A 43,844-nucleotide genomic window follows, 5' to 3' on the forward strand; every position below is an offset into this window, starting at 1 on the left:
ATCCCCTTAACGGATAAAGTAAGTATGTGTTTAGAATAAAGATAGTAATACATTTACACAAAATATTTTACATTCCCGACTATTGTTGTAAATTATGCCGGAATTGTCGTAAATCTAGCTTGACGAGTTGAACTGGATTGCCATTGTAGTAAATTAGACGCTCATTGTAGTAATTTAGCTGCCTATTGTCGTAAATTTTACTTTGATTGTTGTAAATTATGTTTTGATTGTTGTAAATCTTGCTCGCTGAGTAAATGAGCTCATTGCCCTGCATGATTGATATTAATTATTTTACAATATTCTTACAATAAAGGGATTATATCATGAAATTTTGTCGCCAGTTATATCTTTCCCACAAAAAAACTCCCCACCATTGATTGGTGAGGAGTTCTTGGATTAGTTTTGTGGTGTTAGCTGAACATTCCAGCTTGAGAAATCTGGTGATTCTTTTTGGAATACGTTTTTCGGGAAGTGAAGACTTACTGGTCTAGCCTGATGAGATCCTACAGCAAATTGTTCTAATGGGAAGCCTAGTTTTGCAACTACATCGCCTGCCGCGTCTAATAGTTGAACTGGTAGGTTGCTGATAGTGATTTCTTCTTTGTATCCGTTGCGTAGTACTACGTATACCTCGACGCCATCTTCTACTTCTGCAAAGTGAAAGGCATTAACTGATAAGGAGTTTTCTTCCACAGCCTCCATGGAAGCTAATGAAGCTTCAAGTGAAGCAATCTGCTCTGGAGATAGCCCATTAGACCAGTTCTCGTCTAATTGTAATGTAAAATCAGATACAACTGGTTGCTGGTATTCAAATAGTACTTCGAATTCCATTTTGTCTTTGATTTCTTCCTCTGGCACTAGCAAGGAATCCTTGTCGAATTCAAAAATCCAAGGACGTGCTCTTAAAGAGTTTAATAGACCGAATACCTCCATATTGAACTCCTTACGGGCTATATCGTTGCCATCCTTATCTCTAACTACTAATCTAATGACTTCCATATTCAATGTTTTTTGTAGGGAGTGACGAATGATTGCAGTCATAATAAACCCGTTATCATTTTTATGCAATGCCACACCATGGATGTTAATTTGGTTTGGGTCTAATCCCTTAAGCTTATTGTGATAGTATTGGAAAACATAGCGCTCCTGTTGATCTAATTCCCATAGGTCACTGAACTCTAGTATTGTTTTCAATCTATTGGATGTCTTTGGTTGGTTTGGTTTAAACATGAAAACATTCCCTTCAAAATTCGAACTATATAGACATTATATCACAAAGACTACTATGATAATACTAGGTCATTCCTATGTATCTATTAAGTAGTATTGCAGGGATATTTATGTAAATGTGAAGTTGTTGCCTATGAAACAGAAAAAAGAAACCAAAATAGAAGCGTATTCTTATTTTGGTCTCTTAGATTTTATTGAGTTATTCATTTTCTTTTTTCAGCAAACGTCTTAAAATTTTTCCGGAGCTTGTTTTTGGAAGTTCATTGATAAATTCAACTTCACGAGGGTATTTGTATGCGGACATCCTTTCTTTGGCCCACTCAGTTATCTCTTCTTCGGTTGATTGCACTCCTTCTTCAAGGACAATAAATGCTTTGACCGACTCGCCTCTAACCGGGTCCGGAACACCTATAACTGCCACTTGGTTAATCTTTTCATGTTGGGATAGCATTTTTTCCACTTCTTCTGGATAAACACTATAACCAGAGCATTTAATCATTTCTTTTACTCTGCCTAGAAAGTAGAGAAAGCCATCCTCGTCGAACGTTCCAATATCCCCTGTAATAAAGTAATCATGGAAGAAAGATTTTTGTGTCTCCTCTTCTTTTCCTTTATATCCTTTGAAGACACTAGGTCCTTTTACAAGAATCATTCCTTGTTCACCTACTGCTTTATCTAAATGGTAATCTTCAAAATCTACCACTTTAATATCAGTATCAAATGTAGGCTTTCCAACTGAACCATAACGAATGTCGTCAGGCGGAGTCATTGTATTGCCAGTATGAGTTTCACTCATGCCGTATGCAAATTCCATTAGCGGCTTACCTGTTATAGATTCCCATTCGTCTGATATCTCTTTAGATAATTGAACACCAAAACTGGTTACAATGTCTATCTTCAGATTACTAAAATCTATCCCCTTGATAGAAGGTTCCCTCAACATTTGAATATTCATCGGGGTTGTTGTGTATAACACGGTTGCGTTATATTGTTCATATGCTTGAAGCATTCCTTTTGGATCGAAGCGTGTAAGGAGTACGACTGAAGCTCCTACCATCATAGCGCTTAGTAAACCGACTAATTTTCCAGCTATATGGAATATTGGCATGACACTGATATAAGTGTCCTCTTTTGTAAATCCGAAATTCTTGGCTACACAAGCTGCCTGAAATTCTGAGTTTTGAAATGTGAGCATGGCGCCCTTTGGTGAACCGGTAGTACCAGAAGTATAGATGATTAGGCTTACATCTTCAGCCATATCTATTGTTGCATTAACGTCCTTATTATACTGTTCATTCTGTAATATAGAAGACCAGTCATAGGTATCTTCCCATTGATTTTCTATAATCTGTTCTGGAAAATCTGGACAAGGGACGTCTGGCAAATAGTCCTTGTAGCTAGTAATTATTTTGCTCTCGACTTTAGTTTCTTCTTCTATTTTATAAAAAACTTCATATAGATCTGGAGTGGTGAATATAGCCTTTGCTTCCAGGTCATTGAGTTGGTACTTTAGTTCCCATTCTTTAAACATAGGATTACATGGTCCTGCTATTGCTCCTATCTTTTGTATAGCAAAAAATGCAATAACATATTGAGGACAGTTTTGTAGAAAAAGTGCAACAGTATCGCCCTTCGTAATCCCCTGTTCGGTCAAAAAGCTTGCTACACGTTTAATAGAATCCCAAAGCTGCCCATAAGAGATTTCCTTACCATAAAAGTTAATCGCTGTTTTCTCAGGAGTTGTTTTTGCATGCTGCTCAATATATGAATGGATTGGTTTGTTTTGTAGCACTAATTGCATTATAGTTCCTACCTTCCTTTGAAGATTGAATTTCGTTTTTCTATAAATGCTTGTTTTCCCTCGGCATAATCTGCTGTATGATAGGAGGCTAGTGTTGAATATGTTTGTACTTGAAATGCACTTTCTACGGTTAAACTTTCACTATTATGCATAGCCTTTTTCATTAAGCCAATTGCTCTTGTGGCACTTTTCGCTAAATGACTTGCTAGATCCCAAACCTCTTCATCCAATCGCTCTAGCTCAACGTGCTTATACAGCAGTCCCCAGTCATTTGCTTCTTTTGTTCCAAACATCTCACCTAAAAAGAGGTACCGAGCTGCCCTATGATACCCTATACGTTTTTGCAAAAGGTATGTACCTGCAGAAATTCCTCTTAAAACGAAAGGAAGTCCAAACTTGGTTTCGTTCGAAGCAATGATAAAATCTGCCGCTAATGCAATTTCACATCCTGCTCCCAATGCATATTTATGTGCCTTCACTATAATGGGTTTTTCTAAATTTTTCATAGCTAAAACCACAGCAGGATAACCATCAGAGTACTCGGTCAGTTTATCGGTAGGATTTGGATTTTTGTCTGTTCCCATATCAACAAGATCGTCACCTGCACAAAACGTCTTGCCTGTTCCTTCTATTATAATTACACGTACGTTATCGTCTTTTTTCGTTTCATTTAAGCAGGAAATAAGGTCTGCAATCATATCATTATCTAATGCATTTAAGGCTGTCGGTCGATTAAGTATAATCCTTGCTATATTATCTTCTACTTTGTATATAACTTTTGAGTCCACTGGATTCCCTCCTATTGCTCGTTATACAGATGTTTCACGAGCTCTTCTCTTATACTGTCAGGAATAACCTCACTCTTGTTTTCCTGTACATTATAGTTAACGTATATTGTAGTTGCTTGAACAGTTAGTTTATCTCCCTGCCATATTTCTTCATAAAGCTCTAGACTCGTGTTACCTATACGTTTTACCCAACATTTAACTTCTACATCTTCTCCAAAGTAAATTTGGGCCTTGTATTCTACCGTAGTTTTAACGATAATCATTTTCCAGTTACTAAAGTTAAGATCAGGAGTGAATAAAGAGAAAAGCTTGTTTCTACCACCTTCTAGCCAAACTGGTACTGTGGTGTTATTTATATGACCTACTCCGTCTGTTTCCGAAACTCGTGGTTCTATTATTGTTAAATACATTGTCTGCTCCCCCTTCTATATTTTATTGTTCAACATAACCCCCCATATCCCCTCTGCAACTGTCTGATTATCTGCAAAAAGTTCAATATGAATATCATATACATATCTCTTTTTAATCTGTTTATCAAAATGAATACAGTACTTAAGGGAAATCGTTTCACCAATCTCTACCTGTTTATTAAATTTCCATTTTTGACTCACTACCGCTACTAAATAGTCCTCTAGGTTAATTGTTCTGTTTAATATCCCAATCCCAACCATTACAAGCAGACGGTTATCTACATAATCTATGGATTTTAACTTTTCATCACTTAATAATGAATGAAATAGAGCAACATCTGTTTGAAAAATTGTTCGTTCAATAGGAGTTATTAATTGTTTAATAAAACTCAAAGCTATTATATCCTCCCTTTATCACAGAAGATTAGGGATCCTTCCATAACCATTTCCTCTTCCAGTTTATAAACGTGAAAACTTAAGAGTTCACCTTTTAACTCATAAATAACATAAATTTTATCGCCTACGGTGACACTTCTCTTATAGGAACTTTCAAATTCAAGTATATGAGTAAAAGGTGATTCCTGTTTTTCTATTAGACAGATTGCTAGATTAAAGATAGTGTCACCGTGCAAAATAAAGTGTCTAAAGCTAGAGTTTTCCATGAAGGGCTTATTGGAATGTAAATTTAAATCACCTTCCCATATCATAGGCAGCAACAGATGATATTCTGTGATTTCTAGCTGATTAGTTTGTTTCTTCATCAGTTATATTCGTAGAACCCTTTGCCAGATTTTCTACCTAGCTTACCGGCCTCCACCATTCTTTTAAGTAGAGGACATGGTCGATATTTAGAATCTCCAAAACCTTCGTAAAGACTTTCAAGTGCATATAAAGTTGTATCCAATCCACATTCATCAGCTAGGCGTAATGGCCCTATTGGATGGTTAGCGCCTAGCTTCAATCCCCGATCTACCTCTTCGGGATCTGTCCCCTCCATGACTAAAAATGCTGCCTCATTCATCATCGGTAATAAAATTCGATTGACGATGAATCCGGGATAATCCTGTGCAATCACTGTTTCTTTATTGATAAACCTTCCAAATTCCTTTACTCTATTTAGAGTCTCTTCGGAGGTTTCTATGGATGTAATAATTTCTAATAGTTTCATAATAGGAACCGGGCTGAAAAAATGCATACCAATTACTTTATCTGGTCTACTGGTTACTGATCCAATTGCAGCGATTGATAAGGACGACGTATTACTTGCCAATATAGCATTTGGTTGTACAATCTCATCAAGCTGCTTAAAAACATGTTGCTTTAATTCTAGTCTTTCAGGGACTGCTTCAATGACTAACTCTACATCTTTCCCATCAGAGATATTAGTTGAATATTGGATAGAAGCGTTTATTCTCTGTTCATCCTTGATTGTGTATCGTTCTCTCTTCAACATAGATTGAATGCTTTTATCGATAAAGTTTTTACCTTTGTTTAAGTCTTCCTCTGAGCGATCGGTTAAAATTACTGGTACACCGGCTAGAGCAAAGGCTTGAGCGATACCGCTTCCCATTAGACCTGCCCCTACAATCATTACCTTCTTCTCCATTTGTTTCGCCTCACTTCCTATAAGTTATTCGTTGATAAGAATGTTTTTACAGTTATTGCTCCCCCATGTGCCTCTGCCTCTACAACTATAGTGTCCGCTCATTTAAGAAAACTCACTTGTTAAGGAAATAGGGTAAATAAAATTACCGCAAGCGCAGTTGCACACATTGTAAGCACTACGGCCATCAAGGCGACTGCAGGATAAGCTCGCTTAAAGGTTTCATGACTGATATTTCGAATGGTAGTAACGATATATCCATTATGAGGTAAAGAAGCAAGACCATCAGATGCCATTACGGAAACTCTATGAAGCGCTCCTGGATCTACTCCCATATTCAAATAGATTGGTGCCAAAATTGGAAGTGAAATTCCTAAACCACCGGACGCTGACCCTGTCAATCCAGCTATTAAATTGATACAAATAGCCATACTTAGCAATGGTGGGCCAGGTATTTCTAATACTGTTTCTACTATTTGATTGAATCCAGTCGTTAAGGCTGCAACCTTACCAAAGGCTATAACAGCACTGGTGTTACATATAGCGACGATTGCATCATTAGAACCCTTCCCTAACACTTCCCAGAAACCAGTGATAAACTTGAACATTGTCAAACAAGCAACGACTATTGCGCCTAATAGAGCTAGGATAGCAGCAGTATTGGCATCAAATAATTGTGAATACGTAACCATTCCGGCTACCACTACAACTACGGGTAACAATGCCACTACAATGTGTGGTAAATTTCTCTTGTTATCTTCATCAGTCTCCACATCTGAGTCGTATTTTTCAAACTTTTCTCCTTTTTTAACCGCATTTCTAATGAGTAGGTGAAGGAAAAAGGTACCTAAAGCAAAGTTAAATGCAGACGCAATCATCCCAATCCAAAATCCCGAATAAGGCGTCGTTCCAAAAAATTCAGTAGGCATGATATTTTGGATTTCAGGTGAACCTGGCAAGAACATAGTAAAGGTAACCGAACCAAATACTAAAGCAGCAGGGATAAATCTCCGTGGTAAATTTGCATTTCTAAACAAAGATACTGCTAATGGATAGACAGCAAAACCTACTACGAATAACGAAACGCCCCCATAAGTCATAATCGCACAAGCCAACACGACTGCCATTACAGCTCCCTTAGGACCAATAAGTTTCATAACCCATTCAGCAATTGCCTCTGCAGCACCTGTTTCTGCCATGACCTTTCCAAAGATAGCCCCTAATAGAAACAGTAAAAAGTATGTTGCAAAATAACCAGTAAATCCTTGCATATAAGTCCCTGTCATAGCTTCAATAATGTCTTGTCCAGAAGTCAGTGCAACAAAAGCACTTGCCGTAACAGCACTGATAATAATGTTAATTCCTTTGACCGTCATATAAATCAGTATTGCTAAACCAATCAACAACATAAATACACTCATCCTACATCCCCCTATCCATTTTTAGACCTCTAAAAAACTGGTTTTCTTTTCTCCATAAAAGCATTTATTCCCTCATAGGCATCCTCGTGATGAAAGGTTTTACAAAAAAGATCCGTTTCCCTTTGGATACCTGCATTAAAAGATTGTTCATATCCATGCTCCATGGAATCTTTAATATTTTTAATAGAATTCAATGATTTCTCAGCTAGCTTTATAGCCATTTGTACTGCTGTATCCATCCCAGATCCAGAAGATATTACCTTGTTGACTAAACCTATTGATAGCGCTTCTTTCGCGCTAATGCTATCTCCAAAAAACATTAATTCCTTAGCTTTTGGAATTCCTATCAGTTTCGGTAATCTTTGTGTTCCACCTCCACCTGGGAAAATTCCAAGGTTGATCTCGGGCAGACCTATTCTCACATGCTCTTCGGCTATCCTAAAATCACAGCTCAGAGCAAGTTCACAGCCCCCACCTAGTGTCAGACCATTCAACATAGCAATAGTTGGCTTTGATAATCTCTCAATATACTGAAAGAGTTGATGATTTAGTGTCACATGCTCCACCATGTCATCTCTTCCAAGCCAGGTAGGAAATTCTTTAATGTCAGCACCTGCCATAAATGCTTTTTGTCCGGCCCCGGTTAATATAATTGACCTTACATCCGTATCTTTCTCCATCTCACTAAATGCCTCTAACAAGCTCCGAGCTACTATACTGCTTAGAACGTTGACCGGTGGATTATCGATTGTTAAAATGGCGACTTTATTGTTTATATTAATTTTAATGAGCTCGCTCATAACAGCACCTTCTCCTTTTGTATTTCCTAAATCTATCAGGGTTATTTTCTTTATAATCTACATATCTCTTTTGTCCTTTCTATGTTATTTTTAATTAATGAATACGTTTACATTTTTGTGTTGACGTTTGCAGAAATAAATATACTTTCTCTTCTGTAAGTTGTCAACATTTTCTGAATTTTTATATTATATCATCCTTACTTTCAAATAATTCCTAAAAGCTCTAATATTTTTTGTGTCTAAATTTTTTATTATGTTAACGTAAAATAGCTATGAAAACATAAAAATTGTATAATTTAATTAGAATATAAAACTATTCTATTTTGGAGGTAATCCCATTGGTATCATCTAAAGATGTAGCAAAGTTAGCTGGAGTTTCACAGGCTACAGTGTCTCGAGTCTTAAATACACCTGAATTAGTAAAGAAGCCAACACTGGAAAAAGTCCAGAGAGCTATTAATGATTTAAACTACATACCTAATGCACAGGCTCGCTCCTTAGTCCAAAATAAGTCTCGGACAATTGCTCTTTTATCTGGACCCTTGCACAATCCTTTTTTTGTGGATACAACCACTGCTATTGTAAATTATGCAAGTCAAATGGATTACCGAATACAAGTACAATTTGTAAATGATTTAAAACTAAATGATGCATATACCATTGCTTTAGAGCATAAGGTGGATGGAATAATACTGTCGTGTATTTTAAAGGACGATCCTATTTTCGAAAAATTAAAGAGGATGAATGTTCCTTTTATCACCTATAACCGTAAGCATCAACACAATGAGTTTTTTGTTGAGATTGATAATTATGAGGCGGGCTATTTGTCTGCAAAACACATGATAGACCAAGGTCACAAGCTGATTGCCTGGATTGGCGGGCCGCAAAACTTTAGTACTTTCCATCATCGTTTCGAGGGTTTTAGTCAAGCACTCAAAGATCATGAGATAATGCTCGATGAAAAATATATTTTTAACACTGATACAACAAGTGCCGACATTTCAGCGTCCTTTTACAAATTGATGAAGCGAGATAACCCACCTACAGCAATTTGTGCTGGTAGTGATTCTCTTGCGCTCAATACGATTGATAGTGCTATACGCATTGGTTTAGTAATACCAAAGGATATTAGTATCATCGGAATAGACAACGTAGATCTCAGCTCTCATGGATCTATCCAACTTACTACTGTAGGCAGTGTTTCAGGGAAGAACCTAGGTTATTTAGCCATTGAAAAACTAATAGATATGATAGAAAATAAAAATAATGGTTGCGTTAAAATTACAGAACCTGTTAAGATATTTCCAAGAAGTACCACAAGTAAATATAAAACAAACTTTTAATAGTTTGTTTTTATTTTGATATACAATGTATGCGTATACATTTCTAATTATTCAGATATGAATACGTAAACATTATACTTCTTTCCTTCAATATAGACAATATAAAATAACTATACAATTTCATTTACTACATCAGTCTTATCATAAGAATTTGCTTGATACAAATGGTAAAGTATTGTTAAAAGAAAAATACTTATCATGAAAGGATGATCGACATGGAAAAAAACTATTATGTAAACGGTGAATGGAAATCTTCTGAAAGATATGCGGAGCTATATTCCCCTCATACGAAAGAGCTTATTGCGAAGATTCCACAGGCAACTCGTGAGGAAGTGGATGAAGCAATTGAAGTGGCACATGGTGCTCGAGAAAAAATGGCAGCTCTGACAGCATTTGAGCGCTCTGCTATATTGGAGCAAATTGCTCAGCTGTTCGCCGTACATCGTGAAGAGGCTGCAAAAATTATTTCATTAGAGGCCGCAAAGCCACTGAAATATGCGTACGGGGAAATTGACCGTACGATTGAAACGTATAAGTTTGCTGCCGAGGAAGCGAAGCGTTTAACCGGCGAGATGATTCCAATGGACGCTGCAAAAAACGGTGCGGATCGATTTGGCTATACGATCGAGGAGCCGATCGGTGTCATCGGAGCGATCACTCCGTTCAACTTCCCACAAAATTTAGTGGCTCATAAAGTAGGACCTGCGATTGCAGCCGGCAATACGATTGTGTTGAAGCCTGCGTCTCAGACTCCACTCTCTGCTCTGTTTTTAGCAGAATTGATAGAACAAACGGCTCTACCAAAAGGCGCTTTTAATGTCGTGACTGGTAGTGGACGCGAGGTTGGAGATGCTTTAGTGGAAAGTGACAAGGTGAAGATGATTACGTTCACCGGCAGTCCTGCTGTAGGGAAAGGAATTCGTAATAAGGCTGGCTTGAAGAAGGTTGCACTGGAGCTTGGCTCTAATGCAGGTTTGATCATCGATAAAAATGTAGACCTTGCTAATGTCGTGCAAAAATGTGTGATGGGTGCCTTCTCTAATCAAGGCCAAGTATGTATTTCCTTACAGCGTACGTATGTGATGGATGAAATCTTCGAGGAGTTTATTGAACAATTTAGTGAGATGACGAAAAAGCTTGTCGTTGGAAGCCCCTTCGATCCAGCTACAGATATATCCGCAATGATCGCCACTTCTGAATCGGAACGTGCTTTGGAATGGGTCGAGGAGGCAGTCGGTCATGGTGCAGAGATTATCACTGGTGGGAAGATTGAAAACGATGTGTTCCAGCCTACGATTTTGAAAAATGTGAATGCGATTTCGAAGGTTTCTTGCCAGGAGGTATTTGCTCCGATCGTCGGCGTGAGTCGCATTTCTTCTATTGAAGAAGGAATTGAAGCAATCAATGATTCAAGCTTCGGTCTTCAGGCAGGTATTTTCACAAACGATATTAAGACAGCCTTTAAGGCAGCTAAGCTTCTAGAGGTTGGCGGTGTCATGATCAATGACATTCCTACGTATCGTGTGGACCAAATGCCATACGGTGGTGTGAAGGATAGCGGTACCGGTAAGGAAGGTATCAAATACGCAATCCACGAAATGACGGAAACGAAGCTTGTTGTTTGGAATAATCAATAAGGAGTGAGCAGTATGTCAGAAAAAATTACGTTCACACCAATCAGCTACACAGGATGGGATGCTCTATCCCATCTTCTAGCTGAAGTGGAACGCTTTGAAGTGAAGAAAATATTAATCGTCACGGATCCCTTTTTAAAGGATATCGGATTGACGAATCAAGTATCGGAACCACTAGAGTCTGCCGGCTATACAGTAGATATTTATACAGAGGTTGTGCCTGAGCCACCTTTAGCTATCGCAGAAAAGCTAGTTTCCTATACTCGTGAGCATGCCTTTGACATGGTCATCGGTGTTGGCGGCGGGAGTGCGCTCGATTTATCGAAGCTTGCTGGAGTTATCGCTTCTCATGAAGGAAATGTGGCGGATTACTTGAATTTAACTGGTACAAAGCAAATTACTCATAAAGGTCTACCGACGATTTTAATCCCTACTACCTCTGGGACAGGATCTGAGGTTACGAATATCTCTGTGCTATCTTTAGAGACTACTAAGGACGTTGTGACACATGATTATTTATTGGCTGACGTAGCAATTGTCGATCCAGCGTTGACTGTTTCATTGCCTCCGAAGGTTACTGCTGCTACTGGAGTTGATGCACTTACCCATGCAGTCGAGGCGTATATTTCAAAAAACGCTAGTCCTGTATCAGACGCGTTGGCATTGCAGGCCATTCGTTTAATCAGCAATTCCATTCGTACCGCTGTATCGAACGGTCAAGACAAACAAGCTCGTACCGATATGAGCTACGGCAGCTATCTAGCCGGCCTTGCCTTCTTCAACGCAGGAGTTGCTGGTATTCATGCACTCGCGTATCCACTAGGAGGTCAGTTCCATATCGCTCACGGAGATTCCAACGCCGTCCTGCTCCCTTATGTCATGGGCTACATACGCAAAAGCTGCGAAAAACGCATGAAAGATATTTACGAAGCAATGGGCTTCAGCTCTAGTAATCTATCTCAGGAGGAAGCATCCTATAAATGCGTCGCTGAGCTAAAGAGATTAGTAGAAGACGTAGGAATCCCTTCTACCCTACAAGGCTTCGAGATTCCAGAAAACGCCTTAGAAAGCTTGACGGAAGACGCAACAAAACAGAAGCGCATTTTGGCTCGTAGTCCGCTGGAGCTAGGAAAAGACGAGATCGCTGCGATTTACCGAGCAGCTTTTGATGGAGAGATTGTGGAGTAGATTTGTTTTGGTTAGTCCCTGTGCCGGTTGGTGGCATGGGGATTTTTTTGTGGAGCAAGGGGTTTTCCCTTTTGTGCAAGGTTTTCGTCCGTCTCTGCAAGGTTTTCGTCCATTTCTGCAAGGTTCTCTCCCGTCTCCGCAAGGTTCTCTTCCGTCTCTGCAAGGTTCTCCCGTCTCTGCAAGGTTCTCCCGTCTCTGCAAGGTTTTCGTCCGTCTCTGCAAGGTTCTCTCCCGTCTCCGCAAGGTTCTCTCTCATCTCTGCAAGGTTCTACCGTCTCCGCAAGGTTCTTTCCCGTCTCCGCAAGGTTCTCTCTCATCTCTGCAAGGTTCTCCTCTATCTCCGCAAGGTTCTGCCGTCTCTGCAAGGTTCTCTCTCATCTCTGCAAGGTTCACTCCCATCTCTGCAAGGTTCTACCGTCCCATATTAAAAACACTCATCCGGGATTTTCGAATGAGTGTTAGATCAATTATTTTAGTAAGTCAATATATCGACTGTACACGTATCCTTTTTTCCCTTTGTAGGAAATGACATACCAGCCTTTTTCATTGCCAAGTACTTCTACTTCTTTGTTTTTAGCAATGGTTCCTAGCACTTTTCCGCTGTTTGCTGGTTGAGCGCGGACATTTAAATGGTAAGCTGTTACCTTTCCTTTTGGTACTTCCGGCTTAGTTACAGCTGGTTTTTTATTATCTTGAGGTGTTGGCTTTACTGGCTTTACTGGTTTAACTGGTTTATCTTTGTCCTTTGGTGCTTCTGGTTTATTCAATGCTTTAGCTAAAGCTAAATAGAATTCACCTGTTGTTTTTACTTTTGCAAATTGTGCGGAGTCCACTTTAGCTTTTGTTGATAGCTCTTTTATTTCCTGCTGTGTAATTGCATCCTTTACATTGATGGATGCGATATTCGTGTACTTCCCATCTTCCGTTGTAGGTACTGTTAGGATTCCTTTATTGACTAGTTCTACAACTGCTTTACGTGCTGGAGATTTTGTATCTACACCGACGATTTTCCAGTTGCTTTGAATGGTTGGTTTATATTCGCCTTTCATCTCGTCCTTTAAATATCTAATGGCAAGATTGCGAATGGTACCACCAGTTTCACCATAGGCACTTTCATCCTTGGAGGACCAGGTCATATTAAACTTACGCCCTTCTAACGCTTGTCCTTTAGATAGAAGAAAGTCCATTCTATATGCATTCATCCCTATTGTTAAGCGATCCTCTGCTTTAATCGGCGTTCCGTCTAGCTTTTTAAGGTTTTTAATACGTTTTCCCGGTGCCTCGGATAAGTCGATATCGTATTTAACATTACCGAAGAAGTCATTTGTACTGTATTTGGAAGCACGGCGAGTTTTATCAAAGCTTACTGTCACGTCTCCATCACGCGTACTATTGAAATACCCAACTGCCCATTCCATATAATCCTTTAAGTCTTTTCCTGTTACTTCATAGACAGAAACTTCTCCACCAGCAAACTGGTAGTTGTATGCAATGTCTTTTTTCTTGATAGGTCCAACATTTAAAGAAGCTTTGTCATTATCTATCTGATGAGCTACCACATCTGCATTACTATAATGAAGCATCACCTCATGGAAAAAGTCCGACAAAGGTGTTTCTTGGACTTGTACTGCTGGGATACCCTCTATTTCATTTGGAGGAACAAGGTTTGTCCCTTTTAATTGTGCGACCACGACATTTGCGTCTGCTCGCGCGAACTCATGGTAAGGCTGCAATAATTTTTCCAGCTCTTCATCCGACTTAACAGTAGTTCCGTCTGCCGCTTTCACTGGAATTGTGGAAGCACCCTTATCCTTTAGTGTTAACTTTTCCCCATCCTTGGAGAAGGTTAAATCAATTCTTGAAATATGTGTACCATATTTTGCAGGCTCGGTAATTACAACGCCATTTACATTTTCATTGTTAATCAACACATGGTTATGCCCTGCAAAAATACCAGCTAGCTCTGGCACTGCATTTGCAATGTCCATTACGCCTGTTCCAGGATTACCGTTTTCATTTTCAAGACCCATATGTAAAAGACCAATCATTACATCTACTTTACCTTCTAGCTCTTTCACCGCTTTTTTTGTTTCCTCTACTGGATCCTTGACGACTAGACCCTCTAGATGATCCGTACCCTTTTCATACTGTGTTATTAATGGAGTGACCATCCCAATGATTCCAACCTTTACTCCATCACGTTCGATAATTGTATAAGCAGGTAAAAAACGTTCCCCATTTTCCTTGTATACATTACCTGCAAGTTTAGGCCCTTTGAATTGACTAGAAACCTTGTCTAACACATCTAAACCAAAGTTAAATTCATGGTTACCAAAAGTCCATGCCTCATAGCCCATCGCATTAATCGCTTGTGTCATAGGAGATAACGGCTGATCGTTGAATAGCTCTGCAGAATTATCCTGTATCAAATCCCCATTATCCAATAAAATGGTGTTTGGATTCTCTGCTCGCACTTGCTTGATAATGGTATATAACTGCGTTAGACTCCCGCTTACATTCGGACCATCTATCGCATAATCCCATGGCATAAACCGACCATGAATATCAGAAGTCGCAAGAAGGGTAATATCAATATCTTTCTCTTCTGCATGTACAGGAAGTTGTTTTAGAAACATTCCATTCCCTAATAATAAAACCACAACTAAAAAACTTGCTACAATCCTTTTCCCACTAAACAAATTTTCTCCCCCTTGATTAAAGTTCATTTTTTATAACTTTATTATTATATCATTCGGAATAATCGTAAGAATACTATTTTTCTTTTAAAATTTAAACTTTTCCAAGCCTAAAACACGAATGATTAGTATAAAAAAATGAATTTTATATGCTTTTTAATTAACCACCTAATATCTAAGTCTCTCTAAAAAACACCACTCAAGACTAGCTTGAATAGTGTTTTTATCTTACAATCCCTTATTAATCTCCTCAATAATCCGTACAATCTCAGCTGTCTCCTCTAAAGAAACAGCACCCACCCCTGTTTCAAAAAATTCTACCATATGCTCAACCAGGCCAGCGTAAAAAGGTTTCTCTTCTTCCCATAGCTTCAATGTTTGTACATCATCTGCGGAGTGTAATACTGCTCCAAAACGGTTGTGCCATTCGGTTTCTCCTCGAATGATGAGATGTCGACCATCCTTGTAGGTCAGATGAACATGGTGGCAATCAGCCTTTTGCTCGACCCCCACCTTTTCCACGCCTGTCCCGAAAAGAGTGACCGCCATTTCGACGAGGTGGATACCGTACCAGAAGTATCCGGTTAGCTGTTCCTGCATGGGGGTTGGTCCATAGAAATAGCCACTGCTCCAGTCTACTGACCCTTTGACCGCCATAACCGACTCTGAAAAACGTAGGGCAGAGGAGCTCATGACAGGTGTACCATGATTTTTGCTCAGTCTAATCACCTCTGCCATTTCCTTGCTGCTCATGACGACTGGCTTATCAATAAACACCGGCTTAACATAAGGCACAATTTCCTTGAACCATTCTAGATGATTACGCCCATCAACTGTCCCTATAATGACGGCGTCTACTTCACTCATTAATTCCTCAACTGTGTCTACCTCTGCTACACCGTATTTCTTGATGACAATTTGATAGAAGTCAGTAAATCTACTTGAGCTAATTGCTAAATCCTCCGAGAATGTCGGGATAACATGGGTAATGGTCGCACCTTGTACATGATGGGGATCATCTTGGTTATTTAGTAATCTGGTGAATATTTCACTATGTGAAGTGTCTAGTCCTATCAATCCAATTTTCATAGAGTCCCTCCTAGCTTTCGGTTGTTACGAGTGCGAATACTTGTCTTGGTCTTCCGCGCTTTGAAATTTTCTCCATCCCGATAATTTTGATGAGCTCTGCGTCCAACCAGGATTGGATAATTCGGTGGGCGCTTCTTGGTGTGATGCCTAAAATAGAAGAAAGCTCATGTGCCGTGAATTCATTTTCCTTCTTGCGCTTGATGACGGCCATTGTCTTTTGGATGTTTGCTGCACTCATGCCGATATGCTCTGCTTTACTTATTAACAGCTGATCCGTCACTGTGAGTGGATATTTCATCGGGACAATCAAATCGATTGGTCCAAAGACGCTGCGGTCCTCGCGAACGATAAAGCAGCAGCCCCCTCCATTCTCCTGCGCCTGAATGAGTGCCACCCTTGCATGCGATCCTGCCTCGAGCGCTGAAAAACCGAAGCCGACTCCTATTGATAAAGACACCTCCAGCTTTTTCTTCATCTCATCGACAATTGGCAAGTATTTATAGCCCTCCGTAATCCGCTCGAAAATCCCTCGATTTGTGATAAATACATACTCACTGCTGCTAAGTGCAATCAGATAACCATTAATTTGATCGGCAAATTGAAGAAGCATACGGTGTATGGCATGATTTCGAGTATGTACCTGCTGCTCGGACATAAATTCACTCGCATCACTGGAATTTTCGATAAAAATTCGACCTACTATTATTTGCATCTCTTTTTGTTTTCGTTGATTGGTTGCGAGTAGCATTCGTTCAATTGCCACAATAATGTCCTGGTCTGTAGGCTTTAGCCATTCGTTTATAATATTCATCTCGGATAGCTGCTCACTAACTAGCTTGAGACTAGTAATGACAACCGTATTAGGGTTCTCTTCTACATTCCGTAGATGGAAATTCACCACGTCATCTTTGTTTTCCATATAGACGATTTCTTGGAAATTTTGATACGTAAACGTTTCCTCTAAATTATTTTTAATGAGCTCCATGTAGTTGTCTTGTATACCGTCCAGACTAATGTTCATGAAATTTTGCTTGCTCTTTAGCTTGTACAGAGACTGATAGAGTCCTGCGCCCTTTAGTGGAATATAGAAGGCAGGTGTCTCTATCGGTATGTCTTCCTTTGCAACTAAATAAGGGATTCTTCCCGAATAAAACAAGCAATCCACCTTGTCCAATAGCTCAGTTGTCAGCTTCCTTGCATCTTTTATTTCATCGGATAAACGGAAAATCGGTTGGATATTCGGAAAAAGTCCAAAGCATCTAACCATCGTCTCGCGAATCCATTGGGGCCCTATAACTCCCACCTTTATGTTTGTCTCCATACCTCTCCCCCCTTTGAAATAGAAGAAAGACACACCTAATCGATGTGCCTCCATTGCTTAACCGTTTACAACACTTTCCTTTTCCAAAAAAGCCTTTACAAATGCATCATCGTTCAGCTCTGGATACGCGTAGTACACACGATTGATTTCCTCTAGCTGACCCTCACTCAATACCTCGTGATCCATTAGGCACCAGTTCCCCTGCATAAGCCCCTGTCTTCTGAGCACTTCATTGATACCCGCAATACTTCCCTTAAAGTCGTTTCTCGAATCAAAGAATGCTGCGTTGGCATCCGTGACATGCTGGGCAATGCTGAACCACTTTGGATCAATCTGACCCTGTGCCCTTGCTTCTTTTATTTGCTCAAAAAGCTCCACTGCCTTTTGTGTCCACACAGACCAGTGCCCTAGCAAGCCACCAACGATTTGCTTATCATTATAATTGGTGAACAGATCCACTACGATATTGTCATCATTGCCGGTATAAAGCGCAATCTCGTCTCTTCTCGGAGAAGCGTTCACTGCGCGAATCACATCTAATGTTAAATAACGGTCAAACGGAGCCATTTTAATGCCGAAAACATTGTCGATTGCAGCGAACTGCTCCCAAAATTCATAGCTAAATACCCGTCCACCTACAGCTGGCTGCAGATAAAAGCCGAACACTGGAATAATAGCAGCGACCTCTTTCGTACGTTCAATTAGTTCTTTTTCGGAATATTCATTTAATCCACCATTACTTAATAGTACCATATCATAGCCAAAACTTTTAGCAATTTCTGCCTCTTTAACCGCCTGCTCTGTTTTACCACAAGCACCCGCGATTTTAAGGAATGGACGATTCAGCTTTGCGTTGTTGATTTCCTCCATCGCAAGCTTTAATACCGTTTCATACAAATCAAACTGAGGATCTCGAATCTCAAATTGTGTGGTATGCACGCCAACAGCTACCCCGCCAACGCCTGCCTCCAAGTAATATCGAGTTAAACGGCGTTGGGCCTCTTCGTCGAGCTTTTTGTCTTGCGTGATCGCAAGTGGATGCGCCGGAATGAACGCCCCGTCATGTAGATGCTGTTTTAACTCCTCTTTCATTTAAAACTCACCCTTCCTCTCCTGGAAGTGGGTCGGTTTATTGATCGTTTCTCCGTCATTCGCCACCCATTCTGCAATCCACTCAATCATTTCACGAACTGATACTCTTGGATAGCCAAACAGCTGGTGTGCCTTGCTCGCATTGTTAAGGAGTGCATTTTCCTGCTCTGCCCCCTCAAAAACAGGCTTCTTATCGAACAAGCGGCCAAACTCATTTGCAACCCAGCGTACGGAAAGCGTCTCCGGACCAGTGACGTTGATAACGGTTGGAGGCGAGCTCGCGTGAAGCAAGGATCGAATCGCGTACTCATTCGCATCCCCTTGCCAGATCACATTGACATGCCCCATCGAAAGGTCTAGCGGTGTTTCATTGAATACAGACTTTGCAATCTCCAATAAAACCCCGTAACGCATATCGATTGCGTAGTTTAAGCGGAAAATCGCAAGTGGCGTATTGTCTCTTTCTGAGAAATATGTAAACACACGCTCTCTTCCTAAAGAGGATTGCCCATACTCTCCAACCGGTGCAACCTGGTGGTTCTCATCGCAGCCGCTCCCAATCACAGGCACTAACGGATACACATTTCCCGTAGAGAATGACACAATATTAGAGCCCTTAAAATGCTCTGCCACTCGACCAGGCAGATAGGTGTTCATCGCCCATGTGAAATGCTCGTTGCCAGTCGTCCCGAATTTATTGCCAGCCATGTAAATGATGTTCTTTTCAACAGGCAGCTTCTTTAGTTCGTCCTCGTTTAATAGATCACAGGCAATCGTTTCAACCCCTGCACTTTCCAGCTCCGCTTGCAGCGTGCCATTTGAAAAACGCGACACACCAATCACCTTTTTATCCAAGCCGGCCTCATCAATCGCACGCTTCGCCATCACAGCAAGCGTCGGTCCCATCTTCCCACCAATACCTAAAATCATAATATTCCCGTCTAGCTTCACCATGTCATCAATCAATGCAGCGGATGGCTGCGTCATCAAATTCTCTAACTCTTCAACTGTTTTCATAATTTCCCCCATTCCTTTTTAAGAAAAAAAGATATTGTTTGCGTTGTTATATGCCAGATAAATTAATACAAGTAACCCTATTATGCCGAGTGAATTGCTGAGCCATTTGTTTTTCAGTTCCCCCATCACTCGCTTATCATTCGCCACGACTAAAATGGCAATCGCAATAAACGGAACAACAAATATCGTAACCGCCTGCGCAAAAACGATTAAATTGAGAGGTGCAGACCCAAACACAATCCCAATAACCGAGCCAAATAAAATCACTAATATAATGAAAAGCTTCACCTTCATATTAGAAAGGTTATTCCCTACCCCAACTCCGTCGGCAAGCAGTGACCCACCAATTGTCGCATTCCCCATCAAGGACGAAAACGAAGCCCCAAATAGCCCAAGCATAAACACAACCGTCGACCAGCTACCAAACAACGGCTCGAGCGCCAAGCCCATCTCCGACGCATCATTCACAACAAGCCCTTGTGGTTTGAGGATCGTAGCTGCTGTGATCATGATGAGGAAGGAAATAATACCTAATAGTATGATTCCAAGAAACGAATCCCTTCTCGCTATTGACGTATCCTGCAAACCCCACCCTTTTTCTTTTACTAGATAGGATTGATATACTGCCCCTACGATAGAAAAGCTAGTCGCAAACAACGCGATAATTAAACCACTACTGCCCTCAGGCAACGCTGGAATAAACCCATTAAAAATTTCACCAATAGACGGCTTCGCTAAAAACACTGTGATAACGAAAGCAATTAACATTACTACTACTAATGCCAGCATTAATTTCTCTAAAAATTGATAAAAATGCTTTGCAAAGAGTAACGCTATCGATATTAAAGTGAATACAACAATCCACGTATTCGGATTCAAATCCGTAATAACAGAAATAGCTAACCCGGTGCCAATAGCGTTACCTGCTTGAAACGAGGCGGTTACCAAAAAAGCACCCACGCCAATAAGTAGCCCTACAGGAAATCCCCATTTTTCCTTAATAACCGTAATAAAACTTGATTTCGCAGCCAACCCTATCCGAGCACTCATCTCTGTATATACAACCATTAAGACAATCGCCAAAACAAGTGTCCAAACCAACGTTGACCCATAAATTGCCCCAATCTTAGAAGAAAGCGTGATGCTCCCCGGCCCAATCATTAACGCAGAAGTTATTAACGCTGGACCTATATAATGAAAAATACTCCTTCTCCTAGCCCTCGCACTCCCAGCAACCCCAATCTTCGCCCCTTCGTTCATAGAAATCCCCCTTCTACTGATTTTTCTGAATTATATGTTTTTATAGTAACGTATAATGATATTTAATGACATGACGTTAATAGGACTGTAAATAAAAAAGAAGCAGTCAGTGGGATGCTGGCTACTTTTTTGATCGAATTGAATTGTGTGGGAGTTGTGTGTGACACAGGGACACACACAACTCTCCAATAGGGGCGGCGTTAAGTGCAACACTTCCGGTTTTTTACGCAACACTTGAATCGATTTCTGCAACACTTAATCACTTTTGCGCAACACTTTTCATTCGTGCAACACTTCCGGCTTTTTGCGCAACACTTTCACAGTTTCCCGCAACACTTGGATTTGTTTCTGCAACACTCAATCAGTTTCCCGCAACACTTTACGTTTTCCACCTTGCTACATGCATGCCCACTCTCTTCATACCACACTTTGAACTACTTTGCTTTACGCTACAAAGGGAAAAATTCATCTACCGGTGATAAATCTCTATGAGCTGTGATCAAATCGATATCAAATATACATGCGGTCACCAAGGACGAAGCGAATTGTATGCAAATTGTGTCTGACACAGGGACACACACAACTCCGCCTACAACTCCCCAACCTCAAACCCCCAACGACACAATCTCCCTCTCGCTGTATCCTAACTCCTTCAGAATCTCTTTTGTATGCTCCCCGATGTTAGGTATTGGGTTCATTACGGATTCGATCTCGTCAAAGGTTACGGGTGGTATGAGTGCTTTTAGCTTTCCGACTGGTGATTCAACCTCTCTCCAGCGATTACGTGCTTCTAGCTGTGGATGATCAATTAAATCGTTTACGGTATTTAGGCGTGCGTTTGCTATTTTTTCTGCTTCTAACAATCGGATGACTTCGTTTGGATCCATCTTTTGAAAAACTTCTTCGATGATGATTTTTAATGAGTCTTTATTGGCGACACGGTTTGAATTGTTGTTAAAGCGAGGATCTATTGCTAGGTCAGGATTGCCTAGGACCTTTGAGCAAAAATGGATCCACTCCCGTTCGTTTTGGATGCCCATGAACACTAGTTTATCGTTGCCTGCCTTGAATGGGCCGTAAGGATAAATAGTTGCATGGCTGGCACCTGTTCGTTTTGGTTCACTTTCTCCGTATCCTGAATAGTACATCGGGTAGCCCATCCATTCTGCTAATGCCTCTAGCATCGATACTTCTAAGACTGCTCCTTTTCCCGTTTTGTAGCGAGCAATTATAGCTGTTAGGATGCCAGTATATGCGTACATTCCTGCCGCAATATCGGCAATTGATATTCCTGATTTAGATGGAGAATCTTCTGTACCTGTTACAGACACAAGTCCTGCTTCACATTGGATTAACAAATCGTATGCTTTTTTGTTCATATATGGGCCGTCACTACCATATCCGGAGATGCTGCAAATTATGAGCTGTGGAAACTTTTCTTTAAGTTCTGCGGCACTAAAACCAAGTCGATCTACCGCACCAGGTGCTAAATTATGAATGAATACATCGGCTTTAGAAAGTAGTTTTTCTAAAACTTTTTTCGCTTCTTCTTGTTTCAAATCAAGAGCCAAAGATTCTTTAGATCGGTTGATCCATACAAAGTGACTCGACATACCGTTGACTGTGTCGTCATAGTTACGTGCAAAATCGCCCATTCCCGGTCTCTCCACTTTGATCACTCTGGCCCCTAAATCTGCTAATTGTCTTGTAGCAAAGGGTGCGGCCACGGCCTGCTCTAACGATACTACGGTAATATCTTGTAAAGGCAACATCTACATTCCTCCTCACATTTTAAACTAAACCAATCCACTTCCACCACGTCGCTGCAACCAAGACTGTAGCGATAATGGTTATAATAGTTGCGTACAATCCAGGCTTTAAAAAGTCTTTTTGTGAAATCATTCCGCTGCTATGAGCGATTACGTTAGACATCGATTCTACAACTAACATATAACCGAAGACACATGATAAACCAGTCGCGAAGCCAATTGTTAATGGGTCTAGCCCTGCATTTAGAGCAACGCTGATTATAATAGGAACCAAGATCACTACTGCTGTGGAAACATTGGATATCATTTTATGGAACAATTGTGCCATCACACTAACTACCAATACCGCCAATAAAGGATATTGAATAATGTTCGTAAACCAATCTACACTCAAATAGTCACTAATTATATCCGCCGCACCAGAGTCGACAAACACATACCCCATTGATAAAGTTACACTCAATAACAATACGGTATTGTAATTAATTTGAATCACCTTTTCCCAAGAGGCAATTCCTACTTGAGGCAGGGTCAATAGAACAACACCCAGTAAAGCTGGAATGCTCGGATGCATGCCATGGAACGGTTCCGTTAACCATAAACTAACGATTAAAATTAAGATGATGAGACAGTTGATCTCTTTTTTATTGACCGGTCCTAATTCTTCTAGTCTCTTTTTCATTTCGCCTTGAATCATAGGGAAGCTTTGCTGTTCTTTTGGTAAAGGAAATACCTTTAATAGAAGAATCCATATAGAAGGAATTAGTATGAGCCATAACGGAAACGTATAAAGGAACCACTGGAAATACGTGATGTTCACTCCTGCAAAACGATTAAGAATCTCCACCGTTAATATATTGCCGATTGCAGCAGTCATGACTGCTGTTCCGCTAATTACTCCTCCATAGGCGACTCCTAGCATAATCATTTTCCTTAAGTTACTTCCCGGCTTTGCATTAACAATCTCAATAATCATTTTGGAAACTGGCATTATTAAGGCCGTTCGAACCGCGGTAGTTGGAATAAAAAATGCTTGGATTTGCTGAATGATAATGATACTTCCTAATAAGCCCTTCGCATGGCTTCCCCATCTTATTAAAATCTTGTAGGTCAATCTTCTAATCAGCGAAGTTTCATTGACTGCTGTAGCTAGCATCATTCCAGCAACAATTAAATAAGTAGCTGGCGAAGCAAAGCCACTAAATATAACGGAAGTATCTGCTACTTTGAGAACAAGCATAAGCAATAAAATAATTAGACCTGTAAGACCCATAGGAATAGGCTCTAAAGCCCATAAGATAATTCCTGACGTAATAATGCCGGTCATGATTTTAGCCGAGTACGAGAATGTGTCTGGCAACGATAGAAATATGATAAAAAAACTTACTAGGGCTAGTGCAAGAGCTGCATAGTTTTTATAGTTCTCTTTTAAAACAAGACTTCTTCGCAATTTATAAAGCATGACAGATCCAACCACCAAAATGATTCGTCTTGAAAAAGTTTGCAATTCGGTGAAAACCAGCTTCAGAAAGTAAGCTTCGAATTTCTTCTTCAGAGATAGATGATTCGGTTAATGTTGCGTTCATTAACTCTTCTACTTTCTCTTCTGACAAGTTCGTCGTATCTAGCCAGTAATTTTTCCAAAGGTTCACCAGTTCTTTAAACTCTAACGAATTCGGATCTCCATATTTACTAACGAGTATAAAAGGGCTTCCCGGTTTCAGGTGAGCTCTAATTTGTTTTAAGAGTGCCAGCTTATCCTTTACGTCAGGTACGAAATGAAGAACTAAGATACACGTTGCTGCATCAAACGTATCATCAGGAGGAACTATCTCAATTGTTCCATTGAAGAAATCGACCCGATTATTCATGTCCAGTTGCTCTACCTTCATCTTCGCCACCTCAAGCATCGCCTTTGATGGATCTACAACGGTAAACTTCCATTCAGTATTGCTAGGTCCAAAAGCATTTAGCTCGTTACCTCCTCCACCTCCAACTACTAGGAGAGAGGCTTCCTCTTTTAAGTTTGCCCGTAGAAAAGTTTGCGAAAGCCGAAGCATTGGATCGTATGTAGGGAGATTTCGTCTTATCCCTTTGTCATACTCAGCGGCCGTTTTATGATCAAACTCCAGTTTATTAGACAACTTCTCGCCTTCCTTCTCTTTGATATAACCTTTTATTTCCCGATAGATGATAGCAAGCTATACAAATCTGATTTTGCTTCAAAACCAATGCCTGGAATGTCCGGAAGCCTTACATATCCGTCTTCAACGGCATAGTTATCGGCAAATCCACCAAATGGCTGAAATACGCCTGGGTATGATTCATTCCCATGAAGTGCTAATCCCGCAGCTATGTTCAGTGACATCTGATGACCTCCATGAGGTATACAACGTCTAGAGGACCAGCCGTGTTCATTCAACATTTCTAAAATGCGTAGATATTCTACTAATCCATAGCTAAGCGCACAATCAAATTGAAGAAAGTCTTTCTCAGGGTTCATGCCTGCATATCGGATTAAGTTGGTTGCATCCTGTAAGGAAAAAATATTTTCCCCAGTTGCGATGGCATGTGGATATCTCTTGGACAGTTCAGCCTGCAGATGAAAGTCCAGAGGGTCTCCCGCTTCTTCATACCAGATCAATTCATAGTCTTTAATCTTCTCTCCAAATTCAATAGCATAGTCTAAGTCAAAGCGACCATTTGCATCGACCATCAGTCCACTTCCTGAAGGTAAAATCTCTAGAACTGCTTCGATACGCTTTATATCTTCACTTAAAGAAGCACCGCCAACCTTCATTTTCACATCCTTATAGCCGAGCTCGAGATAACCCTTCATTTCATCCTGGAGTTCCGTTAAGCCTTTGTCTGGGAAATAGTAGCCTCCAGCTGCATAAATGTATACCTTTTCGTCTACCTGACCATTCCCATATCGTTCTGCAAGAAGCTGGTATAAAGGCTTTCCTTCTATTTTGGACACTGCATCCCAAACAGCCATGTCTATTACACCAACTGCAACCGTTCTTTCCCCGTGTCCCCCCGGTTTTTCATTTGCCATAATGATGGCATGTATTTTATGTGGATCAAGATTAGTCCCATCATCTGTTAAAATATCTTTCGACTCTGCCTCAAGTAATCTAGGAATAAATCGTTCAAGTAATAGACTTGTAGGCGCATATCGGCCATTCGAGTTAAATCCAAAACCAACGACTGGCTTTCCATCTCTTACCACATCTGTTGTGATGGCTAATGCAGATGCTGTCATTTTACTAAAATCAATATAAGCATTTCTAATTGGACTACTAATTGGCACAGTCTTAACTTCTATATTTGTTATTTTCATATCAAATCATCCTTTGTTTTTTATTTTGGCTATGTTAAAGGTTATGGTTGATTTATGATGCAAAGAAATCTTAAATCAGAGAGTAGAATTGATTTCCGCCCCAGCCGGACGCTTTCCGTGGGGTGAGCGATAAGCCATCACCCGTCGCTTACGCGCGCGGTTGTGATGTCTGATCTGTCTCACTCATCCCACTGGAGTCGCCGTCTGTCGCTCCTAGCATCGATAAAGCGCTAATAAATTAACTCGCATAAACAAAGCAGAAAAACTGTCACCAACCCCAGTCTCATAATTTATTGTCTCTTATATAATCTTTCCAGTCGTCACTATAATAAAGAATGGTTAGTCAAAATAAACCAATAACTTTAACAGAGTTTTTGTTTTTTATTTTAATATTCCGAATATTTCATACGGAATCTAATACTATATTTTTAGCTTTCTTGTACACTGGATAATCTACAAATTGACTATTTACCATTATCGATGCTATACCGTTTTGTTCTGCATTTTCAAATGCTTCCACAACAGCTATTGCTTGATCGATTTCTTTTTGAGAAGCGGAAAAGGTTTGGTGGACGGCTTCTATTTGCTTAGGATGAATGATTAATTTCCCTTTAAAGCCAAGTTGTTTGGCAAGTTTCGCTTCCATTTCCAAACCTGCTTCATTATCTAGCTTAGGATAGACAGTATCTATAGGAGCTCCAATGCCCGCAGCTCTGGAAGCAATGACAAGCTGGGAACGAGCGAATAATAACTCCAACCCATTCGTTGTAAGCTCACAATCGATATCTAATGAAAAATCGATAGAACCAAAAGCCATCCGCACAATTAACTCATCTGCTGTCGCAATAGAATAAGCAAACTGGATTCCTTTTGCGGTTTCTATTAATGGAATTACTTGAACTGGCTTTAATTGATTGGTTGAATATTCTCGAGCGATCTCACAAACAGCCTTCATGCCCTCGGAGCTTTCTGATTTGGGAATCATAATACCTGCAGCCCCATTCGATAATGCGCATTTTAAATCTTTCTCCCAAAAAGGGGTATCCAAGTCATTGATTCTTACAATCAATTCTTTTTCATCCCTAAACTTAACCAATGCTTCTTTAACTATTTCTCTTGCGCTATCTTTTTCCTTTACCGCTACCGCATCCTCTAAATCTAGAATCACAGAGTCAGCTTTTGAATGAATGGCTTTTCTAATTACTTCCTTGTTACTTCCAGGTACAAATAAATAGGAGCGTGTACGATTCATAGATTTCCCCTTTCTTAGGAGCATTTATGTCGGCCTTTTAGGAATTCACGCCTTCTATTTTTGCAATAATAGCATCCGTCACCTCTGTTGTACTATGGTTCCCTCCAATATCAGAAGTCTTGATGCCTGACTGTAAAGTATGTTCAATCGCCTCTAATAAGATAGCTCCCATTTCTGTTTCTCCAAAGTGATCTAGCATCATTTTGGCTGTCCAAATTTGCCCAACCGGATTTGCTATTCCTTTTCCATAAATGTCAGGAGCCGAGCCATGAACAGGCTCAAACATGGAAGGGTATTTGCCATTTAAATTTATATTGCCAGAAGGTGCAATTCCGATGCTTCCCATAATGGCTGCTCCAATATCACTTAAAATATCTCCAAAGAGATTACTAGCCACCACTACATCCAATGTGTGAGGTCTTGTAATGAAAAAAGCGGAAAGGGCATCTATATGTTCACTTTTAGTTGGAATATCCTTATAGTTTTGAGAAACCTCCGCTAATACGTCATCCCAAAACGGCATAGAGTGAGCGATTCCATTTGATTTGGTTGCACTAGTTAAATGACCATTTCTCTTTGTAGCTAGCTCAAAAGCATATTCCATGACCTGCAAAACAGCTTTTTTAGTAAAAACGGAGTTCTGAACTACTATTTCATCTATCCCTTGATGGATTCGACCGCCGCTACTGCTATATTCACCTTCACTATTTTCTCTAACAATCATAATATCGAAATCTCGTGGATGGCTTAATGGAGAAACTATTCCCTTAATATGCTTAGCAGGACGAATATTAATGACTTGTTCAAATTCTCTTCGAATTTTTAACAAGAGGCCGCCTAAGGAAATATGATCCTTTACGAGAGAAGGGTCTCCTACAGCTCCTAAAAAAATAGCATCGCTTTGACTTAGCAAATCTAACCCATCATCCGGCATCATTTTCCCATGCTCAACATAATACTGCGAACTCCAAGGATAATGAGTATAGTTGAACGTTAAGCCTCCATGAACCTTTGCGATTGCATCTAGTACTCTTAATGCTTCAGGTACTACTTCTTTTCCTATTCCATCTCCCGGAATGACAGCTATCTCTAACCTTTTCATTATATTTCCCCTTCCATGCCTACCTTTTACTTACTGCCTTCCACTCATTTCAATCATTTTTATTAAGTTATCCTTCGTACGAAGAATATGCGTCTCGATTACATCCCTTAATTTAATAGGGTCATTTTCTTTAACATATTTCACCATTAGGCTATGCTCCTTATGAGATTCTGCTAGATGATCCACTAGGACACTTGGCGTATACGGAGGTATCCCTTTCCACAGGGTATCGATGTACCCTTTAATCCTTCTCCAAGGGCATGCTTCTATAATTATTTGGTGGAAATCTGCATTCATTTTCATGTACTTTTCCATGTCTGTCTCGCTATGATCTAATTGAATCATCTGCTCATATAGTTCTTCTAAATCTCTAATGTCCTCTTCGTCTAAAAAAGGTAGCGCCTTTACAGCAGCCTCTCCCTCTAGCATGGCTCTCAGCTGATAAATCTCTTCAATATCATCAATAGAAATAGGGGTGACGATTGCACCTCTTCTTGGCTCCATTCGAACGAGCCCTTCTACCTCAAGCTGTTTCAACGCTTCTCGCAGAGGCATTCTACTTACTCCTAACTTCGCTGCCCACTCTTCTTGCATAAGACGGTCTCCCATCTTAAATTCTCCTCTTAATATTAAATCTCTTAATTTAGTAGTAACTTTAAACTGTAAGGTTGAACGATCTAGCTCTGTAAGTTTTAATTTATCCATAATATGCTCCTTGAGTTTCCATAGTATCTTCCTAATATATTTGGAATTAACAATGCACTTATGCTTTTATTTCTACATCAAACATTTCCTCTATATGCTTTACTATAGTTGTATGGTCTTCGTTTCCTTTACCTTCTGACCAAGCCTGCTTCCATAATTGATAGGAAGCACTTGATATAAACATAGGTACCTTTTCATCTTCTGCCATGCTCATTGCAATTTTTAAGTCCTTCACCATTAAATCTAGTGTAAATCCTACTTCGAAGTTTCTAGTTAGTACTTGGTTCGGAAATTTAAAATCACTCGAGAAGCTTTTTCCTGTGCTTGTATTTATCACGCTTAGCATCTTAGTTGGATCTAGACCCAGCTTTACACCAAGAGCTATTGCTTCTCCTGTTACCGCCAAGGTTGCTGCTGAAATCATATTGTTTAGTGCTTTCACCGTGTGGCCTGCTCCAATATCACCTACGTGAATTACATTTTGACCAATCTTTCCTAATAGAGGTTCAACTTCTTCAAAATTGAAAGCGTCTCCTCCAACCATTATCGACAGTGTGCCTTCCTCTGCTTTTTTTACTCCACCACTGACTGGAGCATCTATCATTCTAAATCCTGCATGTTCCATCATTTTGTTTATTTCTTTCGTTTCAGAAGGGATGGAAGTAGTCATTTCAATAAGTAAGCTATTTGAGCTAAACCCCTTCATCAATCCTTCCTCGCCAACTAGTATTTCCTTTACGATATATACATTAGGGAGAACCGTTATAACATATTGAAATTTAGCTGCTAAATCAGCTGGACTCTCTGTTTCTTCTGCACCAAAGCTGGCATATATTCGCATAAATTCTTTATTAACGTCGAAGATCCCTACTTCTACTCCTTGTTCCAAAAGCCTCTTAGCCATCCTGCCACCCATGTTACCTAAGCCTATAATTCCAACTCTCATTAAGGTTATCCCTTCTTTTCAAATAGATTTCAACCGTCTATTGCTTAAAGTTGGCTGTTCCCTCTTCGTAAAGGTCCCCACCATGAATATCATTTATAACAAATACGGGAAAGTTCTCTACCGTTAATCTTCTAATAGCCTCTGTCCCTAAGTCTTCATATGCAATCACTTCCGATGTTTTGATGGAACGCGCTATTAATGCTGCTGCTCCGCCAACTGCCCCAAAGTAGATGGCTTTATTTGTTCTCATCGACTGCTTTACTTCCTCACTGCGATATCCTTTCCCAATCATGCCTTTTAGTCCTGCTTCCAGCAGCCTCGGTGTATATGCGTCCATTCTCCCGCTAGTCGTAGGGCCAGCTGAACCAATAACTTCTCCAGGTCTACCAGGAGTTGGTCCAACATAGTAAAGAACTTGATTGGTGAGGTCGATAGGAAAAGGTATACCTTCAATTTCTTGCTCAATCATTCTTTTGTGCGCCGCATCTCTGGCTGTATAAACAACGCCTGACAATAAAACACGATCTCCTGCTCTTAAAGAAATCAAATCTGCCTCTTGTAAAGGTAGGTTAACTTTTTTCTGCACAGTAGCTCTCCTCACGTTAACGTAATAGTTTGATGGCGACTGGCATGGCAGTTAAGATTGACAGCTACCGGTAGTGCCGCTATATGGCAAGATTCTACTTCAACCTTTACATCCAATGCTGTTGTACTTCCCCCCATACCTTGAGGACCAATACCAAGTCTATTAATCTCATCCATCAGCTCTTGTTCTAATTGTGCAATAACCGGATCCTGATGCCGTACACCTATTGGTCGAAACAAAGATTTTTTTGCTAAGTAAGCGCATCGTTCGAAGTTCCCTCCAACACCAACTCCAACAACAAGAGGAGGACATGCATTTGGCCCTGCTTCTTTTACGATAGATAGAATATAGTCCTTTACACCATCCATTCCTGCAGAAGGCTTCAGCATTTTTAAATCACTCATATTTTCTGCTCCTCCACCTTTGGCCGTCATATGAAGTGTAAGCTCATCCCCTTCCACAAGTTCAATATGAATCACAGCAGGTGTATTATTTCCTGTGTTTTTCCGATTTAAGGGATTATAAATGATTGAATTTCTCAAATAACCGTCCTTGTAGCCTTTAGAAACTCCTTCATTAATCGCTTGCACTAGGCTCCCCCCAACAATCTGACATCCTTGCCCTAGTTCTACGATAAAGACTGCGGTTCCCGTGTCCTGACACATTGGAACTTGTTCTGCTTTTGCAATATCCGCGTTTTCGATTAATTGGGAAAGAATCTCTTTACCAGTTTCCGATTTTTCGGTGTTTAACGCCTGCTTAAAAGCAGTGTAAACATCATCACCTAAGTTATAATTCGATTTCTTACACATCTCTGCAACCTGGTCCACTACCGTCTCATAAAGAATTACGCTCATACCTTATCCTCCCCTCTCTTTTTATCTCGAACAATATAAAATGTACCAAGCCCCTTGGCTACTAAGTCCCCATTTTCGTCTGTGATATTACACTCTGAAACGACTGTGCTTTTTCCTTGATAAAGTATAGAAGGACTTGCTAATAGATAAGCGCCCTGCCCCTTTTTAATAAAGTTAACTTTTAATTCCAGAGTAAAAACCTTTTCGTTTTCTTTTAAATTGCTTAATATACTAAATCCTATTGCAACATCGCAAAGCGTATAAATGGCTCCACCTTGCGCAACTCCATATGTATTCTCATTTTGAATTCCAAGCTCCATTTTGGTTGTTCCATCTGAGTTTTGTGTTATCCCTAAAAATCTTCCTAAAAAATGCATAGGTATATCTGTTGTATCTCTATTTTCAAAAGGTGTTTGATAAAGAGAGAGTAAATACGATATTTGGTTTAACTCAATACTACTAAGCGATTGAAGATTCGTTTGAATAGATTGTATTAATTCATTTTTATTCTTATAATTTTCTTCCATCCTTGCACCCCTCTCTCTTTAACAAATATCCCTTTACACTTTAGCCATCAGGGCTGATATATTGTCCATGATTTCTAGTTCTAAGATGCTATCTATAATTTGTTGTTTATTTTCCGGTGGATGTTGTCCTGTCATGTGCTTAAACTTTTCAATAAGTTCATCTGAAGTAACCGCATTTTCAGGGTCTCCTTTAGGAAAGTCCGTTTCTTTAGAAATAATCTCTCCATTTGTCAAAACAACCTCTACCATAGAGCCCCATTTTTCCGGATAACTAGCATTGATCCTCGAGTCTATCCCTACGTTTACTCGCTTTAAAAGTGCCCGTATTTGACTGTCCCATAATGTATCCTCATTAAAATCAGATAAAACTGCGCTGCCTTTTAATATTGCCAATGCTGAGCAAAATTGTAAGCTAAATTTAGCTGCATACTCAGTCTTCGGTTCGTCATTATCTGTTATATCTATAGCTGCCTTGTATGACTTCACTGTTATTGACTCAATTTCTTCAAATTTTGGGCTGCGCTCTTTGAAAACTTCTATTAACAAGTCGATGGCATGATGCGTATGACGACAGGAAGCATGAATCTTAAAGGAATTTTCCATAATCTTAAACTCTGAACCTAAGCCTTCTGTTATTTTCGTCGTATCATACTCATCACTCATAGCTTTAAAAAATCCACGATTACCCTCCAGGATTTTAAGCGGTCCAGTAAACCCTTTTTGTGCTAAAAGTGCTGCAAGAATGCCGTTCATAGATGCTTTTCCTGAATGAAGCTGCTTGGTCATTGCTCCATCCTCTATAAATTCCCACAGGCCAGCTGCTTGTGTGCCGGCATTACCTAATGCATGCACCGTCTCTTCCTCTGTAAGCTGAAGTAGTTTAGCCGCCGCAATAGCTGCTCCAAAAGTTCCGCATGTAGCTGTATTATGCCAATAATAATAGTGGGATGGAGAAACCGCTTCTCCGATTCTAAAACAAACTTCATAGCCTGCAACGATAGCTGTAATTAAGTCCCTGCCGGATAATTCTTTCCACTCCGTAATCGCTAACGCAGCTGGAATAACTACTGTTGCCGCATGGATAATAGATCCCTTATGGATGTCGTCTAGTTCCACGACATGACTCGATGCCCCGTTTACTAAAGCTGCTTGCAAGGCAGAGGTTTTTCCTCCAGTAAAAAGGCTAGCTTGCTCCTTGCCTCCCATTTCATCTATTAAGTCACTAATCATTTGAATTGGTAGTTTATCCGAACCAGCTATAGCTGATCCGAAATAATCCAGTATACATAGCTTAGTAAACGATATTACCTCTGCAGGAAGCTTTTCGTAGGTCATGTCAACACTGTATTTTGCCAAAGCCTTACTTAACTCCATTTGCTCATTCTCCTTTTTAGGGGGCATAGCACCAGTCACCCTGAATGCTTTAAAACGATCTCGGTAATCCTAGGACGTGCTGACCTACATAGCTGACAACAAGGTTATTAGTTACAGGAGCAATTACAAATAGACGAGCCTCCCTAAACTTTCGTTCAATATGATATTCAGTAGCAAATCCGTACCCACCAAATGTGTCCATGGCAGCATTTGCTGCTTTCCAAGTTGCTTCGGAGGCTAAATATTTTGCAATGTTTGCCTCTGCACCACAGTTTTCGTTTGCATCGAACATGTTAGCTGCTTTATCTCTCATCAGCTTAGCTGCTTCAATCTCCATATAAGAACGAGAGATTGGGAACTGAACTCCCTGGTTTTGGCCAATAGGTCTTCCAAAAACTTCACGCTCGTTTGCATATTTCACTGACTTATCGATAAAATACAAGCCGTCCCCAACACTTTCTGAGGCAATTAAAATACGCTCTGCATTCATCCCACTTAATACGTAACGGAAGCCTTTTCCTTCCTCTCCTATTAGATTCTCAACTGGAATCTCAACATTCTCGAAGAACACTTCCGTCGTAGCATGATTAATCATCGTTTCAATGTTACGAATCGTAATCCGATCCTTTTGATCTTGCATATCTAAAATGAATAAACTTAAGCCATCTGTCTTTTTCGCCACTCTATCCTTCGGCGTAGTCCTTGCCAGTAATAGCATTAAGTCCGAGTAATTAGCTCGAGATGTCCAGATCTTTTGCCCATTTACTATATATTTGTCTCCTTGACGCTCAGCTGTAGTAATTATGCTTGTTGTATCACTACCAGCGGTTGGTTCTGTAATACCAAAGGCTTGAAGACGTAGTTCTCCACTTGCAATTTTCGGTAGAAATCGTTTCTTTTGTTCTTCATTTCCGTGGCGAAGAACAGCTCCCATTGTGTACATCTGTGCATGCCCAGCGCCTGCATTTCCTCCTGAGCGGTTAATTTCTTCTAATATTATTCCCGCCTCGATCATACCAAGGCCTGCCCCTCCATATTCTTCGGGTATTAATACGGATAGCCAACCTTCGTCAGTTAAAGCTTTTATAAATTTCTCAGGATACTCCTGCTTTTTATCTATTTCTTTCCAATAATCCTCTGGAAACTTTTCGCATAGAGAACGGACACTTTTCCTAATAAGATTTATATCTTCCTGTGTGCTTAATACCATTCCAAATTCCTCCCTTATTTTCCTTGCCAATTTGGTTTTCGTTTTTCATTAAAGGATAGTACCCCTTCTAATCTATCTTCTGAATTGGCACATTTATAATATTGGTCTAGCTCTATCGTTAACGCTGTGTTGATATCCGTTTGAAGCCCATTATTAATTGCTTGTTTAATTGCTTTTAGTGATAGCGGTGCATTTCCAGCAATTTCTTTTGCTATTTCTAAAGTACTTGTCAGGAGCTCTTCCTTAGGAAATACGCCATTTATAATCCCTGCCTCTAGCGCTTTTTGTGCATCTATCTTATTTCCTCTAAATAAAAACTCCTTTGCTAAGCCAACCGGAATAGCTCTTGGTAAAAACTGCGTCCCACCTACACCAGGAATGATTCCTAATGTCACTTCCGGCAATCCCATCTTCACATGGTCTGCAGTATAACGAAGGTCACAGCTTAAGAGCATTTCCATTCCACCTCCAAGCGCAAACCCATTAACCGCTGCGATTACTGGATATGGAAAGTTTCGTAACAATCCGTATGCATCTTCAAAAATATCGTGCTGCTGCTTCCACTGCTTGTTCGTCATACCTTTTCTTTCTTTTAGATCTGCTCCCACGCAGAAGCTTTTTTCACCGCTTCCCGTTAGGATCAAAACGCGTAAATCCTCTTTTTCTCGTAATTCCTTTAAGCAATCAATTAATTCAGTTGCCATTAGGGTATTCAAGGAATTCATCGCTTCTGGTCTATTCAATTCAATGATATAAACATTTTCATCACTGTACTCCTCGTTCACTATTATCGTCTTCCAATTTGTCATGAATGTATCCTCCAAATTATTTAGTTATAGTAGGAACTGGATATTTACGATTGTACGGTCCTGCACTTCTTATATAGCTTGGAGTCTCATGTTCTACTATTTTGGTGAGTGTCTTGGACGCCTCTAGTAAGTTATCTAAGGATAGACCAGTTTCAATCCCCATACTGTGGAGCATGTGTATGACGTCCTCCGTACAGACATTCCCTGTTGCACCCGGTGCAAATGGACAACCGCCTAGCCCGCCTAATGATGCGTCAAAACTGTCTACTCCTGCTTCCATAGCTGCAAGAATATTGGAAAGTCCCATTCCTCTTGTGTTATGAAAATGCAGGTTAAATTTCTGTCCAGGAAAATCACTACGTAAACCAATCAACAAATCATACACTTGTTTCGGATTTGCCATCCCAGTTGTGTCTGCTAATGAAATCTTGTTAACTTGTATAGCTATTACTTCAGCTAATACACTTTTGATTCTTTCAACTGGTACCTCACCCTCAAAAGGACATCCAAAGGTAGTTGCGATAGAAACGCTTAACAGAATATTTTTCTTTAAACAAAAGTCTTGAATTTCTTTTAATTCCTTTAGTGATTCTGCCGTTGTTTTATGCACATTCTGCAAGTTATGCGTATCACTTGCGGAAAAAACAAAATTTACTTCTTTCACATCGTTCAAGTGAGCATTTTCCGCTCCTTTTAAATTTGGAATTAAGGCGATCAGCGAAAGTTCTTTCTCTTGGTTCCTAACAAGCGAATACAATTCACCGCTGTTTGCCATTTGCGGTACTAACCTTGGATGGACGAATGATCCAAACTCAATAGTTGACACACCAGCTTTTATTAACTGATCAAAAAGTAGTTTTTTCTCTTCCACACTTACGATTTTCTTTTCTAGCTGTAAACCATCTCGTAGAACAACTTCATTTATCTGTACACTCTTGGGAAAGTTCATCTAAGACCTCCGTCATGTATTTTGTATCCAAAAATAATGTAAAAAAATTTGCACCGGTATTTGTTCTCTATTGTTGTTCTTTATCTATTTCATCTAACACTTCTTTTGCAGTTCTAAAGCTATCGATCGCTGCTGGCACCCCACAATATATAGCAGTTTGTAGTAACACCTCTTGAATTTCTTCTTTCGTTACACCGTTATTAATAGCTCCTCGTACATGAAGCTTTAACTCATGCGGTCGGTTTAAAGCAGTAATCATAGCTAGATTTATCATGCTTCTCGTTTTCTTCGGAAGGCCAGGTCTAGCCCAAACTTCTCCCCAACAGTATTCGGTTACTAATTCTTGCATCGGCATATTGAAATCTGTTGCATTATTAATAGAATTATCAACGTACTCTGCTCCAAGGACACTTCGTCTTATTTCTAATCCTTTTTCAAATCTCTCTTTTTTCATAGCCATTCTCCTAACGTTTTATATTTGTACACCATTTCCTTTGTTATTCAGAACAATAAGTTCGTTTATATCAGAATATTTATCTATGTCTAAGAGAAACTGAGCCATACTGTCTGTTGTGCCTTTTCCCATATGCTCTTCGACAAGGCTACCGAATTTAGTCAGAAGCTCATCTTCTTCCATTGGGTTATCAATGCTACCTTTTGCATGCAAAACTTTGTGCGTTACTGTAGTTCCATCTGTTAATAATGCAGCTAGCTCGACCTCATCTTCTTTCAGGTTTTCGTCTATCACTACACGAATTTTGTTTTGTACTTCTATAATTTTTTCATCTTTAACCTTTTCGTCTGTATACTGTTTTTCACTTGCATCGCCATCTAGGAATGCTATTGCAGCTGTAAAATAAACACTGAACTTTCCTTCTAGCCCTGTCTGTGGAGTTTCCTTACCAGTTAACTCCAGTACATAAGGATTAACCGTTAACTCAATTGACTCTAGCTGATCAGCTGAAGCTCGTTTATGTAAATAAACGCATGCATCAATTGTAGGGTGAAGAACAATCCCGCAAGCATATGGCTTAAAACTATTTTTTAATAGCTCCCATTCCTCTCCCCAGTTCACATTCACTTTTTCTAAGTCATGCTCCGGAGCTAACACATTAGCAAACCCGCGCTTCGATTCTAAAATCATTTCAGAGCTCGTAAAACTTCTCTTTGCCAATAACGCTGCTAGCAAGCCATTTTGTGCAGCTTTTCCAGGATGGAATGGTTTAGTCATTGTTCCAAATACATCTCTTAGACCAAATGCTTGTGTCCCAGCTATACCTAAAGCCCAAACGAGCTTTTCAGAATCTAGCTTCAATAAAATACCCGCTGCGATTGCTGCACCAAAAACCCCCGTAGAGCTTGTAATATGCCAGCCTAGCTGATAATGACTTGGGTAAACCGCATTGGCTATTCTTAATTCTGCTTCGCAGCCTAATATAAACGCGTGCAAGATTTCCTCTCCACTTAACCCTAAGTTTTCTCCTAACGCAAAAACGACTGGAGCCACTGGTCCGCTAGGGTGATGGATCGTATCTAAATGCGTATCATCATAATCAAAAATATGAGAAGACGTACCATTTATTAATGCTGCCATCAATAAATCCACTTTTTCTTCTCTTCCGAATACAGAAACCTGCTCTGCCGATTGCAATTCTTTTGTTACGTCCAACATCATTTCAATAGACGGATGCCTTGAAGCTCCAATGGCAACCCCCATCCAGTTTAGTAAGCTTCTTTTTCCATGAAGCTTCACATCCTCTGGTATTTGTTCAAAAGAAGTTGATAAGCAATGATCTACTAATGTTTTTGTTACCATCTTTTCTCGCCATCCTTTTTTACTCTATGTAAACTGAAAAAGTCGGTTTTAGTACCAACTTTTTCAGTTCTAAGTTTAGAAATGTAGTAATCTATTTAGCCGCTTCACGTGCTGCTTCGATTACATCCGCTCCTATTTCTTCTTCATATTCTTTGTAAATCGGCTCCAAAACCTTACGGAATTCTTCCACTTGCTCTGGCGTTAATTCCACGATTTCAACATTTCCTCTTTCCTTAATCGTTTCCAATGCTTTGTCATTTAGACTCTTAGCTTCTGCACGTGCTACCTCTGTACCAGCAGCCAAACCATCCTCGACTATTTTTTTCGTTGCTTCATTCATGCTATCCCAGAATTTTGTATTAGTGAAAACAGCATAATCCACACGTGTATGATTCATTACTGTCATATACTTTTGTACTTCATCAAACTTTTTCGATTCAATATTACTAAATGTATTCTCTTGGCCATCTACTACTCCTTGGTCCAGGGCAGTATATAACTCTCCAAATGGAATCGATTCAGAACCTGCTCCTAAAGCATGGTAAATAGATTCAAGTACTTGCCCACCTTGTGTACGGAATTTCAATCCTTTTAAATCTTCCGGAGAACTGATTGGACGTTTACCATTAGTCAAATGCTTTCCTCCATTTGGCCACATAGATAATCCAATTACCCCATCATTTTTAAGGCTTGCTAAAACCTCTTTACCTTTTTCTCCATCCCAGAAAGCAATGGCTTCATCATCATCGTCAAACATAAATGGAAGAGCTGGAACATTAAATTGTGGATTGTTCCCAACAAACTTTGTTAAATCAGGTGCTATAAATTGGATGTTATTAGCTACTAGATTTTGATATTCATCCTGATCGCCGAATAATGAACTATTTGGATAAATCTCAACTTCAATTTTTCCACCTGACTCTTTTTCAATGTATTCCTTCATTTTTAAGGCACCTTTATGCTTCGGGGTGTTTTCTGCTACAACATGTGCAAATTTAATTTTCATTTCTTGTACTCCGTCACTAGCTTCACCAGAGACCGGTATTTTTTCATCGTCACCTTGGCAGGCTACTAGAAAGATAACTGAAATTAAAACAAATAAAGATAATGCAAACTTTTTCATCCTTTTTCCCCCTATTGTTTTTTAGTAATTTTCTTACACCCTAAAATGAAAGGGCTTACAAAAAAGTGAAAGCATCTTGGACAACGAAGTACTTTCAGGTGACCTTCTAACTACTTAACCTCTTAAACAAGTTGATCGAAATCTATTACTCTGTACTTTGGATACAACTCACTTACAAATTATCACACCGAAAACTGAAAGTAAAGAAAAATTATAATATTTAGTATTATTAGAATTTTATATTGTTTTTTCAAATATACTGTATTATGATGTACCTTGTAATCCTGTATCCGAAATACATAAACTAATAGGGGAGGAATCTGATTGAAAGTTTTAAACTTTATTGAAAGCGCTTTATCTGGTATTTTATTCCTTTTAGGAATTGGTATTAGTCTATACTCCGTCTTTATGCGATACGTCATGGGGGCTTCCCAAAGCTGGGCAACAGAGGTTTATACGATGCTCCTTGTATGGGCAATTTTCATAGGCTTTTCTACAGCCTTAAAAGAAGATAAACATATTGCCATCGAACTATTTTATGATAAGTTTGGTCCTACTATGAAAAAAGTCTCTCAAGCCATCATTTTTATCATAGGGATTGGTTTCAGTATATTCATTATATGGACAGGTTTTAATATGGTTCTTACTGCATACGATCAGCAGATTAAAACAATAGATCTTGGGTTCCCTATTTGGATCAACTATTTAATCATGCCGATTGCTGGGGTTTTATTACTTATCCGCTTCTGTGAAAAAGCATATAGATTCTTTGTGAAGCATGAGGAAATTACTCATGGAGGTGATTTAGAATGGAAGCAATAATCGTCATTGGATTATTATTTGTTTTAGCCTTCTTGAGAGTCCCTATTGCTATAAGCTTAGTAGTCTCCAGTATTTTTGGACTCTATTTAGTAGACTTCTCGCTGGATACGGTCATTCAAAAAATGTTTACAGGGGTAAATAGTACAACGCTGATGGCTATACCAGGTTTCGTTTTTGCTGGATTGGTCATGGCAAAGGGGGGTATCTCCAAATATTTAATAGAATGTATCAAATCCTGGGTTGGACATACAAAAGGCGGGTTATCTGTTGTAACGGTGCTAACTTGTATGATTTTTGCAGCTATTTCTGGATCAAGCCCGGCTACTGCTGCGGCAATCGGAGCAATAATGATTCCTATGATGGTGAAAGCAGGATACGATAAAACATATTCCATGGGATTAGTAGCTGCTGCGGGTACATTAGGAATCTTAATCCCTCCTTCCATCCCACTTATTCTATATGGTTCCGTATCTGAACAATCCACTGGAAAGCTATTCTCTGCAGGGATCTTACCCGGTATATTACTTGGGCTATCCTTAATGGTTTATGCGGTAATTGTTGCACATCGCAAGGGCTATGGTGGGTTAGAGAAAGTCCCTCTTAAAGATAGATGGAGACCAACGTTAAAAGCAGTATGGGGTCTAATAATGCCTGTTGTTATATTAGGCGGAATCTATAGCGGGGTCGTTACACCAACAGAAGCATCCTTCCTAGCATCCCTATACGCGATTATCATCTCTATTTTCGTATACAGGGAATTGAACTGGGCTAAATTTAAACACATATTAAATGAGTCCATTACCACTACCTCCATGATATTTTTAATCATCGCTGCAGCACTCATACTAGGAATGTTCTTAACAACTGAACAAATTCCTCAAGGGTTCGCATCATGGGTAAGCGAAAGCGGCTTTAATAAATGGACATTCTTAATAATTGTAAGCGTTTTATTCTTCATCCTAGGGATGTTCTTAGAACCAACTGCGATTATTTTAATCACTCTGCCTATCCTTCTACCAATCATCACAACGCTGGATATCAACGTTATCCACTTTGCAATAATCATGGTAGTGAACATGGAACTCGGTATGATCACACCACCTGTAGGACTAAATCTCTTTGTCGTCAGTGCAATATCCAAGGAAAAAGTCGACAGGGTAATAAAAGGAGTCATCCCGTTCTTTGCCATCTTTGCGATAGTACTCGTGTTGATTATTATTTTCCCAGAAATTTCATTGTTTCTTACAAGGTGATTTATGGAAAGAGACCAAGAGCGATATGTTCTTGGTCTCTTTTTTCTGTTGAGAGCTTAGTGAGTAGTGTGGGAAATGCAAAAAGGAAGCAGACAGTTTTCTCTTCTGGCTGCTTCACAATGTTTGACACCAGGAACAGACAAAAGTTCTATACCGGTGATAAATCTCGGGTGAACGTTGATAAATTTGCTTGAACTGTTATAAATCTCTTTCGAACGGTCATAAATTTGCTTGAACTGTTATAAATCTCTCTCGAACGGTTATAAGTTTTTACGAACGGTCATAAGTCTCTGTCCTACGGTGCTAAACATCTAGACATGCGCACAACCTAGCCGAACGCTTCCCACGGTCTCTCCATTCGATGAATTGTGTGGGAATTGTGTGGGACACAGGGACAGACACAATTTTACTCTCGCATATCAAATCCTTCCATAAGCGTATGAATCAGCTGTGCTTCTTCGTGACTTTTTGCTGTTACGACTGCTGATTTAGGATAAGGCTCTGAAGGAATATGGTCCATTGCAAGTAAGTAGAGTGCTAAAGGGTTTAGCTTTGCTAGTTTATCCATAATAGGTTCTAATTCCTTTTCCCTTAGTGGCTTACCTTGAGATTTATGCAACATTTTCTTCGTTTGAAAGCTTAAGTATTCGTAGGTTGCATCGTCTGGATTAGGGTAAAGCGCTAAAACTGCCTCAGCTTCTTCCGGTGATCCGAGGTGTAGCATGGTGCTTACTAACAAGTATCGGGCACCTTGATTATCATTTGGGTTTAGCTCCATTACTTGTAGGAACTGATCCAGCGCAGCATCGAAATTACCAAGCTCAAATTCCCAAACACCATATGCAAATAGAGCACGCAAATATGGACGATTAGGTACGTAGCCCCAAGCTACGTCAAATGATGAATCGAACTGTTTGTAAGCTTCTTTAATGGCTTTTTTATAAAATTCTCTTGCTGTCTTTTCATTTTTCGCCAATTCTGCGTTGTGTAGCAGGACATCTGGATTGTTCGGGTCTGATAGTTCAGCAATCTTCCAATAATTATTTCGAAGCTGCTCCGTTTCTGCAAAATAACCTTCATATGCATTTAATTGAGCCTTTTCTGAATTATTCTTAGGCTCATAAGGTTTATTCATAAATTGAGATACTAATCGTTGCATCTCTTCTTCACTTTCAATTTCAACGCTATCCATGTGCATCAGTAGCTCCCAGTTTCGGTATTCAGAAAGACGAGGATATGTTCCTACCTCAAATCGAAAATTTCCCATAGGTTGACTGCCATCTAATTCTTCTACAATTTCATTTCCCATATTTAAATAGAATTCCTCTATTTCCTCAAAGTACTTTTTGACAGTAGAAGGTGATACATCAAACGTTTCAGCAATTTCCTTGTTCGTCCAGTCATAAGTATCAAAGCTAAGGTACTCATTAGCGAAACGGACTGCACCAGCAGCAACAGCTTCTTTTTTCCTTGGATTTGGAGAACAAGCGATTAAATACTCCTGCAACAGTGGCATAAGCATTTCGTCGCTTAAATCGTTTTCATCTAAAAATTCTTCTAAAATCTCTAGTATTTCTTGATGTGCAGGCGAAATCTCAGGTACATCCTCTTGCAGAAGCTCAAAGCATTCCAAAAGGTTTTCCTTTAGAAAATCTCGAGAATCTAACTTACTCTTTTTAGCAAACTCCTTTATTCTTTTCATTTCTCCATCGAGCATTTCAGGCATAATCAGAAAGCCTGTAGCAATACTTATTCCGTTGGAGCCTTTTCGATGATCCGAAAATACTATCCCTACGATATAAGACATCAAGTTAATATCTAAACTCTGAAACTTTTCCATTTCATGAACAGTTCCACTGACCATGTCCTGAACAAGTATTGTTTCCTCTTTAACCTTCGTCACTTTCCCAATAAGAATAATAGGACTTGTCCACTCTTTGAGCACTTCCGTTACAGATGCTCTCGATGATTTTTTCATTTGTTTCTCTAAATAATTCTTCCATTGTTCTTCTTTCTTTATCAATAAATAATAGTCTAATGCCAGAAGTTCGATTTGGTTTTTCTCCCAAATCCCTCTTAGTCTGGAGTCCCACGTGTTCATCGTCATATTCAACTCGAACATGTCTTTTTGTTGTGGATACTCCGCATAATAAGATTCTAATATTTGTCGTAATTCACCCTCCACCACTTTATCAATCGACACTACATCCTTCGCACCGTGGCATTTCTTATACTTTTTCCCACTCCCACATGGGCAAGGATCATTGCGTCCTATTGTCATTGAAATCACACCTTTTTCTTTTTATCATAACAAAATTTATAAAATTAGGTCGATGCCTATCATGAATTAAAGACTAACTTCCTAGATAGGTTAGAACATAAAAAAGAAGCAGCCGAGTTACTTGATGGCTACTTCTGATAAATGATCTGATACACAGGGATGTACACAACGCATCACAATGTTATCCCCTCTTTTCAACAAACAACAAAATTAATGTTGCCAAGGGACCTAATATAAGAGAAAGAAAAAACCAATTTAACCCCGTTCTATTCTTTCCTTGTGCAAGTCCAGCATTTATCAACGCCAATGTACCCCAGCCTACAAAATATTGGTTGTCCATCACTTAAAAACCCCCTCGTATATTAGTAATAAGAGCTCTTTCCGATAGAATTTCCAGTTGATCCGGACAGCTGGAGGATCTGTTGGA

General features: G+C 39.7%; 40 protein-coding genes. 5 read left to right on the forward strand and 35 right to left on the reverse strand.

Annotated elements, in window-relative coordinates:
* Nucleotides 1-396: 396 nt before the first annotated feature.
* The 8 genes from HF876_RS13975 to HF876_RS14010 all read right to left on the reverse strand — a co-directional run bounded on the left by HF876_RS13975 (nt 397) and on the right by HF876_RS14010 (nt 8,053).
* Entirely contained in the window at nt 397-1,230 is an 834-nt protein-coding gene (locus HF876_RS13975) for an SLAP domain-containing protein (protein WP_169360663.1), read from the reverse strand.
* 199 nt (nt 1,231-1,429) lie between these two features.
* Entirely contained in the window at nt 1,430-3,031 is a 1,602-nt protein-coding gene (locus HF876_RS13980) for a class I adenylate-forming enzyme family protein (RefSeq protein WP_169360664.1), read from the reverse strand.
* Between the two features lie 8 nt (nt 3,032-3,039).
* Nucleotides 3,040-3,819: an enoyl-CoA hydratase-related protein gene (locus HF876_RS13985; protein ID WP_169360665.1), complete on the reverse strand. Its 780-nt coding sequence runs from the start codon at nt 3,817-3,819 to the stop codon at nt 3,040-3,042.
* An 11-nt stretch (nt 3,820-3,830) separates the two neighbouring features.
* Nucleotides 3,831-4,229, reverse strand: a complete 399-nt coding sequence (locus HF876_RS13990; RefSeq protein WP_169360666.1) for an acyl-CoA thioesterase — start codon at nt 4,227-4,229, stop codon at nt 3,831-3,833.
* Between the two features lie 15 nt (nt 4,230-4,244).
* The gene (locus HF876_RS13995; RefSeq protein ID WP_169360667.1) at nt 4,245-4,622 is read right to left on the reverse strand and encodes a hypothetical protein; all 378 of its coding nucleotides are present in this window, start codon (nt 4,620-4,622) and stop codon (nt 4,245-4,247) included.
* 367 nt (nt 4,623-4,989) lie between these two features.
* The gene (locus HF876_RS14000; protein ID WP_169360668.1) at nt 4,990-5,835 is read right to left on the reverse strand and encodes a 3-hydroxyacyl-CoA dehydrogenase family protein; all 846 of its coding nucleotides are present in this window, start codon (nt 5,833-5,835) and stop codon (nt 4,990-4,992) included.
* Nucleotides 5,836-5,954: 119 nt separating this feature from the next.
* Nucleotides 5,955-7,253: a GntP family permease gene (locus HF876_RS14005; protein ID WP_169360669.1), complete on the reverse strand. Its 1,299-nt coding sequence runs from the start codon at nt 7,251-7,253 to the stop codon at nt 5,955-5,957.
* Nucleotides 7,254-7,282: 29 nt separating this feature from the next.
* Nucleotides 7,283-8,053, reverse strand: a complete 771-nt coding sequence (locus HF876_RS14010) for an enoyl-CoA hydratase/isomerase family protein (RefSeq protein ID WP_169360670.1) — start codon at nt 8,051-8,053, stop codon at nt 7,283-7,285.
* Between the two features lie 338 nt (nt 8,054-8,391).
* Here HF876_RS14010 and HF876_RS14015 point away from each other — a divergent pair, with 338 nt between their 5' ends.
* The 3 genes from HF876_RS14015 (at nt 8,392) to HF876_RS14025 (ending at nt 12,218) form a co-directional block, all read left to right on the forward strand.
* Nucleotides 8,392-9,396: a LacI family DNA-binding transcriptional regulator gene (locus HF876_RS14015; RefSeq protein ID WP_169360671.1), complete on the forward strand. Its 1,005-nt coding sequence runs from the start codon at nt 8,392-8,394 to the stop codon at nt 9,394-9,396.
* A 215-nt stretch (nt 9,397-9,611) separates the two neighbouring features.
* Complete coding sequence (locus HF876_RS14020; RefSeq protein WP_169360672.1) at nt 9,612-11,033, forward strand: aldehyde dehydrogenase family protein; 1,422 nt, start codon at nt 9,612-9,614, stop codon at nt 11,031-11,033.
* Nucleotides 11,034-11,045: 12 nt separating this feature from the next.
* Nucleotides 11,046-12,218 carry an iron-containing alcohol dehydrogenase gene (locus tag HF876_RS14025; RefSeq protein ID WP_169360673.1) on the forward strand — a complete coding sequence of 391 codons (1,173 nt, stop codon included), beginning with the start codon at nt 11,046-11,048 and terminating at the stop codon, nt 12,216-12,218.
* Between the two features lie 11 nt (nt 12,219-12,229).
* Here the strand turns inward: HF876_RS14025 and HF876_RS14030 are convergent, their stop codons facing one another.
* The 25 genes from HF876_RS14030 to HF876_RS14150 all read right to left on the reverse strand — a co-directional run bounded on the left by HF876_RS14030 (nt 12,230) and on the right by HF876_RS14150 (nt 39,061).
* Entirely contained in the window at nt 12,230-12,583 is a 354-nt protein-coding gene (locus HF876_RS14030; RefSeq protein ID WP_169360674.1) for a hypothetical protein, read from the reverse strand.
* Nucleotides 12,584-12,685: 102 nt separating this feature from the next.
* Complete coding sequence (locus tag HF876_RS14035) at nt 12,686-14,854, reverse strand: 5'-nucleotidase C-terminal domain-containing protein (protein WP_240949773.1); 2,169 nt, start codon at nt 14,852-14,854, stop codon at nt 12,686-12,688.
* 288 nt (nt 14,855-15,142) lie between these two features.
* Entirely contained in the window at nt 15,143-16,003 is an 861-nt protein-coding gene (locus tag HF876_RS14040) for a Gfo/Idh/MocA family oxidoreductase (RefSeq protein ID WP_169360676.1), read from the reverse strand.
* A gap of 10 nt (nt 16,004-16,013) precedes the next feature.
* Nucleotides 16,014-17,324 carry a GGDEF domain-containing protein gene (locus HF876_RS14045; RefSeq protein ID WP_169360677.1) on the reverse strand — a complete coding sequence of 437 codons (1,311 nt, stop codon included), beginning with the start codon at nt 17,322-17,324 and terminating at the stop codon, nt 16,014-16,016.
* Nucleotides 17,325-17,381: 57 nt separating this feature from the next.
* Nucleotides 17,382-18,416, reverse strand: a complete 1,035-nt coding sequence (locus tag HF876_RS14050) for a dihydrodipicolinate synthase family protein (protein WP_169360678.1) — start codon at nt 18,414-18,416, stop codon at nt 17,382-17,384.
* A complete protein-coding gene (locus HF876_RS14055) occupies nt 18,417-19,433 on the reverse strand; it encodes an NAD-dependent epimerase/dehydratase family protein (protein ID WP_169360679.1) in 1,017 nt (338 codons plus the stop codon).
* A gap of 18 nt (nt 19,434-19,451) precedes the next feature.
* Nucleotides 19,452-20,693, reverse strand: coding sequence for an Nramp family divalent metal transporter (locus tag HF876_RS14060; protein WP_169360680.1), 1,242 nt, complete (start codon nt 20,691-20,693; stop codon nt 19,452-19,454).
* Nucleotides 20,694-21,298: 605 nt separating this feature from the next.
* The gene (locus HF876_RS14065; protein ID WP_169360681.1) at nt 21,299-22,465 is read right to left on the reverse strand and encodes a CaiB/BaiF CoA transferase family protein; all 1,167 of its coding nucleotides are present in this window, start codon (nt 22,463-22,465) and stop codon (nt 21,299-21,301) included.
* 19 nt (nt 22,466-22,484) lie between these two features.
* A complete protein-coding gene (locus tag HF876_RS14070; protein ID WP_169360682.1) occupies nt 22,485-23,924 on the reverse strand; it encodes an SLC13 family permease in 1,440 nt (479 codons plus the stop codon).
* Complete coding sequence (locus HF876_RS14075; RefSeq protein WP_240949772.1) at nt 23,914-24,606, reverse strand: class I SAM-dependent methyltransferase; 693 nt, start codon at nt 24,604-24,606, stop codon at nt 23,914-23,916. Before HF876_RS14075 ends, HF876_RS14070 begins: the two co-directional genes overlap by 11 nt.
* Before the next feature lie 32 nt (nt 24,607-24,638).
* Nucleotides 24,639-25,805, reverse strand: a complete 1,167-nt coding sequence (locus tag HF876_RS14080; RefSeq protein ID WP_169360683.1) for a mandelate racemase/muconate lactonizing enzyme family protein — start codon at nt 25,803-25,805, stop codon at nt 24,639-24,641.
* A 403-nt stretch (nt 25,806-26,208) separates the two neighbouring features.
* A complete protein-coding gene (locus HF876_RS14085; protein WP_169360684.1) occupies nt 26,209-27,057 on the reverse strand; it encodes an HpcH/HpaI aldolase/citrate lyase family protein in 849 nt (282 codons plus the stop codon).
* A 37-nt stretch (nt 27,058-27,094) separates the two neighbouring features.
* On the reverse strand, nt 27,095-28,159 hold the full coding sequence (locus HF876_RS14090) for a tartrate dehydrogenase (protein ID WP_169360685.1): 1,065 nt from the start codon (nt 28,157-28,159) through the stop codon (nt 27,095-27,097).
* Nucleotides 28,160-28,189: 30 nt separating this feature from the next.
* On the reverse strand, nt 28,190-28,864 hold the full coding sequence (locus HF876_RS14095) for a GntR family transcriptional regulator (protein ID WP_169360686.1): 675 nt from the start codon (nt 28,862-28,864) through the stop codon (nt 28,190-28,192).
* 58 nt (nt 28,865-28,922) lie between these two features.
* Nucleotides 28,923-29,810: an NAD(P)-dependent oxidoreductase gene (locus tag HF876_RS14100; RefSeq protein WP_169360687.1), complete on the reverse strand. Its 888-nt coding sequence runs from the start codon at nt 29,808-29,810 to the stop codon at nt 28,923-28,925.
* Nucleotides 29,811-29,847: 37 nt separating this feature from the next.
* Nucleotides 29,848-30,396: a Fe-S-containing hydro-lyase gene (locus HF876_RS14105; RefSeq protein WP_169360688.1), complete on the reverse strand. Its 549-nt coding sequence runs from the start codon at nt 30,394-30,396 to the stop codon at nt 29,848-29,850.
* An 11-nt stretch (nt 30,397-30,407) separates the two neighbouring features.
* A complete protein-coding gene (locus tag HF876_RS14110; protein ID WP_169360689.1) occupies nt 30,408-31,253 on the reverse strand; it encodes a fumarate hydratase in 846 nt (281 codons plus the stop codon).
* The gene (locus tag HF876_RS14115) at nt 31,250-31,780 is read right to left on the reverse strand and encodes a PaaI family thioesterase (RefSeq protein WP_169360690.1); all 531 of its coding nucleotides are present in this window, start codon (nt 31,778-31,780) and stop codon (nt 31,250-31,252) included. Before HF876_RS14115 ends, HF876_RS14110 begins: the two co-directional genes overlap by 4 nt.
* Before the next feature lie 33 nt (nt 31,781-31,813).
* Nucleotides 31,814-33,154: an MmgE/PrpD family protein gene (locus tag HF876_RS14120; RefSeq protein WP_169360691.1), complete on the reverse strand. Its 1,341-nt coding sequence runs from the start codon at nt 33,152-33,154 to the stop codon at nt 31,814-31,816.
* Between the two features lie 49 nt (nt 33,155-33,203).
* Nucleotides 33,204-34,364 carry an acyl-CoA dehydrogenase family protein gene (locus HF876_RS14125; protein ID WP_169360692.1) on the reverse strand — a complete coding sequence of 387 codons (1,161 nt, stop codon included), beginning with the start codon at nt 34,362-34,364 and terminating at the stop codon, nt 33,204-33,206.
* Between the two features lie 14 nt (nt 34,365-34,378).
* The gene (locus HF876_RS14130; RefSeq protein ID WP_169360693.1) at nt 34,379-35,173 is read right to left on the reverse strand and encodes an enoyl-CoA hydratase/isomerase family protein; all 795 of its coding nucleotides are present in this window, start codon (nt 35,171-35,173) and stop codon (nt 34,379-34,381) included.
* Between the two features lie 16 nt (nt 35,174-35,189).
* Complete coding sequence (locus HF876_RS14135) at nt 35,190-36,122, reverse strand: hydroxymethylglutaryl-CoA lyase (RefSeq protein WP_169360694.1); 933 nt, start codon at nt 36,120-36,122, stop codon at nt 35,190-35,192.
* A gap of 67 nt (nt 36,123-36,189) precedes the next feature.
* Nucleotides 36,190-36,576 carry a 4-carboxymuconolactone decarboxylase gene (gene pcaC / locus HF876_RS14140; protein WP_169360695.1) on the reverse strand — a complete coding sequence of 129 codons (387 nt, stop codon included), beginning with the start codon at nt 36,574-36,576 and terminating at the stop codon, nt 36,190-36,192.
* An 18-nt stretch (nt 36,577-36,594) separates the two neighbouring features.
* Nucleotides 36,595-37,938: an MmgE/PrpD family protein gene (locus tag HF876_RS14145; RefSeq protein ID WP_169360696.1), complete on the reverse strand. Its 1,344-nt coding sequence runs from the start codon at nt 37,936-37,938 to the stop codon at nt 36,595-36,597.
* A 91-nt stretch (nt 37,939-38,029) separates the two neighbouring features.
* The gene (locus HF876_RS14150; RefSeq protein ID WP_169360697.1) at nt 38,030-39,061 is read right to left on the reverse strand and encodes a DctP family TRAP transporter solute-binding subunit; all 1,032 of its coding nucleotides are present in this window, start codon (nt 39,059-39,061) and stop codon (nt 38,030-38,032) included.
* Nucleotides 39,062-39,385: 324 nt separating this feature from the next.
* Between HF876_RS14150 and HF876_RS14155 the strand changes: the two genes are divergently transcribed.
* Nucleotides 39,386-39,883 (forward strand): TRAP transporter small permease, encoded by a 498-nt coding sequence (locus HF876_RS14155; RefSeq protein ID WP_169360698.1) that lies wholly within the window; start codon nt 39,386-39,388, stop codon nt 39,881-39,883.
* Nucleotides 39,871-41,136 carry a TRAP transporter large permease gene (locus tag HF876_RS14160; RefSeq protein ID WP_169360699.1) on the forward strand — a complete coding sequence of 422 codons (1,266 nt, stop codon included), beginning with the start codon at nt 39,871-39,873 and terminating at the stop codon, nt 41,134-41,136. Before HF876_RS14155 ends, HF876_RS14160 begins: the two co-directional genes overlap by 13 nt.
* A gap of 406 nt (nt 41,137-41,542) precedes the next feature.
* Here HF876_RS14160 and HF876_RS14165 read toward each other — a convergent pair whose 3' ends face one another.
* Both HF876_RS14165 and HF876_RS14170 read right to left on the reverse strand, forming a co-directional pair.
* Nucleotides 41,543-43,417, reverse strand: a complete 1,875-nt coding sequence (locus HF876_RS14165; RefSeq protein WP_169360702.1) for an SEC-C metal-binding domain-containing protein — start codon at nt 43,415-43,417, stop codon at nt 41,543-41,545.
* 181 nt (nt 43,418-43,598) lie between these two features.
* Entirely contained in the window at nt 43,599-43,757 is a 159-nt protein-coding gene (locus HF876_RS14170; RefSeq protein WP_169360700.1) for a hypothetical protein, read from the reverse strand.
* Between the last annotated feature and the right edge of the window lie 87 nt (nt 43,758-43,844).

It is taken from the genome of Psychrobacillus sp. BL-248-WT-3 (assembly GCF_012843435.1).
Taxonomy (GTDB): domain Bacteria; phylum Bacillota; class Bacilli; order Bacillales_A; family Planococcaceae; genus Psychrobacillus.

What these genes read in the sequence shown, in the direction of transcription:
- HF876_RS13975 (WP_169360663.1), bottom strand. Translation starts at nt 1,230, where the DNA reads ATGTTTAAACCAAACCAACCAAAGACATCCAATAGATTGAAAACAATA.
- HF876_RS13980 (WP_169360664.1), bottom strand. Translation starts at nt 3,031, where the DNA reads ATGCAATTAGTGCTACAAAACAAACCAATCCATTCATATATTGAGCAG.
- HF876_RS13990 (WP_169360666.1), bottom strand. Translation starts at nt 4,229, where the DNA reads ATGTATTTAACAATAATAGAACCACGAGTTTCGGAAACAGACGGAGTA.
- HF876_RS14000 (WP_169360668.1), bottom strand. Translation starts at nt 5,835, where the DNA reads ATGGAGAAGAAGGTAATGATTGTAGGGGCAGGTCTAATGGGAAGCGGT.
- HF876_RS14005 (WP_169360669.1), bottom strand. Translation starts at nt 7,253, where the DNA reads ATGAGTGTATTTATGTTGTTGATTGGTTTAGCAATACTGATTTATATG.
- HF876_RS14010 (WP_169360670.1), bottom strand. Translation starts at nt 8,053, where the DNA reads ATGAGCGAGCTCATTAAAATTAATATAAACAATAAAGTCGCCATTTTA.
- HF876_RS14020 (WP_169360672.1), top strand. Translation starts at nt 9,612, where the DNA reads ATGGAAAAAAACTATTATGTAAACGGTGAATGGAAATCTTCTGAAAGA.
- HF876_RS14025 (WP_169360673.1), top strand. Translation starts at nt 11,046, where the DNA reads ATGTCAGAAAAAATTACGTTCACACCAATCAGCTACACAGGATGGGAT.
- HF876_RS14035 (WP_240949773.1), bottom strand. Translation starts at nt 14,854, where the DNA reads ATGTTTCTAAAACAACTTCCTGTACATGCAGAAGAGAAAGATATTGAT.
- HF876_RS14040 (WP_169360676.1), bottom strand. Translation starts at nt 16,003, where the DNA reads ATGAAAATTGGATTGATAGGACTAGACACTTCACATAGTGAAATATTC.
- HF876_RS14045 (WP_169360677.1), bottom strand. Translation starts at nt 17,324, where the DNA reads ATGGAGACAAACATAAAGGTGGGAGTTATAGGGCCCCAATGGATTCGC.
- HF876_RS14050 (WP_169360678.1), bottom strand. Translation starts at nt 18,416, where the DNA reads ATGAAAGAGGAGTTAAAACAGCATCTACATGACGGGGCGTTCATTCCG.
- HF876_RS14055 (WP_169360679.1), bottom strand. Translation starts at nt 19,433, where the DNA reads ATGAAAACAGTTGAAGAGTTAGAGAATTTGATGACGCAGCCATCCGCT.
- HF876_RS14060 (WP_169360680.1), bottom strand. Translation starts at nt 20,693, where the DNA reads ATGAACGAAGGGGCGAAGATTGGGGTTGCTGGGAGTGCGAGGGCTAGG.
- HF876_RS14065 (WP_169360681.1), bottom strand. Translation starts at nt 22,465, where the DNA reads ATGTTGCCTTTACAAGATATTACCGTAGTATCGTTAGAGCAGGCCGTG.
- HF876_RS14070 (WP_169360682.1), bottom strand. Translation starts at nt 23,924, where the DNA reads ATGCTTTATAAATTGCGAAGAAGTCTTGTTTTAAAAGAGAACTATAAA.
- HF876_RS14080 (WP_169360683.1), bottom strand. Translation starts at nt 25,805, where the DNA reads ATGAAAATAACAAATATAGAAGTTAAGACTGTGCCAATTAGTAGTCCA.
- HF876_RS14085 (WP_169360684.1), bottom strand. Translation starts at nt 27,057, where the DNA reads ATGAATCGTACACGCTCCTATTTATTTGTACCTGGAAGTAACAAGGAA.
- HF876_RS14090 (WP_169360685.1), bottom strand. Translation starts at nt 28,159, where the DNA reads ATGAAAAGGTTAGAGATAGCTGTCATTCCGGGAGATGGAATAGGAAAA.
- HF876_RS14095 (WP_169360686.1), bottom strand. Translation starts at nt 28,864, where the DNA reads ATGGATAAATTAAAACTTACAGAGCTAGATCGTTCAACCTTACAGTTT.
- HF876_RS14100 (WP_169360687.1), bottom strand. Translation starts at nt 29,810, where the DNA reads ATGAGAGTTGGAATTATAGGCTTAGGTAACATGGGTGGCAGGATGGCT.
- HF876_RS14110 (WP_169360689.1), bottom strand. Translation starts at nt 31,253, where the DNA reads ATGAGCGTAATTCTTTATGAGACGGTAGTGGACCAGGTTGCAGAGATG.
- HF876_RS14115 (WP_169360690.1), bottom strand. Translation starts at nt 31,780, where the DNA reads ATGGAAGAAAATTATAAGAATAAAAATGAATTAATACAATCTATTCAA.
- HF876_RS14120 (WP_169360691.1), bottom strand. Translation starts at nt 33,154, where the DNA reads ATGGAGTTAAGTAAGGCTTTGGCAAAATACAGTGTTGACATGACCTAC.
- HF876_RS14125 (WP_169360692.1), bottom strand. Translation starts at nt 34,364, where the DNA reads ATGGTATTAAGCACACAGGAAGATATAAATCTTATTAGGAAAAGTGTC.
- HF876_RS14130 (WP_169360693.1), bottom strand. Translation starts at nt 35,173, where the DNA reads ATGACAAATTGGAAGACGATAATAGTGAACGAGGAGTACAGTGATGAA.
- HF876_RS14135 (WP_169360694.1), bottom strand. Translation starts at nt 36,122, where the DNA reads ATGAACTTTCCCAAGAGTGTACAGATAAATGAAGTTGTTCTACGAGAT.
- pcaC (WP_169360695.1), bottom strand. Translation starts at nt 36,576, where the DNA reads ATGAAAAAAGAGAGATTTGAAAAAGGATTAGAAATAAGACGAAGTGTC.
- HF876_RS14145 (WP_169360696.1), bottom strand. Translation starts at nt 37,938, where the DNA reads ATGGTAACAAAAACATTAGTAGATCATTGCTTATCAACTTCTTTTGAA.
- HF876_RS14150 (WP_169360697.1), bottom strand. Translation starts at nt 39,061, where the DNA reads ATGAAAAAGTTTGCATTATCTTTATTTGTTTTAATTTCAGTTATCTTT.
- HF876_RS14160 (WP_169360699.1), top strand. Translation starts at nt 39,871, where the DNA reads ATGGAAGCAATAATCGTCATTGGATTATTATTTGTTTTAGCCTTCTTG.
- HF876_RS14165 (WP_169360702.1), bottom strand. Translation starts at nt 43,417, where the DNA reads ATGACAATAGGACGCAATGATCCTTGCCCATGTGGGAGTGGGAAAAAG.
- HF876_RS14170 (WP_169360700.1), bottom strand. Translation starts at nt 43,757, where the DNA reads ATGGACAACCAATATTTTGTAGGCTGGGGTACATTGGCGTTGATAAAT.